Consider the following 57,671-nt stretch of genomic DNA (forward strand, 5'->3'; position numbering starts at 1 on the left):
ACCTAACAGGCCATCACATACACATCTAATGATATTTTATCACATTTTTCGAAATAATCATAGATGCTGAATAATATTTTTAATTAAATTTTCATATTATTTCTGTCAGCGCAAAAGGAATCTGCACGCAGATTCCTTTTATCACTGTCAATTACAGAATAAATTGTGACAAATCACGGTTCACCACAATGTCAGCCAGCTGCTTGTCCACATAAGCCGCATCGATGACGACCTTCTTCTCCGTAAGTTCCGGAGCCGTGAAGCTGACTTCTTCGAGCAGTTTTTCCAGCAGGGTATGCAGGCGGCGGGCACCGATATCCTCGGCCTGCTCGTTGACATCACAGGCTAATTGTGCCAGACGGCCGATGGCATCCTCCTTGAATTCCAGTTCCACCCCTTCAGTTGCGAGCATGGCCTGATACTGCTTAATCAGAGCATTCTGCGGTTCGGTGAGGATTTTCTGGAAATCTTCCTTGCGCAGGGACTTGAGTTCCACACGAATGGGGAAACGGCCCTGCAGTTCCGGAATCAAATCCGAAGGTTTTGCCATATGGAAGGCACCAGCGGCAATAAAGAGCACATGGTCGGTCTTTAAGGGGCCGTACTTCGTCATAACGGTAGAGCCTTCGACAATCGGCAGAATATCGCGCTGTACACCTTCGCGGCTCACATCTGCCCCGGAGCTGTTGCCCTTGACGGCAACTTTATCGATTTCGTCGAGGAATACAATGCCGCTGTACTCAGCTACCTTCACAGCTTCATCCGCTACGGCTTCCATATCGATAAGCTTGTCGGCTTCTTCCTGCGTGAAAATCTTGCGAGCTTGCTCGACCGTTACCTTGCGCTTGCGATGGCGCTTGGGCATCAGGTTGCCAATCATATCCTGAATGTTGTCGCCCATGCTTTCGAGACTGGAACCGGCGAACATGCCTACCATGGGCTTGCCGGAATCTTCCACATCAATCTCAATGGTTTCCTGTTCCAGTTCGCCCTTTTGCAGACGTTTGCGCACCCATTCACGGCCCGCCTGATACTTCGGCTCGGCCGGCTGTTCCTCTTTCTCTTCGGCATCATCGCTGCCGCCAAAGAGACGTCCCAAAGGATTCGTATTCTTCTTGGGTTCCGGAACGAACACATCGAGAATGCGTTCTTCCGCCATTTCCTTGGCCTTGTCCTGAACGGATTCGATACGCTGCTGGCGCACCATGCGCACAGAGGTTTCCGCCAGGTCACGGATGATGGATTCCACATCACGGCCCACATAGCCCACTTCGGTAAACTTCGTGGCTTCCACCTTGATGAACGGTGCTTTAACGAGCTTTGCCAGACGGCGGGCAATTTCCGTCTTACCCACGCCAGTGGAACCAATCATCAGAATGTTCTTAGGCACTACATCTTCCTGCATATCGGCAGGCAGCTTGCGGCTGCGCCAACGGTTGCGCAGAGCAATGGCCACAGACTTTTTCGCTTCGTCCTGGCCTACGATATATTTATTGAGTTCCTCCACAATCTGACGCGGAGTCTGTTCATTCGTACCAAAAAGTTCTTCCATTTAGTCCAGTTCCTCCACCTTGATGTTATGATTGGTAAATACGCAGATATCTGCCGCAATAGACAGTGCCTCTTTGGCAATCTCGCCCGCACTCATCTCCGTATGCTTGGCCATGGCACGGCCGGCAGACAGCGCATAGAAGCCGCCGGAACCAATGGCGGCTACATCCCCGTCCGGCTCAATGACTTCGCCGTTGCCGGAGAGCATCAGCATGGTGTCCTTATCCGCTACCAGCAGCAGGGCTTCCAATTTGCGCAGGATTTTGTCCGTGCGCCATTCTTTGGCCAGCTCGACTGCCGCCCGCTGCAAGTTGCCATTATAGCTTTCCAGCTTCGCCTCAAACTTTTCGAACAACGTAAAGGCATCGGCCACGGAACCGGCAAAGCCTGCCAGTACCTGATTATGGTAAAGGCGGCGCACCTTGCGGGCGTTGGCCTTCATAATGGTATGTTCACCGAAAGTCACCTGGCCGTCACCGGCAATGGCGGTTTTGCCATTCTTGCGCACGGCACAGATTGTCGTTGCATGAAATTGTGTTTCCATGATATCTAATCAACCTCCAATAGCAGGCTTGAACGCATCAATGGCGGCTAAAGCCCGCTCCGCAAGTTTCATTTTCTTGGCTTTTTTATCTTTGATAATCTTGCCGTTCTCATTGCGCATAACAATGGTGGGCAGGATGCCAAAGTTCACATTCATGGGCTGGAAGTGCTTGGCTTCGCTGGTAGTGATGTAATGTGCCAAAGCACCATGACAGGTTTCCTCGGGGAATACCAAAGGTTCCTTGCCCATGGCCATACGCGCGGCGTTTACACCGGCCACCAGTCCCGAAGCTGCCGACTCCACATAGCCCTCTACACCGGTCATCTGCCCGGCAAAAAACAGATTGTCAATGCCCTTGAACTGGAAAGTAGGACGCATGTGCGTCGGCGAATTCAGGAAGGTATTGCGGTGCATAACACCATAGCGCAGGAATTCTGCGTTCTCCAGTCCCGGAATCATGCCAAAGACGCGGCGCTGTTCCGGCCACTTAAGATGGGTCTGGAAGCCCACGATATTGTAGAGTGTAGCCGAAGCATTATCCTGGCGCAGCTGCACTACAGCATAGGGGCGCACACCAGTTTCGGGATGTTCCAATCCCACAGGCTTAAGCGGGCCAAAGAGCAGGGTGTCCTCCCCACGGCTGGCCATAACCTCTACGGGCATGCAGCCTTCAAAGAATTTTTCTTTCTCAAAATCCTTGGTCGGCGCTTTTTCTGCGTTGACCAGTTCCGTCCAAAACGCCTGATATTCTTCCTTGGTCATGGGGCAGTTGATATATGCTGCCTCGCCCTTGCCATAGCGGGAAGCCCGATAGGCCTTGGTCATATCCACGGATTCAAGGCTCACAATCGGCGCTGCCGCATCATAGAAGTACAGGGAATCATTGCCGGTGAGTTTGGCAATTTCCTCAGCCAGTTTCCCTTCCGTCAGCGGGCCGCTGGCCACAATGGTAATCGCATCATCCCGCAGGGGGATATTTTCGATTTCTTCATGAATAACCGTGATATTGGGATGGCTGCTCACCTTCTCGGTAATATACTGGCTGAAACCATGGCGGTCTACAGCTAAGGCCCCCCCTGCCGGTACTTTCGTAACATCAGCAGCTTCCATGATGATGGAGTTAAGACGGCGCATTTCCTCTTTGAGCACGCCCACGGCATTTTCCATGCCAGCCCCCCGCAGGGAGTTGCTGCAGACCAATTCGGCAAACTCCGCGGTCTTATGGGCAGGAGTAGACTTAACCGGGCGCATTTCATAAAGCGTTACCTTGGCTCCCATATTGGCTGCCTGCCAGGCGGCTTCGGCCCCGGAAAGGCCCGCTCCAATGATGATGATATCTTTCATTATTTCTTTTTACCTTTTTTCGTCTTACTTTCTTTTTCAGCCTGAGCGGCAGCTTCAGCTTCCTTGGCCTTCTTGGCTTCGGCGCGCTGGCGCATCTTTTCCAGTTCCTTGTTGATGGGATGGTCGATGCGCGTCTCGCAGGCCTCATTGCTGCAATAGGTCAGCCCGCGGCCGTTCTTATAGTGATGCTTGAGCATGAAAGCGCCGCACGTGGGGCACTTTTCCTGCAAGGGCTGGTCCCAGGTGGTGTAATCGCACTCGGGATAATTCTTACAGCCGTAGAACTTGCGGCCACGGTGAGATTTGCGCTCCACGATGGAGCCGCCGCATTTCGGGCACTTGACGCCAGTATCCACGAGCAGAGGCTTCGTGTTGCGGCAGTCTGGGAAGCCCGGGCAGGCCAGGAACTTGCCATAGCGGCCCTGCTTGACCACCATCATGCGGCCGCAGATATCGCAGGGCACGTCGGAAACTTCCTCGGGAAGTTCCACATGGCCAATGGCCTCGTCTGCCTTTTCGAGTGTCACGGCAAAGGGGTCATAGAATTCCTTGAGCAGGTGGTTCTTCTCCACCTTGCCTTCAGCGATTTCGTCAAGCTCATTTTCCAAATCCGCCGTGAACTTCACATCAACGATATCCTTGAAGTATTCCTTCAGCATATCCACCACGACAAAACCGAGTTCTGTCGGCTGGAAATGCTTGTCAATACGCTGTACATAACCGCGGGCCTGAATCGTCTCAATAATCGGCGCATAGGTACTCGGACGGCCGATTTCCTTTTCCTCCAAAGTCTTGACCAAGGAGGCATCATTATAGCGTGGAGGCGGCTCCGTGAAATGCTGCTGGGGCAACATCTTGGCGATATTTAATTCATCACCCTCGGCCAAATCCGGCAGCAGGACGTCCTTTTCCTTCTTGGTGGTCTCTGCACCGGCATAGACCGCCGTAAAACCGGCAAATTTCAGCTTGGAACCAGCAGCTTTTGCCTGATAGCGGCTGCCTGCCTTAATCTGAATGCTCATGGTATCGTAAACGGCCGGTACCATCTGGCTGGCCGTAAAGCGCTGCCAAATCAGCGTATAGAGTTTCAGCTGGTCCTTGTTCAGATATTTTTCCACACTCTCCGGCGTGATATTCACATCCGTCGGACGGATGGCTTCATGGGCATCCTGCGCCTTCTTGCCCGTCACATAGACATTTGCCTTGGCAGGCAGGTAATCTTCCCCGAACTGCTCACCGATAAAGGCGCGGGCATCATTGAGTGCCACATCGGACAGACGAGTGGAGTCGGTTCTCATATAGGTGATAAGACCCGTAGCCCCGTGACGGCCCAATTCGATACCTTCATAGAGCTGCTGGGCAAGCATCATGGTCTTGCGGGAAGTAAAGCCCAGTTTGCGGGCTGCATCCTGCTGCAAAGAACTCGTGGTAAAGGGAGCGGCAGGCTTGCGCTTGCGCTCGCTCTTCTTGACTTTATCCACGATAAGCTGCTGCTTCTGGAAGTCTTCCACGAGAGCCGTGGTGTTCTTCTCATCGTGGAGGTCAAGTTTTTCGCCATCCACATGGGTAAGTTCCGCATCAAACATAGCGGACTTATCCTTGCGCAGCTTCATACCTACCGTCCAGTATTCCACGGACTCAAAGGCCTGAATTTCCTTTTCTCGGTCGCAGATAAGCTTGACCGTAACGGACTGCACACGGCCTGCCGACAGGCCCTTGCGCACCTTGCGCCAGAGCAGCGGAGAAAGTTTGTAGCCCACAATGCGGTCGAGCATACGGCGGGCCTGCTGGGCATCCACCTGGTCGATATTAATGCCGCGCGGATGTTTTACGGCCTCCTGAATGGCCGGTTTTGTAATTTCATTAAAGACAATGCGGCAATCCTCCTCAGGGTTCAATCCCAGAATAAAGGACAGATGCCAGGCAATTGCCTCACCTTCGCGGTCAGGGTCGCTTGCGAGATAGACTTTGTCCGCATTCTTCGCGTCTTTTTTCAGGGCCTTGATTAAATCCCCTTTGCCCCGAATATTTATGTACTTGGGGGCAAAGTCATTTTCCACATCAATACCGAACTGGCTCTTGGGCAAATCCCGCAGATGTCCCATCGAAGCCCGCACCATATACTTTTTCCCCAAATATTTTTCAATGGTCTTCGCCTTGGCTGGCGACTCCACGATAACCAAGGTCTTTTTTACTTTGCTTTTCGCCTTGGTCTTCGCTTTGGCCTTTGTTTTTTCTGCAGCCAAACTTTCACTCCCTCTCAGCACGCCTATAGGCATGCATTTCATTTTCTATCACAATCCCCTTGAGCTCCATTTCCAGAAGCAGGTAGGATAAATTTGCTATTTCACCATCCGGCAGGCTCATCATGATTTCATCCAAGGAAAGCGCATGGTCAAAGGAAAGCACCTGATAAATAGCCTGCTCCTCTGCCGTGAGTTTTACCTTTGCTGATGATTTATTTTCCGCCGGGGCCAGATTAAATTCTTCCAGCACATCCTTCGGCTCGATGACGAGCTTGGCTCCCTGCTGAATCAGATGATTACAGCCGGCACAGCCTGGCGAATAAATGCTGCCGGGCACGGCATAGACATCCCGGCCGGAAGACAGCGCCATCTCTGCCGTAATCAGCGAACCGGAACGGGCGGCAGCTTCCAGCACCAGCGTACCTTCGGCAAGGCCGCTGATAATACGGTTCCTTGCCGGAAAATACGCCGGCAGTGGCCTGGTTCCCGGCTCATACTCCGAGATAACAGCACCGCCACTATCGGCAATATCATAGAGCAGCTTGCGATTCTCGGATGGATAGGCAATATCCACGCCACAGCCCAGCACGGCCACAGTGCGGCCGGCTTTCAGCGCCCCCAGATGGGAAAACGTGTCAATGCCACGAGCAGCACCGCTGACCACCGTAAGGCCTGCTGCTGCGAGCTTCTCACCAAATTCCAAAGCCGCTGCCTGACCGTAGCCGGAGAACCTCCGCGCTCCCACCATGGCTACCCGCCGGGCATCCGGCTCCAATATGCCAGTATAATAGAGCAATACTGGCGGCGCATAGATTTCCCGCAGTACTTCCGGATAGTTTTCTTCCATTATAGATACCGTGTGAATGAGCTTCTTCTCGCAGGTCTTCTTTATCGCCTCGGGCACAGCCTCATGCTGACGGCAAAAGTCAGCCAGCCTTTGCGCTAATCTGGGTGTCAGCACCCGCGCAGCGATTAAGTCATCCTTATCCGCCCGCCAGACAGCAGCTGCACTTCCCATAGACTCCAGCAGCTGCCGCAAATACCGGCAGCCAATCCCCGGACAGCGAAGCATCGCCGCCAAATAAAAATGTTCGTCCTGCACTTCAGCCATAATCATCACCAAGCCTATACGTTATACAACCATAACAAAAATTTAGAAATTATGCAACACTTTACAGATTTTATTCATAAATATTTTTCACCACGAAGAACTTTTTCCCTTCTATTCTTAAAGAAAAAGTTTTCGCTCTGCAGTTCAAGTTAAGACGAAGTTGCAACCATGTTGAGCGCAAAAAAGAGAGCACATCTGCTGATATGCCCTCTGGTTATTTTGTATAGACTTAACCGTTCGAACCGACTCCGGGGAGGTGAGTCATCGGTCGAATGGCAACCTTGTTTCTAGTCATGCCACGTGACCTTGCTTCATCCCGAACACTGGCCGTAAGATCACCAACTCTTTGATTGTAATAGCGCATTTGTGTTTCCCCACAATCAAGATTCCACTGAACCATTTGTCTTGTCACATCACCTTTCGAGTAATCATAAAACTCGTTCTGATTGAGAGTGCGATTATATACAACGTAGTACTTCTTGCCATCTACCCAGATATCCTTACCTCGGCCATAACCATAATCGAAGCTGCCAACTACCTGATCCAGTTCCATATCAACCAGCTTATTCATGAACTTCTTTTCCATTTTATTTTCCTCCTCACATCTTAGCGTGTTGTTATCTTGCTTTCTGTCCTTTATATCCCCGAAAGCAAAAAGTGTGTAGTAGGATAGAAAAAAATTTGAAAAGTACGCAATAAGCCCGCGAGCGTCTTTAGAATATCGATGTAAGCAATGCACGAAAACAGCCCGGTGGCTGACAATGCTTTTCCGTCGCGTTAGGCAAGCCTGTCAAAGCTACGGAAAAGTTTTATCAGCCACCGGGCGTCTTAGCATATAGATGTAAACAAAAACCGAATTCTAAGCCGAATCTTACTTCATGCGCTTAATGGTAAACCGTCCCGTCTCCACTTCCTTGCGATGGCAATGCGGGCACTCATTTTCGATAAGTCCCGTATAGCCGCAAACCGGGTCGCGGTCAACCGGATGGTTGATGGAGAAGTAACCCATATCCGCATCGTGCATGGCGCGAACCAGACGTTCAAAGGCTTTGACATTCTTGGTCGGGTCGCCGTCCATTTCGATATAAGCGATATGGCCAGCGTTTTCCAAAGCATGATACGGCGCTTCAATGCGAATCTTGTCAATAGCCTTAATCGGATAGTAAACCGGCACATGGGAGCTGTTGGTCATATAATCCCTGTCCGTAACCCCCTCAATCACACCATAGACCTTGCGGTTGGAACGCTGGAACTGACCGGCAGTCGATTCTGCCGGGGTTGCGAAACAGGACCAGTTCATATGTTCTTCTTCCGTGTATTTATCCATGCGCTCACGCAGATGGCCGACAATCTTGAGGCCCAGCTCCTGCGCTTCAGCACTTTCACCGTGATGTTTGCCGATAAGAGCCTTGAGGCACTCAGCCAGACCGCAGAAGCCTACGGAATAGGAAGCATGCTTCAGCACATCCTTGATGCTGTCATCGGCACGCAGCTTGTCGCTGTCCATCCAAACACCCTGCCCCATGAGGAACGGGTAGTTGTAGACATGCTTTTCTGCAATGACATTCAAGCGGGCGAGAATATAGTCATGGCTGATTTCGATATATTTATCGTAAAGCTGCCAGAACTTATCCATGTCTCCCTTGGCTTCCAAAGCCAGCTTCGGCAGATTGATGGTGGTGAAGGCAAAGTTACCGCGGCTGCCGGATTCTTCCGGGCCGTTGACATTGCTCATGACACGGGTGCGGCAGCCCATGGTAGCCACCGTGGAGTTGTAATCACCGGGCTTGTAATACTGGAGATTATACGGCGCATCGATGTTCACGAAGTTCGGGAACAGACGCTTGGCGCTGACCTTGCAAGCCTGCTGGAACAAATCGTAATTGGGGTCTTCGGGATTGTAGTTGACCCCGGCTTTCAGCTGGAACACCGAAATCGGGAAAATCGGCGTCTCACCGTTCCCCAGACCAGACCAGATGGCATTCAGCACCTCACGGGTGGCCAGGCGGCCTTCCGGGCTGGTATCCATGCCGTAGTTCAAAGAGCTGAAGGGCACCTGCGCACCGGCACGGCTATGCAGCGTGTTGAAGTTATGAATCATTGCCTCCATGGCCTGATGGGTTTCCTCCACCACATCAGCGCAGGCCAAGCGATAGACATTGCGGGCCAGACGGCCGGACTCATCCGTGGGCAGTTTATAAGTATCTGCCAGCACAGCTTCCAGAGCTTTCTTAATCGCCTGCACAGATTCAGCGGCACGGGCGTCTTCGTTATTTTCCGTATAGCTGCAGGCGCTGAAATCCATAGCCGGCTTAAAGTTTGCTTTAAATTCCTTTTCCGTGCCAAATTCATGGGTATCGAACTGATACATCAACGCCTTGTGTGCTTCGCTGATAACTGCCTTGCGGAAGGACTTGCGCACACCATCAGCCATGGCATAGTCAAAGGCATTGATGGCCTGACCGCCGAACATATCGTTCTGGTTGGACTGAATGGCAATGGCCGCCAAGGAAGCATAGGAGCGGATGGAGTTCGGTTCACGCAGGAAGCCATGGCCCGTGGAGAAACCGCCCTTAAAGAGCTTCAGCAAATCAATCTGGCAGCAGTTAAAGGTAATCAGAGAGAAGTCCTTGTCGTGAATATGAATCCAGTTCTCCTTGTCGGCCTCGCGGAACTCGTCGGTAAGCACATAGTTATCCACGAAATGCTTGGCACCTTCGGCCCCCAACTTCAGCATGATGCCCATGGAAGCATCGGTGTTAATGTTAGCATTATCACGCTTGGAATCCACATCCACTGCATCGGCAAAGAAGATATCCCGATAGGAGGACATGAGGTGCTTCTGGGCAATACGGCGTTCCGTATGTTTCTGGCGGTAGGTGATATACTTCTTGGCAATATCATAGAAGTTGTACTTCATGAGCTCCTGCTCAACAATATCCTGAATTTCCTCTACGCTGACATTCTCGCGATCCTGAATGTCCCACTCCACCTGACTGGTAACTTCATCAATATCCTTGGGGTTCATCTTATGGCCGCCGTCATTATTGGCACCAGCGATGGCATTATAGATTTTCTCCCGGTTGTAAGGTACGGTATGTCCGGAACGCTTCGTAACTGTTTTCAAATTCATAGACTACAGGCACCGCTATCTTGCGGTTCACCCTCACGCCTCCTCTATATGTTGTGGTTAATTTATGTCGTAACGGTATATATTGTAGCAAATAACGGTCTTTTTCGCAATGAAAAAAAATCACAGCCCGGTATAGTTAAGCGCAAAAAAAACGGCAGAACCCGTAAGATTCTGCCGTTATCACAGGTAAATTTTTTTCTCAATTACTGTTTGCTGTTGCTGACTTCTAAAATGCCAATCAGCTTATACAGCAGGCGATAAAGTTCCTGAGCATCCTCCATGGGAAACTCTGCCACTTCATTGGCCATAGCCTGGGGAATCTTGGCAGCAGCCCGCTTGAGCTTACGGCCTTCCTCCGTAATGCAGGCGATAACTACCCGCTCATCCACCGTGGAGCGCTCCCGCTTCAAATATCCCTTGCTTTCCAGCTTCTTTAAGAGCGGGGTAAGCGTGCCCGAATCCAGATGCAGCTTCTTGCCCAAATCCCGTACACTGACCTTGCCCTCTTCCCAAAGGACCATCATCGTAATGTACTGGGTGTAGGTAAGACCTAACGCATCGAGATGAGGACGGTATGCCTTAACGACTTCCCGGGCGCAGGCATACAGGGGGAAACAAACTTGATTCTCCAAACGCAATGAATCTTTTTTGTCCATAAAATCTCCCTCATTTCAAATATTTTATCACACTTTGATTTTAGTATTTTTCCCTCTAAAAGTCAACGATAAAACTATTTTGTAATCTAGTTATCAAATGAATTTATTCTGATATTATTTACTTTTTCGGACATATGTCCTCTTATTGCAAATTGACTACCGCCGCAATTTCGTGTAGAATTGTCGTTGTACTTTCATTATATATAAAGGAAGAATGTTTATGACTATAACCAGTGCACAGCAGGATGCCTTCATCCGCCGACTGGCAGCGGCGGCCAGTTATTTCTGCTGTCTTATCGCTTTTTACATCGACATCGGACAGGACATGGGCGCCAAATACTTTATGCCCATCCTCCTGCCTGTGATTGCCGCTTTGGTGCTGACACAATACGCCACCCGCGTGTCCATCTTCAGCCGGGCGGCACTTCCCAATCTCCTCACGAGCTTAGGCTGGAGCATGACCTTTCCGCTGCTCTATGCCTGGACTTACAACTCGGTCTGGTATCAGTCCAAAATCTGTTTTGACTTCGTGGTGGGTACGGCAGCCTTCGTGCTCCTGATGAGCATCGAAAGTGTACTGACACGGCTAGGTCATGTAAAGATAAGTTCTCTCTTTATGGCGCTCCTGAACTTCGCCTGTCTGGCCATTCCCTTTATCCAGTGGGTTTATTACTGCCTCTTCTGGCACTGCCTGACCCCAGCCTCCTTGATGGCCCTTTACCTGACCAACTACAACGAGAGCATTGACTTCATCCAGTCCAATCTGGGTCTTGTGCCCACCCTTTTGATTTTCACCGGCTTTGCGCTCTTCATCTATCTGGCTTATCGGGCGCATCTGCACTTTGCCCGGCTGACGGAAGATGATGAAGCCAGCGCCCTGCGGCTTTCCACGTTGGGTGTGCTGACCTTCCTCGCCCTTTGGGCACACAGCTACTACATTCCCCAGACTTCCTTTGCCGAACTTTGGGAGGATGTAACCACCTATGTGACCCAGACGCAGGAATACAGTATTGGCCATGATGAGCGCTACGACAGCCTGATTATCGACACGGAAAACACGCTGGCTGCCAAAGCTCCGGGCACGGTCATCCTCATCATCGGTGAGTCTGCTTCCCGGAACTACATGAAGGCTTACACACCGGAGTTCCCCTATGAGAACACGCCCTGGCTTAACGAAAAACTGGCGAACGCTGAATCAGGCTTTATCAATTATCATAACGCCTATTCTTCCTGGTCCCAGACGGTGCCTGTACTGCAGCGTGCCCTGACAGAACAGAGCCAGTACAACGGCAAGGAGTTCTTTGAATCCGCCTCCATCCTCGATGTGGCCAAAAAAGCCGGCTACGAAACCTGGTGGTTCAGCAATCAGGGCCGCTATGGCCAGTACGACAGCGCCATCACCTTGGTGGCCAAAACCGCTGACCACGCCACCTGGACGGACGATTCCTACACCTTTACCGATAAGTATGACGAGGCGCTCCTGCCATATCTGACGCAGATTGACCCGTCCAAGAATAACTTCATCGTCCTGCACATCATGGGCAGCCATATCTACTACAACAACCGCTATCCTGCTGCCTTCGATAAGTTCCAGACCACGGAAGAAGATTCCCGGGCCACTTCGACACCATCTTATGCCAACAGCATCCTCTACACGGATTATGTGGTCAGCCAGGTCTTTGACTACGCGCAGAAACATCTGAATCTGCAGGCCATGGTCTACTTCTCCGACCACGGAGAAAACCTGGAAATCTCCCATAACCCGGATGTGTTCAGCTTCGATATGGTGCGAATTCCCTTCTGGGTTTACATCTCCCCGGGCTATCAGGCAGCCATGCCCCGTCATTCGGCCGCCCTCTATGACCACCAGCATCGTTACTTTACCAACGACATGCTCTACGATACCATCAGTGGTCTCTTAAATGCCCCTTCCAACCGCTACAATCCCGAACAGGACTTTGCCAGCTTCAGCTATAGCTTCAATCGGCAGAACCTGACCACCATGCTCGGTCAGCACAAGCTCACCGAGGACCCGGACGGCAGCCCGGAAGAACCAACCGAATAAACAGCAAAACAACCTTGCCTGCAACAAATGCAGAGCAAGGCTGTTTTGTATGTTATTTACTTTCCGTATGTTTGTCTTTGCCAAACCATAACCAGAATAAGAAGGGGAAAACAATGAATTCCACCAGCACTATGATGGCAAACAGGCCATTGATAAAATCCCAACTCAGGAAAAAAGATTCCTGTCTGGGCTCTGGCGGCAGATGCAGGCGATTCGGCACAAAACCGCTGACAATCTGTGGCTCTTCCTTCGTGCCCGCCGCCGTAGCCACCGGCACCTGCGCGCTGTCCTTATCCGGAACTTCCTCCACGAAGATTCCCGCAAGACAGGTCAGCGTTAACGACAGCACAGCTACAATTAACAATGTCATTATTTTATTGTCCCTGGCCCCCTGCCGACTATCCATTGCTCTTCCTCTCATAATATTTAATCTTTCTTTAATAAAGTTCTTTCTATACTTTACCCTCTTAACCGTCATTTGTCAAATTAGATTGAATCTGTTCGAAGCGCAAGACGGAGGGAAGGGGAGGCAATAACTTTCGCCTGCTTATGCAAGCTTGCCTAACGCGACCGAAAGCCATTGCCTCCCCTTCCCTCCTTGGTTTTGGCACTGCTGCGCAGAGAGACGCACTCATCACATAGTTCATACTAAGCCCGAGATGACTGGTGATGTTTTCCGTAGCTTTTGACAAACCTGTCTATGGCGGAGGAAAATATTACCAGTCAGCTCGGGCGTCTTAACGCATGGATGTAATGTACACAGTAGCCGCGGGGACAGATGATGTTTTTCCGTTGCGTTAGGCAAGCCTGCATAAGCTAAGGAAAAATATTATCTGTCCCCGCGGCGGCATATCATATCGATGTAAGATACGCACAAAGCCCCTCTATACAACTTATCGCCACTATGTAATATACGAAAAAAGCCCGGTGGCTGATAATGCTTTTCCGTCGCGTTAGGCAAGCCTGCATAAGCAGAGGAAAAGTATTATCAGCCACCGGGCGTCTTATCATATCGATGTTAACGAAATAACAATCTTACTTGGCTACAGCCGGATTAGCTGCCGCCTTTTTCTTATCCCCCATCTTACGCAACACAATCCAGAGCGGGCTGGCAATGAAGATGGACGAATAACAGCCGCAGCCGAAACCAACCAGCAGGGCAAAAGCGAAGTCCTTGGTGGTTTCACCGCCGAAGAAGTACAGGGCGAAGGTCGTAAACATTACCGTAAACACCGTGTACAAGGAACGGGTCAGGGTCTGGAACACCGAGGTGTTGACCAGCTGAACCACATCGCCGCCCCGGCGGAAGTGAAGCTTCAGGTTTTCGCGGATGCGGTCGAAGATAACGATGGTATCATTGATGGAGTAACCAACAATGGTTAAGAGCGCCGCAATAAAGGAAGAATCAATCTGACGGCCCGTAAAGGAGAACACCGCCAGCACGATGAGGATATCGTGCACGAGTGCGAGCACGGCCGCTACACCGAAGCGCCATTCAAAGCGATAAGCAACATAGGCAATGATGAGTGCCCAGGAAACCACGAGGGCCATCACCGCATTGGTAATCAGCTCGCCGCCAATCGTCGCACCGACTTTTTCCTCGCGGAGCACATCGTAGTTTGCCACATCGGTCTTGATGGCCGCCATGACTTCCTTGCGCTGTTCCTCTTCCATATCCGTCGTGCGAATCATAACATTTTCTGCTTCCGTCACGCCGGTTTCAGCGCCGGTAAGCTGAATCTGGGAACCTTCCAAGCCGAACTTAGCAAGGCTCGTACGCACTTCAGCAATCGCCACAGGACGTTCAAATTTCAAATCGATAATGGTACCACCAGTGAAGTCGATACCGAAGTTAAAGCCCCGGGTAAACATGCAGATAAGCCCGGCCACAATGATAACTGTGGAAATGGCGAACCAAATCTTGGAACGCCCGGCAATATCAAGCTTGTTCATGCTTTAAGTCCTCCTTTTTCCACAGCATATAACCGTTGGCACCATAGGCACCGGGATTCTCCGAAATCTTGGAATTAATCATGAGTTTCAGGAGATACTGCGAAAGCGTGATGGCCGTCAGCATGGACAGCATTGTACCAAGTCCCAAAGTGATGGCAAAACCGCGAATCGTACCGGTTCCGAGGAAGAACAGTACGCCAGCGGCGATAATCGTCGTGATATTGGAGTCAAAGATGGTCGTGAACGCACGCTTGAAGCCTGCATCCATGGACAGGCGCAGGGTCTTGCCCTGAATCTGGTATTCTTCTTTGAAGTGCTCGAAAATCAGCACGTTGGCATCAACGGCCATACCGATGGACAGGATGATACCAGCCACACCCGGCAGGGTCAGCGTTGCATCCAGGAGATACAGGAGCGCCAGCAGAACTACCGTGTAAGCCATCAATGCCACGTCAGCGATAAAGCCGGACAGGCGGTAGAACAACAGCATGAAGATGAGTACCGCGCCAATACCAACAGCAAAGGCAAATACGGATTTATCCTTGGAGTCCTGACCAAGGGTCGGTCCTACCGTACGGGTTTCGATGATGTTGACCTTTACAGGCAGCGCACCACTGCGGAGCACGACAGCGAGGTTCTGTGCTTCTTCGAGCGTCTTCTGGCCCGTGATTTCGGCACGGCCGCCTAAGATAGGTTCGCGCACATTCGGAGCCGTCAGCACTTCACCATCGAGCAGGATGGCAATCGTGCGGCCCACGTTTTTCGTCGTGAGGTCAGCGAACTTCTTGGCACCTTCATCGGAAAATTCCAGATTAACGACATTCTGGCCGCTCTGCTGATTCGTAGCAGCCTGCGCATCCTTCAAATCCGTACCGGTGAGCACGGTATTGCCTTCTTCGTCCTTAAATTCCAGCATAGCCGTCTTACCGATGGTCTTAATGGCTGCATCCGGGTCTTTTACACCCGGCAGTTCAATGATGACGCGGCGGGCACCTTCACGCTGAATAATCGGCTCGGTGAGGCCCAGCGAGTTTACGCGCTTTTCCATAATCGTGACTACACGATTCATCGCATCATCATTTACCTGTGCAATATCTGTGTCCTCAGCTTCGAGTACCACATGGGTACCGCCCTGCAAATCCAGGCCCTGACGAATGGAGAAAGCCAATGGCTTTACAAAGGCCAGGAAGATGCCGATAATGGCGACAACACAGACAATAAGTTTCATGAGATTATTCTTTCTCAAGAGTTTTCATCCCCTTTTGTCTTTCGTTTTCTATATTCTTTGACGAAATTGATGACCTTGTCCCGCACCTCGGCAGCATTGTATTTATCGGTCTGAATGTAGAGGTCAGCATGGGCTCTGGCATCGGCCAGCCGCTTATGCTGCACCTCCAGCCTGCTTTCGTCCCAATAAACCACACGCCGCTTATGGATGGCCGGCATTGTCGCATCAATCATCACCAAAATATCTGGATGGCGCTTCGCCCAAAAATCATGAATCCCGGAATGTTCCTGCGCCACATTATAAGCATCAAAGCCAGCCGCCTTTAACCCGGCAACCAGCGTCGTCTTTCCCGAAGCACAAACTCCCACAACCGCAATCTTCAAGACAATCACTCCTATCCAGTTAAAAAATTAATAAGGATATGTTACCTCAAGCTGCTCAATCTTAGGGCTCGATGGCGAACCATCCGTAATCCCCATGACTAGCACCGTCATATCATCCGACGCCTTTTCGGCATCGAGTTCCAACGCATAATCCATAATGCTCTTGGCGATAAAGGCCACATCCTCGGCTTCATTCTTGCGAACGATTTCCATGATTTTCTCAAAATCAGCCGGATGGCCCAGGCGCTTTTTGCCGGCATGGGCAATGCCGTCCGTATAGGACACAATCAGCATCCCCGCCGTCAACGGCACCTCGTACATCAAGGGCTTCATATGACGGTTGACGCCGATAGGCTCGACATTTTCATCATACACCGTTTCATACTCTGACGTCTTGATGATGACCGGGCAATTGGAATTGCGGCTGATAACCGCCGTTTCCGTATCGAGGTCAGCGCTTACCACCGTCAGCGTGCAGGATACTTTCTTGTCTTTCATGGCATAGAGATAATCATGCACCGCCCGGGCCACAGCCCCATCACGGGCACCGTCGGAAATCAGCTGCGTGGCCTTATTCACCACCCAGCTGCTGGTATGATGAGCAGCCAGCCCATTTCCCTGCCCATCGGCAATGATGGCTGAAATCCCCCCATGGGGACGCTCCACAATATCGCAGGTATCGCCACAGACTTCCGTCGCATACTTAGAAGTCTTGGCCATGCCAATTTTTACTTCCACTTCATGCACTCTCCCCTCGGCGCCCATGGACGGGCGCTCGCGGACGTAAATCACGTGATGTGATTTCAGTCCGCAGTTTTCTTTTGGTACTTTTCTTTGCGCCAAAGAAAAGTACATAGAAACTCACTTACAATAAGCAGTTATAAATTCCCTGCTCCGTAATAATCTTATGCACCAGCTCGTCATGCTCTTCCATGGGAATATTCGCCACCAGCTGACACGAATAGGCAAGGGCAATCCGTTTTGCCTTGACGGCCTTCGCCATAAACGCATCATAGAAGCCTGCCCCCATGCCGAGCCGTTCACCCCGGGTATCAAAGGCTACCCCGGGCACGACAATCATATCGAGTTCCTCAGGAGCAACCACCTGACTCTTAGCCGGGTCCGGCGTCAGGATGCCATACTCCCCTTCCACCAGACTATCTAAGTCCGGCAAGGTCACAGCCTCCATCTGCCCCTTGCTGATTACTCTGGGCATAGTCACCGTAACCCCCATATCCAGCCAGCGCTGAATCAGTGGACGAATCTGCACTTCATCGCCCATGGAGGCATAACACATGACGACCTTCGGCTCCTTGAAATCCGGCAATGCACAGAACACATCAATCATGCGCTGGCTGGCCTTTTGACGGTACGGCTCTTTCAGTTCCCGCCGAACCGCCAAAATCTTTGCACGCAAAGCCTTTTTCTCAGCCAGCAGTTCCTTTTTATCCGTATCCATAACTTAGGCCTGCTTATCCTGGGTAATGTTGGCATTGATGGAAGCCCGGGAAACCTCAATCACCGTGTTTTCGGCAATTTTCAACTTGATTACCTTATCGTCAATGCCCGCAATCGTACCGTAGATACCACCGATGGTCATAACCTTGTTGCCCTTTTCCAATGTATCGAGCATGCTCATGCGGCGTTTCTGCGCCGCTTTCTGCGGACGATACAGAAGGAAATAGAAAATCGCAATCATCACAAAGATTGGGCCCCAAGTGCCCAAAGCTGTCATGGTTTCCGGAGTCATAATAAGCACCTCTTCTTTAATTTATCAGCGTTTGTAGTTGGCCAAAAATTCACTGCGGAACTGCGTAAACTTACCGTCAATAATCGACTGACGCATTCTGCGCACAAATTCTTCGAGGAAGTAGAGATTGTGCAGCGACAGCAGGCGCAGGCCGAAGATTTCCCCAGCGCGCACCAGATGGCGGATATAAGCACGGGTATAACCGTTGCGGCAGGCGTAACAGCCACAGCCCTCCTCAATCACATGATGGTCATGGGTGAGGTTGGCATTTTTCATCACCAGTCTGCCCGTCCAGGTCATGGCCATGCCATTGCGGGCCACGCGGGTCGGATATACGCAGTCGAACATATCAATGCCGCGCATTACGCCTTCCACAAGATGGTCAGGCGTGCCCACGCCCATCAGATAGCGGGGCTTGTTCTCCGGCAGCAGGGACGTGGAATATTCCAGCATCTCATACATGAGTTCCGGCGGTTCACCTACAGACAGGCCGCCCACGGCGTAGCCGGGGAAGTCCATCTCCACCATCTCTTTGGCATGCCATTTGCGCAAATCCTTGTACATGCCGCCCTGCACGATGCCGAACAGGCCCTGATTGGGCGCCGTCATGGTATCCTTGCAGCGCTGTGCCCAACGCAGCGTGCGCTCCGTGGACTGCTTGGCATAGTCATGGTCAGCAGGATAAGGCACACATTCGTCAAAGGCCATGACGATATCCGAACCTAAGCACATCTGCACCTGCATAGAAACTTCCGGCGACAGGAACTTCTTTGAACCGTCAATATGCGAACGGAAGGTCACGCCTTCTTCGGTGATTTTGCGCAAATCGCCCAGCGAGAAAACCTGGAACCCGCCGCTGTCGGTGAGAATCGCCCCATCCCAGTGCATGAATTTATGCAGGCCGCCAGCTTCCTTGACGAGCTCCATGCCCGGACGCAGGAACAAATGATAGGTGTTCGAGAGGATTATCCCCGCACCCAAATCCTTCAACTCTTCCGGCGAAACGCCCTTGACCGAAGCCTGCGTGCCCACAGGCATAAAAATCGGCGTTGGGAAACTGCCATGGGGTGTATGGATAATACCGGCACGAGCACCTGTTGCCTCGTCCTTTTTCACTAATTCATAAGTAATTGCAGCCAAATAAAAACCTCCTAAATTTCAGCTGTCCAAGTGGTCTGATGATAGACCACTACCAACCATAAATGATACCACAAAACAAGCCGAAACACAAAAGAAAACTGCCGTATCACAGCGAAAGCCTGATACAGCAGTTTTCTTTTAAGCCTGAATATCCACCATCGTGCCCAGATTCGGGTCAACGGCCAGTTCCTCCAGCATTTCCTCTGCAGCAACTTCCGTGGTATCCATGGCCATTTTCAGAACCGCCATGCCCATATCCTGCATGGCCTGCCCTTGATGCATGTTCACCGACATTGCGGCGATACTCATATCCATAGCCACACCTCCTCAGCTAACTGAAGCAGCACATCCTTGTGCTATTCTATATATCGAACGATTTGCGGACAAGTTAAGCCCCAAATTCATCAATCAGCGGATAAATCCCGCATCACTTCTGCAGTAAATATCCCCTCCCGCTTATGAGCAGCTCTTTGCTTCCTTCGGGCCTCCGAACCGTAATCTCCGTGAAATACAGGCGGGACTTATCTTCGAGCAGGTATTCATCATCGAGAACGACATTCTGCGTTCCCGCATCATTTTTATGCGCGGCCATAAGCCCCTTCACATAATCGTGGATATCCACCACTTGCTTATTTCCATCTTCCAGCTGTATCACGGCCACTCCCCGCTTGACGGTAAAGGAATAAACCATTCGGAAACCGGCAACGGGAATTCCCTTTTGCCGTGGCTTAAAGACCACTTTAGTCTGCTCCGTTCGCTTTTTTGTCTTGCCATTCGTTGGCTTGGCATTAATGTAGTAATCCCTCCAATTTATTTCATCGACCTGCCGGCAAAAGTCCTCCCTGCGCTCGCTGTCCAGATTGGATTCACAGATATACTCCACACAACTCCTTATAGCCGGCGTGCGTTCTGCAGAAATCGGATGGCTCATCACAATCCTGCCATCTTCATACAAACCTTCCTGCTCCAGCAGCGCGATTAAACGTGCCTGCTGATTATGCAGGGGCACCCGCATGACGTTAAGCGGAGTAATCGAAAAGACCAACAGCAAAACAGCCCCCAACAGAAAAAGCGGACGCATCCCCTGCCGCAGGAAGCGAAAGGCGAGCATCAGAATACCGCAGGCCGTACAAATCATGGAAGCATAACGCAGGGAGGTAAGGCCGTAGGCTTCGTACCGAATCCAGATGCCACAGAACTGGACAACGAGGATGGGCAGGAAGAAAATCAGACCCCAACGCATGAACTTTTCATACCAGCCCTTCTGAATATCATTCCAGAAGAAGTAGAAAAATCCATACCCGAGCATGGCCAGGGAAGCATACCAATTCATTTCCCCAATGGGCATGGCCTGTAGGATGATGATTTTACCAATGTACAGATAGAGAATCAGCAGCAAAAATACATAACAGGGAAATACCAGCCCTATGACCGAATTGCCCACGACTGGCTCTGCTGCCGACACTTCCTCATTTATCTCTGGTAACAGACACAGCAGCACATTGACCGCACAGGCAAAAGGCAACACGCCTAGCAGAAATAAGCTTGCCTCCATGGGAACAGGCAGCAGCAATGCCCGCACCGCCGCCAAACAAATCCCCAAAAGCAGGGAAATCATTCCGCCCAGAACACCAGCTGTTAGGAAAGCATTCGCAACGCACCGCAGCTGCGCACTCTGCCATTCCTTTTCCTTTGGCAGAAGCAGATAAAGAATCAGGCAAAGCCAAAAGCCGGGAATGACAAAAAGGAACATCACCTGTTCTATCTCCGGCAAAAATTTCGTGCCAGCTTCCTGTATAATGCCCCAGAACAGTAGCGCACACCAGATTTTCCAGCGGTATTTTCCCGCCGGCCAGTCGCCCTTGCGTTCACGCCAAAGCTCCACTGCCACAGCCACCAGAATCAGCGACAACAGCCGAATCGTCCAGATAATCCAGTCCTTATCGATATCTTCCAGATTGACCTCTAGCAAGAATATGCCTTGATAGACAAGATGTACAAGATTCAGCAGAGCCGCCTCGGGAAACCGCGCCCAGAGCATTCTAAGCCGGCGTGTCATAATCTCCATGAAATTTTCTCTTAGGTATTGAAAACGAAAGGCTGATTTTTTCCACATTTAAGTATCACCACTTCTTCATTTTTCTCTGACAACTCACTGAAGAATAGGATACCCTATTATCATTATATTTCCATTAAAATCAGTCTTTTAGCAAAAAATACACGGCAAGGCTCTGCGAAAATATCCGTAAAGCCTTGCCGTGTAAGTATTTATGCGTTTTTATATCTGCCCAATCATCTTATGCGTCTGCGGAATTACGCGCACATCCTTGAGTTTGGTCAGCGCGTAATTCTGGCAGATAAGGATTTTTTCCGGGCTGGCCGCCTGACAGCCGCCGTAAGGCGTGACCGGCTGGATGATAAAGAGTGTTTCCGGTGCCGTCTCTGCCACCAAATCAATGGCCTTGCGGAATTCTTCTTCCGTGGTTTCGTCGGCTACCACCAATTTGATATAAAGGTCTTTGGGCTTGGCCGTTTCGATAAACTTCCTGTGCGCCTCCCACTGGGGCTGGCTCACGATGCTTGGCAGCTTGATATCCATGCTGATAATATCGGTGATGTCTATGATGCTCTCCAGTTGTTTGTACAGCGTGCCATTGGTTTCCAAAAAGACAGGCACTTCTACTTCCCTAGCCACTTCGCGGATAAAGTCTGCATGCAAGAGCGGCTCACCACCGGTAAAGCTCACAGCCTGATGAGGTACTTCCTTGCAAAGGCGGTTGATTTCCATAGCCACCTGCTCCGCCGAACGCGGATTGGGGAGCTTGGCAAACTCGCGGCTGCCCGCATAGGTTTCCACTTCGCACTGCGGATGACTGCCCGGCGCGTTTTCCGTGTCACAATAACTGCAATCGAGATTGCATCCCTCAAGACGCACAAACACCTGACGGCAACCCACATACTTGCCTTCTCCCTGAATGGAGGAAAAAATTTCAATCAGATTTTCTTTCATGGCTCAATCCTCGGTATAGGTCACGCTGGATTTCGGCGATTCAAAAACCGTGATGGCAGAGAGCTTGCTGTCCCGCTGGAAGATTTCATGACCGGAGAGTTCCTCAAAGATAATGCGGGCAAGATTCTCTGCCGTGGGATTCACACCGTTCTTGAAGGGTTCCAGCTCATTGAGATAACGGTGGTCAAAATGCTCCAACGTGTCCTTTAAGGTCTGCTTGATGATTTTGAAGTCCACCAACATGCCCAGTTCGTCCAGTTCCTTGCCTTTGACGACAGCTTCCACTACCCAGTTATGGCCATGCAGACGGGCACATTTGCCGGGATAACCATTTACATGATGGGCCGCCTCGAAAGCGCCCTCTACTTTTAACGTATACATATATATCAAACTCCTTACCTACATATAAAGTACACATGATTATACCACCTAAATATTGCTATTTCAACATTGACAATGTCAAAAGCCGCCAAATTGACATGTCAATCTGACTTGTCAATTTGGCGGCTCCCGTTCTTTTATTCCGATATGTTATTTTTCTAGTTAGAGTTTTTCGCCGTTGCTGGCAATGACATCTTTGTACCAGAAGAAGGATTTTTTCTTCTCGCGGCGCAGAGTGCCTTCGCCTTTGTTGTTTTTATCTACATAGATAAAGCCATAGCGTTTTTCCATTTCACCGGTACCGGCAGACACGAGGTCAATGGGGCCCCAGGTCAGATAGCCCAGGAGGTCAACACCGTCTTCCTCCACAGCTTTCTTCACTTCGCTGATATGCGCACGGAAGTAAGCAATGCGGGCATCGTCGTGAATCATGCCGTCTTCTTGTTTGTCCGCTTCAGTTTCATGAAGGCCAATGCCGTTTTCGACAATCATCATGGGCAGCTCATAGCGTTCCTGCACGAGATTCAATGCGTAGCGCAGACCAACGGGGTCGATTTTCCAACCCCAGTCGGATTTTTCCACATAGGGATTGTCAAGACCGTTGCTGAATTCGTCGCCATCCTCGTTTTTCTTGACGGAGCTTACGACGACTGTCTGATAGTAGCTGAAGGCGAAGTAATCCACCTTGCCCTGGTCCAGCACTTCCAAATCGTTATCTTCCATCTGAATCTTGTAGCCTTTGTTTTCCCATTCTTTGAGGACGTACGTCGGATAATGGCCACGGCACTGCACATCGGAGAAGAACCAGGTCTTGTCCATTTCCTTCATGGCGGTGATGGCATCATTAGGACGGCAGCTTTCCGTGTAGACAGGGCCGATATTCAGCATGCAGCCAATCTGGAATTTGGGATTGATTTTATGGCCGGCGATTACGGCTTTGGCCGAAGCGACGAATTCATTGTGGGCTACCTGATAGAGAACCAGCTTTCTGTCCTCGCCTTCTTTGTAAGTAAAGCCGGAGTTGGTCACGGCAAAGAAGGGAACATCCGTGTTGCGCTGATTGTTGATTTCGTTGAAGGTCATCCAATATTTGACCTTGTCTTTATAACGCTCAAAACAGGTGGTGGCAAATTTTACGAAGAAGTCCACGACCTTGCGGTTGCGGAAGCCACCGTATTCCGTCACGAGATGATAAGGCAGCTCGAAGTGGCACAGCGTTACCACAGGTTCGATGCCCAAGCAGCGCATTTCATCAAAGAGGTCATCGTAGAATTTGAGTCCTTCCTCGTTGGGTTCCGCCTCGTCCCCCTTGGGGAAGATACGCGTCCAGGCAATGCTGGTACGGAAGGCTTTGAAGCCCATTTCCGCCATGAGCGCCAAATCTTCTTTATAATGATGGTAAAAGTCGATGGCATCATGATTGGGATAGATTTTGCCTTCCAGTACACCATCGGTGATTTCACGGGGCTTGCCGTAACCGCCGACGGTCATGACGTCAGCTACACTCACGCCTTTGCCGCCTTCTTGCCAGGCGCCCTCTAACTGATGGGCAGCAACAGCACCGCCCCATAAGAATCCATTGGAAAATGACATGATAAACCTCCTGAGATATGTAAAAACTTTTTAAGCGGGAATGATATCCAGCACTTTGTCACCGGAAAGGTGATTGCCTGTGCTCGGAATAAAATCTACGTAATTATCTGCGTTAGTAATGACCATCGGTGTTGTAACCGAAAGGCCTTTTTCCTCAATGAAGTCGATATCGAACTCGATGAGCAAATCGCCTTTCTTTACCGAATCGCCGCCCTGAACATATGCCTTGAAACCTTGGCCATTCAGCTTTACGGTATCCAGACCGACATGGATGAGCAGTTCCGCGCCATTTTCACTCTTAAGGCCGATTGCGTGCAAGGTTTCAAAGAGCATCATGACCTGCCCATCACAGGGAGCATAGACTTTGCCTTCGGTGGGTTCAATGACCACACCTTTGCCCATGGCACCACTGGCAAAAGCCAAATCCTTGCAAGCAGACAGCGGCTTTACTTCGCCCTTGATGGGGCTGGCCAGCTCGAACGGCAGAGCGGGCAGGGCTTCTTTTTCTTCCAGAACAGGTTCCTCCACCTTTTCCTCGAAGCCAACAAGCTGTACCAGGACAAAGGCACCAACGAGCGCGATGGCCGTACCAATAGCAGCACCAGTCAGGGAAGTAGGATTTGCAGCGTTATAGGCATTGGGCACGGTGAGCAGACCAGCCAAACCGGCAAAAGCATAGTAAAGTGTGCCAAAGAAGGAAGCTGCCAGGGAACCTGCTGCCGAAGCAATGCAGGCACAGATAAAGGGCTTTTTGAGCGGCAAGGTGATACCGTAGATGGTGGGTTCCGTGATACCAAAGAGTCCCGTAAGACCGGCGGACATGGCCACGCCTTTGGTCTTTTTGCTCTTGCTCTTGAACCAGACGCCGAAGACCGCACCAACCTGTGCGCAAACGGCAATACCGCAGAAAGCCTGCAAGGTAGAGAAACCAACCTGTTCAAATTCCGTCAGGAAGATGGGCACGAAAGTCCAATGTACACCGAAGATGACGAATACCTGCCAGAATGCACCGAAGACCATAGCACAGAGCCAGGGCAAATGCGTGTAGAACGCCTGAAAGGCCGTAGACAGGCCATGGGCAACACCGGAGGTAATCGGGCCGACAACCAATAACGTAGCCGGTACCATAATCAGGTAGCTGCAAAGCGGCACGAAGATGGGCTGCAATACTTCGGGCATGTGACGTTTGAAGAAACGTTCCACATAGACCAATAATGCCAGAACGATAATCGGCGGCAGTACCGTGGATGTGTAAGTGGTTTCTGCCAGCGGCAGCATCATGAAGGTAAGCGGTTCACCGGCGGCAATGCGTCCGGCAATTTCTCCCCAGGAGGGATTCACCAGCGCACAGCAGCACAGTACAGCGAGCAGCGTATCCACCTTGAAATACTTGGAACCAGCCAGAGCGATGAGTACCGGCAGATAAGTGAACGGTGTCCATGACATATACGTCAGCACCTGAAAGGTCGTATTGTCCACCACATCAGGATAAAGGGCCGTGGCGATGATTAACGCACCCTGCAGCAGACCGCAGGCTGCCAGCACATAGACGATTGGCGATACACACCCGGAAATCGCACCGATAACAGCAGCCGCAATGCCTTTCGAGGCTTTCGAGCCGTCCTCGCTGTTTTCGAGGTGTAGCATTTCTGCCGCTACCTTGTAAACATCGGTGACGTGGGTGCCGATTACCACCTGGAACTGACCACCGCTTTCCACAACGGTGATGACTCCGGCCATGGCACTGACCTTTTCCTTGGCGTCGGCAGTTGTTTCTTTCAACACGAGCCGTAAGCGCGTTGCGCAATGAGCAGCTTCCGAGATATTATCCTTGCCGCCTACGGCAGCGATGATATCGCCCGCCAGCTTTTCATAGTCTCTGACTTTTGAGGACATATACCGATCTTCCTTTCATTTCACAAATAAAAATTATCAATCCGTCTTACATGTGACAATATAACACAGCTATATAACGTGTTTCAATCGGTTTGGTCGCTTTCGGGACGCTGTTTACAAAAAAATAGAGCCTCGCGGCTCTGTCTGAAACAGTGTTTACAATTATTGGCGTTACCATAAACGGTCATTATCATCAAAGTGGCCCATGCCATCATCGAGACGATTGGTGAATGTTTCGATATCATCATAATCCTGTGCCAGCAGCAGACCGAACAGCACATCCTGATAATAGCGCACCCCTACGGAAAAAATCATGCCGCCCATGTCCATATAGTCAAGGTCAAGCGTGTTGGCAACATAGAGAAACTCGTCCGCATATTTCGCTAACGGCGTTTTTTCCGAGGTGGAAAAGAGGACGATTTTCGTGCCCTGCTGTTTCAAAAGCTGTGCCGTCCGCAGCAGGCGTTTGTTCATACCTGTACGGCTGATGATAACGGCCAGATGCGTAGAATCCGAAAGCATGGCCTGTGCCAGCTGTGAGGTCATGGAACTGTTGGCTACGGCCACGCATTTTACCTGCAGCATATTAAAGACCATGCTCTGCGCCAGATGATAGTTCTGGTCGTAGGCATAGATATCAATGCTGGCGGCTTTACGCATCATTTTTGCCACGCGCACCACCTGCGCTATGTCCATTTCGTTTTTGGTCTCCTCGATGGCCTCAATCTCCAACGCGGCCATCTTCTGTATAATACCCTCCGGATTATCCACGGAGGTAATCGGACGTTTGATTTTTATTTCCTCACAAGGCGCTGCTTTTTCCGTGCGGTTGAATTCGCTGATGAAACGCAGCTTGAATTCGTTGTAGCCCTTGAGCCCCAGTTTTTGGCACAGTCGAAAGATACCTGCCGGACTACTGTAGGTTCTCTGCGCCAAATCCCGGATGGAAAGGTTCGCCAGTTCCCGTTTATGGCTCAGGATGTAATTGATCATGTTCTGCTCGGAGGGCGAAAAGCGCTCCTGCTCTTGCATTTTTTTAATTAAACGCATAACTACCTCTCCTTGCGTCCCTCTATAGCATTATTATAACACAAAAGCCCTCCCATTAAGGGAAGGCTTGCTGATTTACTTCAAAATGTCTTTCGTATTCTTCACGTTGCCCACGATATCATCCATGCTCATGGCGCGAGTGTGCTTCGTATGGCTCCACTCGTGTTCATTGCGGTGGATAAAGCCCAGGAAGATAATGGGAATCCACGAGTAGATGAACACGGGATAGAGCAGCATGTAGAGCCAGGATTTCCATTTTGCCCGAATCTTTATGAGGATAATCATGGGCAGAATGTACTGACCGAGCATGATGGCGGTCATGAGCTGCGACGGCATGAAGTTATAGATGTTCGTGTAGAACGGCGGGAACGCCAGCTGAATATAGCTGATGATGATGAAGATGGTGGAAATCATCAGGAAATGCGGCTGCATGAGGTAAATGCATTCGTCCCACATGCGGATGTCCTTGTTTTTCCAACCAGCTTTGAGCATCTTCGGAATGAAGCGGTTGCCCACATCAAACTGCCCCTGCGCCCAACGGCGGCGCTGATTCCAGGACTGCTTGAAAGTCAGCGGCTTTTCATCATAGATGATGGCGTCATGCGCCCAACTGGTCTTGATCCCTTCGGCCATGCACTTCATGGTAAATTCCATATCCTCGGTCAGGCAGGTTGCCTGCCAGCCATGGCGCTTGAGGATTTCCATGTCAAAGCACATGCCCGTGCCGCCCAGGCAGGCGGACAGGCCGATATTGGACTTGGCCAGATGGGAAATGTGGCAGATAACCCAGAACGCAATGGCAAAGGTTCCAGCCACCCAGGTATCGTAAGGGTTCTTGGCATCCATATAGCACTGGATAACCTTATCGCCCTTGCAGAGGCGGTTGTTCATTTCCATCAGGAACTGCGGATGTACGAGGTTGTCGGCGTCGAACACGCAGACGGCATCGTATTCCTTGTCCATCTTGAACAGGCGGTCAAACATCCAGTCGAGTGCGTAACCCTTGCTCTTTTTCGTCGGGTGCGTGCGCTCATGGACGATGGCGCCAGCTGCCGCGGCCACTTCGGCCGTATTATCCTCACAGTTGTCGGCAACCACATGGATATCGTACATATCCTTCGGATAGTTCAGGTGGCCCAGATTCTCTACCAGCTGACCGATAACCGCCGACTCATTATGCGCGGCCACCACGAGCGCAAACGTCTTTTTCGGAGTCTTAATCTTCTTCTCTTTCCGCCGCCACATGCCGCAGAAACCAATGATGAAGAAATACAAGGTAAAGAGGAAAATCATTATCTGCATCGGCACCATGATGATGTCAAATGGATGTGTCAAAAATCATCAGCCTTCCTTTGCAAACAGTGCAATAATTGTATTGAGTATACCGGCTGCGCCATAGGTGCAGAATACTGCCACCGCCAGCGCCGGCAGCAAAGCCTCATGGCCCAGCCACAAAATACCGGCAAACATCACAAACGCAAAAATCTTCGTAACAAGGTAAATGGGTTCTGCCCCATCCCCCTTGAAATTAGGGTAATGCACATGGCTCACCATCAGATAACCTACAATGGCCATGATGATGGGATAAGTGATGCCAAAGCCCAGCGGGTCAATGCCCAAGCTCACAAAGAGCAGGGTGGTCATCGCCACGATATTGCCGCCGGCAGGAATTGCCAACCCCATGAAATAGCCATGCACGACATCCGCATTGACATTAAAGCGGGCCAGACGCCACATGCCGCACACGGCAAAGATAATCACCACAGCCATGCCCAAAAGGCCATGATGCTGCAACACGAATACCCATGCCAAAAATGCCGGCGCAATGCCAAAGGAGCCCAGGTCACAGAGCGAATCCATTTCCTTGCCCATTTCGCTGGACACGCCAAAGAAACGCGCCGTGCGGCCATCAAGGCCATCGGCCACGAGCGCCAGCAAAATGAAAATCGAGCCCCAAATCAAATCACCATGATAGGTCGAAAGTATGGAGCACATACCAAACACGAGGTTCATGGACGTGCATAAATTCGGTAGAAAACGTCTGTAATCCATCAGTCTTTTATCCTCCCCAAAACGGTCAAGCCGCCAGAAACCTTCTGCCCCTTGGTCACGGCGATTTCTACATTTTTCGGCATTACCACTTCCAGGCAGGAACCGAATTTAATCATACCGTAAAGCTCGCCCTGCTTCATTTCATCATCCAAAGTCACATAGGACACGATGCGGCGAGCTAAGATGCCGGCAATCTGTTTTACACTGATACGAATGCGTTCATTTTCGATGCCGAGCACATGGTGCTCGTTCTCAAAGCCCACTGTATCTTTATAAGCGGGACGGAAACGGCCGCAGAAATACTTCTGCAGCTTGATTTTGCCCCGAATCGGACTGCGGTTCACATGCACGTTGAATACGGACATAAAGATAACGACCTTGTTGCAAGGCTCTTTTACAAATTCGTCCGTTTCCATCGGCACGATATCCGTCACGGTACCGTCAGCCGGCGAAAGAATCACATCTTCGTCAAGCGCAATTTCCCGCTTGGGATTGCGGAAGAAATAACAAAAATAAAACATCAGTACAATGGGGATTACCGCCGCATAGGGGCTAATGGAAAAGCCCACGAGAAGCGCCAGCAAAAAGCAGGCACCAATAAAGGGGTAACCCTCAGAAATAATAGGGGTCAAGCTTCCACCTCCTTATATTCTTAAATATTACGCGCGATTTGACTTATAGCCATGCACTTTCAACACAAATTTCGGCAGAGCCATCAGACGGCCTGCACGTTTCGGCTGCAAAAGACCGCGGAACAGCCATTCGAGCTTGGCCTTCTGCATCCAATACGGGGCGCGTTTCATGACACCGGCCATAACATCCAGCGTACCACCTACACCAATAGCCACCGGTACACCCAGTTCCTTTAAGTGCGCATTAAGCCACTTTTCCTGCTTGGGTACGCCAAGGGCGGCGAGCAGCAAGTCCGGCTGTGCGGCCTTGATTTCTTCAATGATGGCAGGTTCATCCTCGGGCTTGAAGTAGCCATCACGCGTACCTACGATTTCAATGCCGGGATAAAGTTCCTCTGCCTTGGCTTTAGCCTTCTCTGCCACGCCGGGAGCCGAACCGAAGAAGAATACCTTCTGCTTCTTGCTCGGAGCAATGCGCATGAGTTCCTGCGCCAGGTCAAAGCCCGCTACACGCTCCGGCATTTCATAACCTAAGTGATGGGCAGCCCAAACCGTACCAGCCCCATCCGGCACGACCAAGGCGGCATCATTTAAGATATTTTTCAATTCCTCATCATGCGTTGCCCGCATAATCATCTCTGCATTGGCAGTGGCAATCAGGACATTTTTCCGTTCGTCCATATAACCTTCCACCTGTGCAACTGCCTGAGCCATGGTGACAGAATCCACCTTAACGCCCAGTATATCAATCTTTTCGGCCACGCCGCTACCTCCCCAATTTGCATCTAAACACTCATTAGACAAGTTTACTACAAATAAAAGAGAGCGTCAACCGCTCTCTTTTCGTCAGTGATTTTATTTTTGCAACAGCATATTCAGCATTTGCGCAGCCTGTTCACTGGCTGTCAGCTGCTCTTGCGCCTTATCCGGTGTAGATTTTTCGACCTGCGTACTGAGAATCGTTGGAATTTTATCCGGATGTGCGGCATGGGTCTTAGTCTGGGATACCAGCTTATCCCCTGCATACAGCGTAATCAGCACAGAACCATCCGACATAACCTGAATCACCGTAGTGGTATCTTCGCCGTTACTCTCCCCGGTATCGGTAATTCCACCGCCGGTTTCCAACTGCCGCAGCATGGTACTAAATTGCCCCTTTGCCAATACCGTTTTATCCCTGTTCACCATATCTTTGCTCGGCTCTGCCCAGACGGTCATCCCCTGCAAAGCATCAACATTCATGCCATCACCTCCACAATTTTGCAAACAAATCCATCTAAAGTTAATATCGAAGAAAACTCTGGTAGGTTAAGTCAAAAAATTACAATTTGTGAGTTAGTTCTTGCTGAAATATTTTTGTTACAGCTCAGTTTGGGCGGAAGTGGTAATACTTTTCGCCGTTGCACTAAATGACCCACAAGCAAATGTATGGGCTTTTTAGCCACCTGCGCCGGGCAAGACCGGCGGCGCGTATGTTCAACCCAGTGTTTAGTTTGTGCCGTTTGTGGGCCATTCCTCACTGCGTTCGGACAGTCGTTTCACGGCGAAAAGCATCACCACCTCCGCCCTAAGCGATGTCCGTATAAGACGGCATTTTCGTGGTGACAAGCAGCAAGTACATCGATGTTCTTGTTACGGGAGCAATGAATTCGTGACAATAGGCTAATCCGTAACTTGGGGCGGACGGGGAGTGCTTTTTCTGTTAGGAGCGATTGCCTGAACGCAGTGAAGGCCGGCCCCTGTAGGAAACAGCTAAGCAAATACGCTGAAAGCAGCGCCGTTGGCCTGCCCGGCGCGAGTAGCTGGACAGCTCTATTTTATGAAGGGGTCGTTTAGCGGGAAACAGAAAAAGTACTCCCCGTTCGCCCCTGACAACGTATGAACAGGATATCTTTAGCACGAACTGAACTCGAAAAAGCCCGCTGACAAAAGTGTCAGCGGACTTTTTCGCTGTTAGGGAATTATCCCCCAACCAGGACTCTATTGGTCAGTTAAGCATTTTCTTCCTGCTTAGCTTCTTTTTTCTTTACTGCCGTACGGATGGACAGCTCACGGAGCTGTTTATCGTCAACTTCGGACGGAGCGTTGGACATAACGTCACGAGCACTCTGCGTCTTCGGGAAGGCGATTACGTCACGGATGGAAGCGCGTTTCGCCATAATCATAACCAGACGGTCAAGACCGAAAGCCAGGCCGCCATGAGGAGGCGTGCCGTACTGGAAGGCATCCATCATGAAGCCGAACTTCGCATGTGCTTCTTCCTGCGTGAGGCCCAAGGATTCGAATACCTTCTCCTGCAGTTCTGCATTATAGATACGCAGGGAGCCGCCACCGATTTCGACACCGTTCAGAACCATGTCGTAAGCATTAGCCTTTACGCGGCCCGGGTCAGTGGCGAGGAATTCGATATCTTCGTCACGCGGAGCCGTGAACGGATGGTGCATAGCTTTCCAGCGTTTTTCTTCATCGCTCCATTCGTACATCGGGAAGTCAACAACCCAGAGGAAACGGAGTTTATCCGGGTCAATGAGGTTGCGTTCCTTACCCATTTCAAGACGGAGCTGGCCGAGGGCCGTGTCAACAACGAGGCGCTTGTCAGCCACAACGAGCAGCAGGTCGCCGGTCTTGGCGCCAGTAGCTTCCGCAATCTTAGCGAAGGTTTCATCGCTGTAGAACTTCTTGAAGGGGCTCTTAACGCCTTCTTCGCTGTACTGAATCCAGGCCAGACCCTTGGCACCGTAAATCTGTACGAACTTAACGAGTTCATCCAGACGGCGGCGCGGAATGTCAGCATAGCCGTCCACCTTGATGCACTTAACCATGCCGCCGTTTTCGATAACGGCATTGAACACCTTGAAGTCAGAGCCTTTAACGTACTCGGAGATGTCCATGAGCGGCATATCAAAGCGCAGGTCCGGCTTATCGGAACCGTACTTATCCATAGCCGTATCCCAATCCATGCGTTCAAACGGCGTTTCCACCTTGGCACCGATGGATTTTTCAAAGAGTTCCTTAACCATTTCTTCCATAATGGTCAGAATTTCTTCCTGGCTCTTGAAGGACATTTCGATATCGAGCTGGGTGAATTCCGGCTGACGATCAGCACGCAGGTCTTCATCACGGAAGCAGCGCACAATCTGGAAGTATTTTTCAAAACCGGCAACCTGCAGAATCTGCTTGAAAATCTGCGGGGACTGCGGCAGAGCGTAGAACTCGCCCGGGTTTACACGGCTCGGCACGAGGAAGTCGCGTGCGCCTTCCGGCGTGCTCTTGCAGAGCATCGGGGTTTCGATTTCGAGGAAACCGTTGCGGTCGAAGTAATCGCGCATAATCTTCGTCACGCGGTGACGCAGAATGATGTTCTTCTGCATTTCCGGGCGGCGCAGGTCGAGATAGCGATACTTCAGGCGCAGCATTTCATCTACATCAATGCCATCCTGAATGTAGAACGGCGGCGTCTTAGCCTTGTTCAGAATGCGCAGCTCGGTGCAGACAACTTCGATTTCACCGGTTTCGATGTTGCTGTTCACCGTTTCTTCGCTGCGGGCGCGTACCGTACCGCGAACAGCGATACAGAACTCGTTACGCAGGGATTCTGCCTTGTGGAACGTGCCGCCTTCCATGCTGGCTTCATCAAAGACAACCTGCACAAAACCGGAACGGTCACGCATATCCACGAATATGAGTCCACCATGGTCACGACGGCGGGCAACCCAGCCGCACAGCACGACATCCGTGCCTACATTTTCCTTGCGAAGCTCGCCACAATGATGGTCGCGCTTCATGCCTTGTAATGTTTCCATTAACCTTTCACCTCAGCACATAGCTTTTCAATTATATTATCAAAAGAAACTTTCTCCTGCTCGCTCTTTTCCATGTCCTTGAGCTGTACGCAAGCTTCCTTGACTTCATCTTCACCGATGATTAAGGCAAAACGGGCGTTGGCCTTGTTTGCCTGCTTCATCTGGGCCTTCATGCTCCGGCCCGCATAGTCCATACCGGCTTTAAGTCCTGCCTGACGCAATTTCGTCAGGAGCTTAAAGGCTGCGCCCTGCGCCTCTTCGCCCAGAGCAACCACGAACGCATCGGTCTGCGTGTCCATTTCCGGCAGGAGATTCTGTTTCTCCAGTGCCAGCAGCACACGTTCCAACCCCGTGGCAAAGCCCACAGCCGGAGTCGGGTTGCCGCCGATTTCCTCAATGAGTCCATCGTAGCGGCCGCCGCCTGCAACGGCACTCTGCGCACCGAGGGGCGGATATTTAATCTCGAAAGCGGTCTTGGTGTAATAGTCCAAACCGCGCACGAGACGGGCATCAAGTTCAAATTCCACGCCAGCTTCCGTCAGGAAGTGCTGTACCTTGTGGAAATGGTCCTGACATTCCTCGCAGAGGCAGTCCGTAATCTTCGGTGCATCAGCCATATAGGGCTTGTCGGCATCAGCCTTGCAGTCGAGGATACGCAGCGGGCTGCGCTCAAAACGGTCTTTGCAGTCATCGCACAAATCTTCGAGCTTATCGCGGAAGAAGTCCTGCAGAACCTTGCGGTATACCGGACGGCATTTCGGACAGCCAACGGAATTCAGGGACAGCTTGAGGTCTTTAAGTCCCAGGCCACCTAATAAATCCATAGCCAGCATGATGATTTCTGCATCCACGGCCGGATTGGACTCGCCTAAAGCTTCGACACCAAACTGATGGAATTCGCGCATACGGCCGGCCTGCGGACGGTCATAGCGGAACATGGAGCCGATGTAGAAAAGCTTCGTCAGGCTGCTGTCACCATAGAGCTTGTTCTGCAGATAGGCACGCACAGCCGAAGCCGTGTTTTCCGGACGCAGGGTAATGCTGCGGTCGCCACGGTCGGTGAAGGTGTACATTTCCTTGTCCACCACATCCGTGCCTTCGCCGATACCGCGATGGAACAGCTCCGTATGCTCGAACATCGGCGTACGGATTTCCTTGTAGCCATAACGGGCACACAGGTCACGGATTTTTTCTTCCACATAGGTCCATTGTCCGACAGTATCGGGCAATATATCCTTTGTCCCTCTTGGGGCATTGGTTAACATTCGTCTTACTCCCCCTAATTAATTTGCGCAGGCTTCATCCAAAAGAGCCCGCCGTTTCTCGATATAAATATCAATATCGCGCAAGTATGTCACTAAATCCTTGGCGTTGAATGAGGACTTCATGCGCTTGTTCTTAAAGTCAACCACTTTGCTCGTGGCGGCGCCGCCAATGCCGATAATGGTCTGATGTTCCTCCATAATCTGGATGTTGTACATCCCTTCGGCACCTTTATGACAGCAGCCAATATTTTCCAAATCACCGGCCATATAGCCTTGACGGTAAAGATAATACGGCTCATAGCCGAAACGCTTCATATAGCCCATGGCCACTTCCGCCATCTTGCGCGTTTCCTCTGCGCTGGGCAAGTCCACATGGCGTTCTTCCATAATGAGCTTGAGGCGTGAGCCGCGTTTCAAGGCTAAAGCGTGCAGGGTGATATCGTCCGGATTCAGCGCAGTGACCTTGGCCAGTGTATCGTCCACATCAGCCGCCGTCTCACCGGGCAGGCCCAAAATCAAATCCATGTTGATATGGGGAATGCCCGCTGCCCGCAGGGCATGGTACATTTCCGTAACCGCTTCCGGCGTATGCTGACGGCCGATAACCTTCAAGGTTCGCTCCTGCATGGTCTGCGGATTGACGCTGACGCGCGTGACCTTGAAATCCCGCATAGCCGCAATCTTTTCCGGCGTAATGCTATCGGGTCGGCCTGCCTCCACCGTAAACTCGGCTAGATTATCGTGATAGAAGGCATCACAGACCCAGCCGAGCATCGTGCGGAATTCCGCGTCCGGCAGAGCAGTCGGCGTACCGCCGCCCACATAGATATTCTGGACTTTAAGGCCGTGTGCCTCCACCGCCGCTTTAGCGCCCTCGATATCCTTTTTAAGCACCGCCATAAACTCGGCAAGTTTCTTCGGCCCCGGCAGTACATTAGCCGGGAAGGAACAATACAGGCAGCGGGTCAGACAGAAGGGAATCCCCACATAAATACTGATGGTCTTTTCGTCCGAGGTCTTGAGGAACGGCAGCTGACGGAACGCCATCGGCGTGATAATCCGTGCCTTTTCCTCACTGCAGGCAAAGTCGGTCATCAAACGCTTGACGATGGCTTCCTCATCCATGCCGTATTCAATCCAGCGATGGACGATTTTGGTGGGACGTACCCCGTGGAGAATCCCCCAAGGGGCAGGCGCATAGCCCAGTTCCTCACAGAAGATATGGTAGAGATTGAGCTTTATCGTGCGGTTTACCGCCGCCCGCTCCAGCTCGTCCTCTTTGCCACATTCCCAGCGGGTATAGCTTTTTAGCGTGCCATCCTCTGCAAAGAGCATCAGCGTGGTTTCCATGCAGACCTTCGCGCCTTCACGCGGCTCGCCCTCTACCGGCAGGCGATGATTGACCACAGAAAGCTGCGCAAAATCTGCCTCGCCTTCCCGGCCCACGACTTCCACCTTAAAGAGTGTCAGCACTTCCCGGGTAATCTTGGATATAATTTCTTTTTTCGAGTTCAGTGTAAAGGTTCTTACCTTCAATTTTCTTTTTGGCACTCCTTGCATGTACCGTAGAATTTCACCTGATGATTGAGGACTTTGAAACCCAGTTTATTCTGGATATCCCCTTCCAGTTCATCCAGCAAATCGTCTTCAAACTCCGTCACCTTGCCGCAGGTCGTGCAGATAAGGTGATGATGATGGTGTTCCAAAGGATTCGTGGTATTGACCTCATAACGGCTGCAGCCGTCGCCGAACTCCATCTTCTGCAGAATTTCCAAATCCGACAGCAATTCCAGACTGCGGTAAACCGTAGCCAGACCGATTTCCGAGCTGCCCTGCCGCAGAATGCCATACACATCCTCTGCGGAAAGATGCTCACCGGGATGGTCAAGGAACACCTGCAGTACCGTCTGACGCTGGGGCGTCATCTTATGCTGGCGAGCCTGCAAGCGCTGTTTCAAATCGTCCATGGTAAATGTCTGTGCCATAAAACCTACCCTTTCATATATCTAATAACGCGTCATGTTCTCCGTCTTATAACACACAGTTTGACTTCTTAAATCAAATATATCCATTATAGCAGAAAAAGTATTTTATGACAAACTACATATTGGGATTGCTGCCCATTTTTCTTACCACGCTGTAAACGTCCTTGACCCGGCGCAGACGGGTGATAATCTGCTTCACCTGGGTGTTGCTGTTCACATCGAGTCCCAGGTAGATGGTAGAGGTCTTGGTATTGCGATTCGGGTTGGCGTTAATGCTGTGAATGTTAATCTTCATTTCCGTAGGCACCGACAGCACATTGGCCAGAATACCGCTGCGGTCATTGCAGACAATTTCCAGTTCCACCTTGTACTGCTTATCAAGACCCACATCCCAGCTCACCTCAATCATACGGGTCAAATCCGTATCCATGAGCACATTGGGGCAGTCAGTGCGATGAACAGACACACCGCGGCCACGAGTCACATAACCCGTGATTGGGTCGCCGGGAATCGGATTGCAGCAGCGTGCGAGTCTCACCATCAGACCGCTTTCGCCCTCAACCAATACGCCGTGGCTTGATTTGCTCTTGCGGCCGCCATTGGCCGGACGCTTCAAGGCCGACAACATCTGGGTTACATCCAGCGGCGTCTTTTCCTTGATGTCTTCCTTATGGAATTCCACCAGACGGGTCAAAATGCCATGAACAGCCAAACCGCCATAGCCTACAGCCGCCAGCAAATCATCCTCGCTCAAAATGTTGAGCTTCTTAGCCACTTCGAGCAGGCGGCCATCCTTTAAGAGCTCCTTGGGCGCATAGCCTAAGCGCTTAGCCTCCTCGCGGATAAGTTCCATGCCCCGCTCGATATTTTCCTCGCGCCGTTCCTTCTTGAACCAAGAGCGGATTTTGCTGCGGGTTTCCGAAGAAGCAACGATATTGAGCCAGTCGCGGGATGGGCCGTTATTGGCCTTGTTGGTGACAATGGACACGATATCGCCGTTTTTGAGCTTGTGCTCCAGCGGCACCAGTTTGCCATTGACCTTGGCTCCTACGCAGTGATGCCCCACCTCTGTATGAATGCGGTAAGCAAAGTCGATGGGAATGGAGCCCTTGGGCAAATCCACCACATCGCCCTTCGGCGTGAACACGAACACTTCATCCGAGAAAATATCCACCTTGAGGGCTTCAAAATATTCCTTGGGGTCGCTGAGTTCCTGCTGCAGGCTCACCATCTGCCGCAGCCAGTTCATCTTCTGGTCCATGGCGCCGCCCGCCGTCGAGCCCTTGCCATTTTCCTTGTACTTCCAATGCGCCGCGACACCGAACTCCGACACCTCATGCATATGGAAGGTACGAATCTGAATTTCCAGCGGATAACCGCGGGTCATAACTGTGGTATGCAGGGACTGATAGCCGTTGGACTTCGGCATGGCGATATAGTCCTTGAACCGGCCCGGAATCGGCTTCCACATGGCATGGATTACGCCGAGCACTCCATAACAGTCCCGCACGGATTCCACCAATACGCGAATAGCCGACAAGTCATAGATTTCGCTGATATCCTTCTTGTCCCGCAGCATCTTTTTATAGATGCTGTAAAAATGCTTGGCCCGGCCTTTGATTTCGGCCTTGATATTGGACTCTTTGATTTTATTTTCAATCTGCTCAATGGCGGTGTCGATAAACGCCTGCCGCTCCTTGCGCTTCTGCTTGACGTTTTCCACCAAATCGTAGTATTTTTCCGGTTCCAGATAACGCAGACAGAGGTCCTCAAGCTCCCATTTGATATTGGAAATACCCAGACGGTTCGCCAGCGGCGCATAGATTTCAATGGTTTCCTTGGCAATGCGCTTCTGCTTATCCTCCCGCATGTATTTGAGCGTGCGCATATTATGCAGACGGTCAGCCAGCTTCACCATGATGACGCGAATATCCTTGGCCATGGCCAAGAACAACTTGCGGTAATTTTCCAGCTGAACTTCTTCCTTGGACTTGTACTTAATGCGCCCAAGTTTCGTGACACCATCCACAATCATGGCCACTTCTTCGCCGAACATCTCGGCAATCTGCTCTTTGGTATAAATGGTATCTTCCACCACATCATGCAGAAGCGCTGCGCTGATGGTCACATCATCAATATGCAGTTCCGTGAGGATTTCCGCCACATGCAGGGGATGAATGATGTATTCCTCTCCTGACACCCGCACCTGCCCCTTATGGGCACTGGCAGCCAGGTCATAGGCTTTCTGAATCAAAGCAATGTCTGCCCGAGGCTCATAGGCCTTTACCGCCTCAAGTATGGATTCTATGGTCACTGGTGCTTTATCTTTGTCATTCATAATGCCACTTCTCCTTCCTTAGCGGTGCCGCCCATTCCGATAGGTAGGCGAACTTTCTAATTCCATACGGCCGCTGGCCTTGGGTAGGTAATAACAATTCTCCTGCAAATCCATACGCAAAAGATTGAGTTCCTGAAAAATCCGCAGGCCCAGACTCATGGTATAGAGGGAAATATGACTCCCCCGCTTGCAGAAATCCACCGTAAGCTGCTCGGCAGTGTAGGGAATATAATCCTCGTTCTGCTGAATCTGATAGAGGAACTTATAAATATCAACCAGCTGTTCGCGCTCCGGGAAAATCCGTTCCCCGTCAGCCGGGGCAATGCTGTCCACCATGCACTGGAGACTGCGGTTGCCCTGCCACTCGTTAACAGCAGGACTGTACACCATATCAATGACTTCACTGTTGATGATGCCCACATAATCGCTGCGATTCCAAAGCAGGGCTGTGCGAGGCTCTGCCGGACTTCCCACCTGAAAGCGCAGATGCTGCCCTTCCTTGCCAATGGCCTGCGGCGAAGTTCCACGAATCCCCCGCACACCGAAAAGCGGCTTGGGATTAGCCATGCCAAAGGGCTCTAATTTCGCCAGTTCATCCACCAATTCAAAAGTGATTTCCTCCGGCGAAAGTTCCATTTCCACCTTCACCTTGGGCACATAATCATTTGCAGTCAAAGTAGATTCTGCCACCTGGGCAAATGCCTGCTTAAAATCTTCAAGCTGTTCGAGGCTCACCGACAAACCTGCTGCCTGTGAATGGCCGCCGAACTGCAAAATATGTTCCTTGCAGGCACTCAGGGCTTCGTACATATGAAGTCCTTCGATACTGCGGCAGGAACCCTTGCAGACGCCGTCCTCCTGCTTGCTGAAAACAATCGTCGGTTTGTAATATTTATCCACCAGACGCGAAGCCACAATGCCGATTACACCGGGATTCCACTTCTCCCCGGCCACCACAATGGCCGGCAGGTTGTTCACATCCACACCGACAAGTTCAGCCTCGGCCTTAGCTAGAATTTCTTGTTCGATACTTTGCCGCTGACTGTTGAGCATATCCAGCTCCATAGCCAAAGATTCTGCTTCCGCTTCGTCCTTGGTGAGCAGAAGTTCCACGCCCTTGCGGGCTGAACCAATACGCCCCGCAGCATTGAGGCGGGGTGCCAGCCGAAAGCCCACATGCCCGGTGTTCAGTTCCTCCTCACGTATTTCGGAAACATTCACCAAAGCCCGCATCCCCACAAAGGAGGATTTGCGCATTTTTTTAAGCCCTGTCGCCACAATCTTGCGGTTTTCTCCCAGCAGGGGCACAATATCGGCAACAGTCCCCAGAGCCACGATTTCCAAATCCTGCTCGTAACTTTGACCGTGCATTTCCTGCCACAAAGCCTGACAGAGCTTAAAGGCCACGCCTACACCGGCCAGATTTTTATCCGGGTAGGGGCAGTCCTCACGATGAGGATTGACCACCGCCAGCGCCGGCGGAAGATTTTCCCCCGGCAGATGATGGTCGGTTACAATGATATCCAATTTGCCTGCCATGGCCGCCACATCATCCACTGAAGCGATGCCGCAGTCCACAGACACAAGCAGCTTTACGCCACTGTCGGCAATGCTCTGCAGTGCGGGCAGGTTAAAGCCATAACCTTCTTTTTCACGATGGGGAATATAAAAATCCACGCTGGCTCCCAAAGCCCGAAGGTTATGCACCAGCAAAGTCGTGGCCGTCATGCCGTCCACATCATAGTCCCCATAGACCACAATCTTTTCTTCATTATCTATGACCTCGATAATCCGGGCCACAGCCTTATCCATATCCTTCATCCGGAATGGGTCATAAAAGGCCTGCTTCTCCGGCTGCAAGAAAACTTCCGCTGCCTCCCGGGTGCAGATGCCACGATTCCATAATATATTTGCCAGACTCCTGGTCACGCCCAGTTCTCTGGCAAAATCAGCCGCCTCCGGTACAGCGGCGCTTAACTTCCATTCTTTTAACATACTTTACACTCCCGGATAATATCTTATTACATTTTAGTTTCGCCGTAAACGGTAATTTTCCCTTTATCCGAAAAATTCCTGCCTGTACAGTTTATATCGACACATTCTTTCCATAATAAAAGTAGTCATGTATAATAGATTGCATGACTACTTCTTAGAAAACGGTGATATTATGCAATTACAAATCGAAATGGCTGATACCTTCCTCGCCCGCTTCCGGGGCCTTATGCTGCGCAAGCGCCTCCCCGCAGGCCACGCCCTGCTCATCGCGCCCTGCAACAGCATCCATATGTGCTTCATGCGCTTTGCCATTGACGCGATTTTCATCGACAAGGACTACAAAGTGCTCAAAGTCGCCCGCAACGTGAAGCCCTGGATTGGCCTGGCCTGGTGCTGGAAGGCCTGGGGCGTGGTGGAAGTGAGTGCGGGGGAGGCAAAAGATGTACAAATCGGAGAGTTTCTGAATTGAATGTCAAAAACTCCTCCAAACCGTAAAGTTTTTGACTTACGATTTGGAGGAGTTTTATTTTAATCCCAGCTAAGACCTTCTGTTGAACCGACCAAGGCTATACCATCAGTGCTGACTGCTCCACCAGCGCTTGAACCGCCGCCTTTGCCTGTATAGTCCTTATATTTATAGGAGCTGCGATTTCCTCTCAGACTAATTGAGGACCCCACAATTGTTCCCATAAACGTACTGTTCTCAGCATTAACTAATACACCTTCATTTTTATCACAATAAGGAGCATAAACTACGCCCTTGAACGTATGTCCATTCAAATTAAAATGAACCTGCGATCTCTGGCTATCACTACCAGCTATACAGATTATCAAAGGACGGCCTGTATCTGTATTCAAGTTAATATTAACTACGCCCATTCCCGCTTCTACATAAATATATACAGGTTTATCACTATTCCCCAGATTGGTATCAACTTCAATTGTCAGATTAGGAATGCTCCCTGTATGCGGTACACGAATAACATCACTTTTGAATAACGAACTGGAGGTCTTAACCGTTTGGTCCGTTGCTTTATTACTGGTATTCGCAGTCTTTTGCTCCATATAGTCATAAAATGTTTGGAAATTATAGTTATAGTATTCAGCCTGGCTCCAATAACCACTTTTCAATGTTCCATTGCTGTCAAATTTCGCTTTTTCCTTCGCACCGCTCTCCATTAGCGTATTTATATTGTTGCTCTTGTTATGATTTTGTGCTGCAGTGGTAAAAAAGCGGTCGAGTTTGTTTGTCTGTGTACTATAGGTCAATGAATCATACTTATATGATGGATTATTTACTCCATCACCTTTGGTGTAAACTATTCGTCCATCAAAGGTAGTAGTAAGCATATTCTTAGAATCTGTAGAATAGCTATTATTTGATAACTTATCAGGATTTTCCAAGGAATTAACCGCATCAAATTTGTCCTTAAAAACAAACATGTTTTCAAAGAAGCCACCACTTTCTGCCTGCCCCTGTATTGCCGCTACACTGGAGGCAGGCACAGTAAACGTATTTTTCCCACTGATTTTTTTGTAGATTGAGCCTAAAAAGTACAATGGCACTTCTTTCGTCAACTTAACACGGTAGTATGTTTTCTTGTCCTTGGTTTGAGCTTGAAACTTCTTGTCAGCTATAGATTCTGACTGGTCAAGATTGTGATAATCTCCCTGCACATACTTTTCTGCCATTTTATTGGCTTTAGGATGGGAATTTACTTTTTCGCCCTGCACAGCATACTCATGAGCCCCAGCAAGTGCTGCCGCATCGGCGGCATTTTGCAGGCGGCTGTACTGGACATAGATATTGCCTAAATCTACCGCCAGTCCTGTGCCCACGATTATCATCGGCAGCAGCAAAGCTGTAAATGCTAAGATGGCGCCACTTTGGCGCCATTTTTTCGTGATGTTCTTCATATAAGTTTGCATAACTGTCGCTCCTGACTGTTACATATTTTTCATCAAGAATAACAAGGTTGGTACTAAAGTTACGACAAATAATGCCGGGAAAATAAAGAGCACCAAGGGAAAGACGATTTTTACCGGGGCGCGCATGGCTTCAGCTTTAACATACTGTCTGCGGCGTTCCCGGATATTATCGGCCTGATTTTTAAGCGTCTTGCTCATGCTAGTGCCCAAACGTTCTGCCTGAATGATGGAAGTCATAAACAAGGAAACATCCTGCACTTCACAGCGGGCCGCGAGATTTTTCATTGCCGTACGGCGCACCATGCCCATGCGGATATCTTCCTGCAAACGCTTGCACTCGCTGATGAGTTCGCCCTTCATGCGGTCAGTTATCTTGCGCAAGGCTGCATCAAAGGAAAGGCCCGCCTGAACGCTGACACACAAAAGGTCAAGCACCTCCGGCAACTGACGGGCAATCTCTGCCTGCCGTTTCTGCGCCATGATGTTAAGACACACCACAGGCATCAAGCCACCTAACATGCCACCAATCAGCATAAATGCCACACGCTGAATCAGCATATAATTGCTGTTCTCCCCCAATGTAAACATGAGGAACCACATGGAAAGGGCACCCACAAAACAGATGACCATAAATTGCGGTGGCGTACACTCGTTAGCCTTACCAGCCATTACCAATCTCTTTTCGATAAGAACCTGCAGCTGTTTCGGTGCCAAACGGCTGATGGAGGCAGCCATCTGCTCCCCAGCAGGTTTTACTACACGCTCCATAAAAGGAATATCCCGCAGTTTTCGCTGTCCGTCATTTTTCTTCATGACAACAGGAGCCGACTGTGAGGCATCCAACGACAAAACGCGTTGACGTACACTGGCCTGAGGCAAAATCTTTTTACGGATAACGCTCATCAGCAGCAATAACACTACCAATGACACAGACAAGGAAAAAAGCATTACCAACATCAAAAATATTCCCTCCTGCCACTATCCGCTGCTGCAAAGAAATCTTCGGGAAGCTCTACACCATTCACAGCAAATTTCTCCAGGAAATTAGGCTTCAATCCTGTAGACACATAACGTCCTACAGCTTTGCCATTTTCATCATAGCCCTGCTGCTGATAGCGGAAAATATCCTGCATGGTAATGGTATTACCTTCCATATGCTGAACTTCCGTCACATGGGTAATCTTACGACTGCCATCCTTCATGCGGGATTGCTGAATAATCAGGTCAATAGCTGACGAAATCTGCTCGCGGATAGCCCGCACCGGTAGTTCCAAACCACTCATCAGCACCATGGTTTCCAAACGGGACAGTGCATCACGAGGGCTGTTGGCATGTGCCGTAGTCAAGGAACCATCATGACCTGTATTCATAGCCTGTAACATATCCAACGCCTCGCCGGAACGCACCTCACCGACAATAATTCTATCGGGGCGCATACGCAGAGCATTGCGTACCAAATCGCGAATGGTAATCTGCCCTTCCCCTTCGATATTCGCCGGACGGGATTCCAAAGTCACTACATGCTCCTGCTGCAAGCGAAGTTCTGCCGCGTCCTCAATGGTAACAATACGTTCTTCCTCGGGAATAAACGAGGAAATCACATTGAGGGTGGTGGTTTTACCAGAGCCTGTACCGCCAGATACCAGAATATTAATTCGCGCTTTGACACAGGCCCGCAAAAATTTTGCCATCTTCTCATCAATAGTACCAAAGGCAATAAGATTATCCACCGTCAACGGCTTCTTGGAGAATTTACGAATCGTAATAGCCGGGCCGGTAAGGGAGAGCGGCGGAATGATGATATTGACACGCGAACCATCTTCCAAACGGGCATCCACCAACGGTGATGACTCGTCAATTCTGCGTCCCAACGGCGTAAGAATTCGCTCGGCAATATTCATTACATGTGCATTGTCATGGAACTGCACATCCGTGAGTTCCAGCTTGCCCAACCGTTCCACAAAAACTTTCTTAGGGCCATTGACCATAATTTCTGTGATGCTGTCATCCTGCAAAAGAGGCTCAATTGGGCCTAATCCCAGCATTTCATCCCGAATATCGGCAATCAAGCGAGCCTTTTCCCCACGTGGAATAGCGAAGGGGTCAACGTCCAAGGCTCGTTGGCAATAAGTGTCAATAATAGCTTCCACCTTGCGCGGGTCTTGATGAATACTGGAAAGTACCACCTGTTCGGCAGGAGTCATTTCATCGACAATACGCTGATGAATGCGATGTTTTACCGCCTGATAGGAGCGTTCATCTGCTAAATCTTGGGCTTCATCCTGTGCGGCAAAGATTTTCACTTGCCGATTTTTTCCATCCCTGCGCCCCAGACGCGTCAATAATGACATTAATTTCTCTCCTCTTATTCCAATTTATTCTCACTATACATATTGTAAGTGACATTAATTTTGATTTTTTTCATTTTACTTCCAGCTAAGTTATCCACAACTTTTGCCAATGCATATCCATCTGTATTTAACGCAGCCTTCATTTCCACTTTAACATTTTGGCTGTTCTTTTCATAAGTTATTTTGAAATCCTCTTTCGATGTTTTAGGATTCCATTCAAAAATATCTATCGGTAATTTATTATTTTCGTACTTACTTCGTATTTCCTGATATTTATATTTTTTATAGTCTTCTACTCTTATCACTGCAGCATCCCTAGCACTACTCCGAGCCAGACTGCTTAAAGTCAAATAATCTACCATCATCATGCCAATAAAAAAAATGGCAAAAACTAATAAAAGAAATAGAGGAAGAACTATAGCAAACTCCACAATAGCTTGTCCTCTTTGCAAATTTCGCATAATTCTTCCTCCATGCTAGTCAATTATAATTTGATTATTGGAGCTGCCCAGAAACTTTAGTGAATACAGCTTTAATCTTTGTACTTAAACTATTGTCACCAGATGACAAAGCAATAGCCAATACAACTACAAATGCAAGAATCAGTGCATACTCCACAATGCCCTGACCTTTTTCACTGCAATAACGAACCTTCAAATACTCCATGATTTCCTTCATTCTGAAATCCTCCCTAAAAATAGATAAATATTTATTTATGAAAATCCCTATTAGGATTGACACACAAAATTATACTTTGATTGTAACAATCTTTTGGATAACAAAATACCCTATCACTTCAAATGCCACTGCACCTACAACACACATCTTACCTATAGTTTCTGTAAATAGCGGTTGTAAATAATTTGGATTTATCATCATCATCATAGCAGCAACACCTACAGGCAAAAGTGCTAGCACAATTCCTGACATTCTCCCCTGCGCAGTCAGTGCCATTACTTCCCGGCGCATCCTAATGCGCTCATTGATAGTCTCACTAATGGTATCCAATATCTGCGCCAGATTACCGCCCACCTGCCGTTGAATTACCACAGCAGTAACCACAAGCTCAAAATCCGGACTATTAACCCGCCTCTGCATATTATCCAAGGCGGTTTCCAAATCCACGCCGATATTTACTTCATTAACAACCTTCTGCACTTCCCGCCCGATAGGAGCATCCATCTCCCTGGCGATAAGTTCAAAGGCCTGCATAAAGCTAAAGCCTGCCCGCAGGGCGTTGGCTACCATGGTGAGCATATCGCCCAGCTGGTTGGTAAATGCTTTTTGCCGCCGCTTGATGTAGATGTTCAGGAACAGCAAACCTGCCAGCACACCACCAGCGAAGGCCAGTAAAGCCATCAGCGGCTCCAGTGTCGCGGCCAAGGTAATCACAGCACAGATGGCACCAAAGATGGCCAGCATTACTTCAAATTCAGAACCTAAGAGCGGCCAATCCGCCTGCTGCATTTTGAAGTCCATACTGTTGCCGCGATGTTGGAGGCGTTGGACGAAAAGGCCCGCCCGCCGCACGAACTCACGGAATCTATCCTTAGCCACCGCAGCCGTGCGCACACCGCGCAATTCCTGCTGACGCAAGCGTACCGCCGAGCCAGAGAAGTACTCCATGCGATTGACCAAATCTTTATGCTGCCGCATCTTGATGCGGATAAGCATCATCAGCAGGGCAAAGACCAGCAAGGTCACCGTCAAAGCTAGTGCAATTCTCATACGGCAGCCCACCTTATGCGATGCTGTCTGCCAATGATATTATCGGCCAGCCTGTCTACCTGCCGTGACAAGGGGCTGTCCGGACGGATATCCGTAGCCATCTTGCCCTTATCGGCGGCATCAGAAACAATCGTATATTCATTGGGAATTATCTCCGTAACGGGATAGCCCAATTTTTGCGAAAGTTCCAGTTTGGAGCGAGAATCACATGGTTCCACACGAGTAAAGATTACCTTTGCCCTGTCCTCCATATCCTCCCAATCCCGGAACACATCCAAAGCCCGTTTCATATGGTCAATCTCATAAGCACCATTTATCATGCTGACCAGGAATGTGGTATTAGAGCTTTCCGCCGCCGCAATGGAAGTCGGATTAAATCCTGCCGGTACATCAATGAGAATGTAGCGGAACAGGCTGCGGCTCATGGCGATAAGGTTTTCCAGTTTGTCAATCTCCACCTTATCAATCATGTTCGGCGATGGTGTACCGCAAAGCACACTGACATTGGGCGCCACCGGCATAAAGTAAGAGCTGAGCGACGCCGGAGACAGGAACTTAGCATCCCGCACCGCTTCCACAATCGTGGTTTGAGGCGCAAGATTAAAGAACACGGCCATATCACCGAACTGCAAATCTGCATCGATGATGCCCACCGGCTCCCGCGTCTTTCGCGCGAGTGCCATGGCCAGATTGGCAATAAGAGTGGTCTTGCCGCTCTTGCCCTTGGGGCTGAAAAAAACCAATGTCTCCGCTCCGGCTTCGCTGCCCAGCCGTGAAAAAGTCTCCACGGTTTCCTGCAGTTCCATGCCAGTGAACGGCTTGATGATATAGCCCTTGGCACCAGCCTTGATACTGTGGCTGGCATTTTCCGCCTGCCACTTTTCCCCCATGCAGAGGATGGCCGCGCCGGGATAGGCCTTCTTGAACTCGTCAATAAGCCCCATGCCCCCGGGCTGCTCAATATCCAGTAATATCAGGTTGGGATTGAACACAGCCCCCTGCCCTAAGGCATCACTGACATTTTGGAATTTTGCCGCCAGGGTAAAATTCGGCGTATCATTTACCACCTGACCGAGCCGCTCCAGCATCAGTCTGTCCGACTCCGCCAGCAGTACGCGGTAATCCATGGCTTATCTCCTTTCAGCCAAAAATCCTGGCCAGCCAGGATTCCGGCACATCTTCATCCACTACATCATCGTCATAAACGCGATTGGTATAACGGGCTACCAAGTCCCGCAAAGCATCGCCCAGCTCACTTCCTTCGGAGCGGAGCACCAGTGGCACGCCCTCTTTGATGGAACGGCTGGCCGCCTGGAAGTCATTGGGGAGAATATGGTAAAAAGGTTCTCCGAGCAGCTTTTCCACATCATCGATGCTGATACGAGTCTTGGCATTACTGCGGTTCAAAATCAAGCGAATCTTGTTCTTGTCGTAGTTGAGCTTTTTCAGCGTCTCCGCACCGATTTTCATATTCTTAATGGTAGGAATGAAATCCACAATGCCCAAAAAGCTGACAATAGTGGACAAATCCAGCAAAGCCAGATTGAGCTGACTGAACATGGACGTGGTATCCACCAACACATAGTCAAAGACTTTCTGCAACTTGCGAATCATGGCAATCGCCTTATCTGCATCGATATTGTAGGCTTCTTCCAAACGCTGGGGTGCCGGCAGTACATAGAACACCACATTGTGGTATTCGTAAGGCGTCAGAAATTCCTCCGCCCGCACAGCATTTCCCTGCAAGCTCATGGCCTGCTGCAAATCGTAAACGGTGCGCTGAGGCATGAGCTGCAAATAATTGCTCACATCCCCAAACTGCAGGTCAAAGTCCACCAGGCAGACTTTTTTCCCCTGACGGGCCAGCTCCGAAGCCATATTCGTACTGATAAGGGTCTTACCCACCGCCGAAGCGGTGCTGAAAAAGGTGATGACAACACCATTTATTTCCTGTGTAAATTCACCCATAATTTCTCGAAGTCTCCTTAATTGCCCTGACTGCCACTTACCGGCATGATATTGTCTAAGGGACTGGTTTCATCCTGAACCGCTACCTTTTTCTTCTTGTCCGGCTTCTCCGGAATGGGGCCGTTCACATCCACACTCTGCATATCCCGCACTTCACGGCGGCTGTCGTTGAAGTAATCCGCCATCTTATCCGACATCTTCACTTCCGTACGCTCATTAACCACCCGCGGCGTCAACAGAATCATGATTTCCGATTTCTGACGGCTGTCATTGTGATATTTGAACAGCTCACCCAAGATGGGAATATCGCCTAACAAAGGCACCTTCTGTACGATTTTGCTATCCTCGGAATTTAAGAGACCGCCGATAGCCATGGTCATGCCCGAAGGAATATTCACAACGGTCTGAGCAGAACGCGTAGACAATCCCGGCATATTATAGCCGTTGGCTGAAACACTGTTTGTCCAATCCAAACGGCTGACTTCCGCATTGATTTTCGCGGTAATATTTCCCTGTTTATCCACCGTAGGATTGATGAGGTTCAAGGAAATACCATAAGGTTTGTATTCTACCGTAATATTGTTGCTCGAAGAAGATGCAACTGGGTAAGGAATCTGACCGCCTACCAGAATGCCGGCAGACTTGCCACTCATGGTCGTAATATTGGGGCGGGAAACTACGCGAGCCTTGCCCTGCTCCACGAGCAGTTTAAGCTGGGCATTAATCTTGGAAAAATGCGTATAGAGCCAGTTCCGGTTATACCAATGGCTTCCCTTGGAGCGCTGAGCACCAAAACTTTCACCTGCGTAGAAAGTTCCCGGTTCATTCAGCGTTATGCCTCCCGTCGTACTGCCGTCCGTCGTCTGCGACGAATAAGTTATCCCTAATTTCTTTGCCTCATCGGAATTAATCTCGATAACCAGGGCTTCCATATTTATTTGGTCAGGATTCTCCATATCCAGAAGGTTAATAACCCGCGCACTGCTGTCTCTCTGCTCCTCTGTCGTTACTGACGTCGTAACCGTACTCGAACCGCTTTTGCCCAAATTCATCGTATCACTTTTGGTATTCGTGGGGTCATCTCCCACATAAAGGCAGGCAACCTTGAAGGCTAAATCCTTTTCATACTGATTATTGACTGTGCCGCGCAAAAGCACTCTGTTGTTTACCATCTGCACGGTCACGCCCGGCAAATTAATAGCCTTTTCAATGGCTGCGGCCAGACCTTTATCTTCATTATTTACGCTGACGGTGAAATCCTGACGCATTCCATTTGCCGTCCAGACGTTTATTGTCGTGGTTCCCTGCTTTATCGCTACGATATTGATGGCAAACTTGCCCAGTTCCTGCACATCAGCAATCTTGGGGTTGCCGACAGCTACTCTTGTAATCGCGCTGTTGGTGCTCAAATAATAAGCCTGATTAACACCGAGCCACAAAGGCTGTGCATAGGCATAAGCCGGAGCCGGTGCCATGATAGTAGTCACCGCTGCCATTCCCAGCGCGATTTTCGTTCCTGTATACAATTTAGTCCTCCCTGTTATTCTTCGTACCACGGATTATGGTAAAACTTCCACTCTGTGCTGCAGGCTTAGCAGGCTGCGCGCTGGCAGCTGCCGGAGCAGGCGCTGGTGCCGGAGCAGGTGCTGGTTTTGGCGCACTAGCCTTCGGCGCCGTTTCCATCTTGCGTTCACCGGGAATCACATAATCCGTATTAATCGTAAAAATATCCGTGGGAGCTACAGGACGAAGCACCAGATAAATCGTTCCCTTCTGGGAAGCCGTTGCTACTTTGAGCGCCTCATCCAGCGGCAGGGCCAACGTTGCTGTAGCCATAGCATCGCCGCTGCCCTTAATGGCACCTTCATTGCCATCTTTCTTGCTGTCAGCAGATTTTTTCTCGTCCACTTCTGCCGCCGAGCCGCCCGTCTTATTAATGGCCAGGAGCTGCACATTCTGCAAGAGAATTTCGCCCCGCAGGCCGCTTTCCTTCGTTCCGGAAACCACCATTACATCCACATAATCGCCTGGTTTTGCAAAGCCAGAAACACCGGTAATATCGGTAATTGCTACAGACACCGCGCGGCAGTTGGGAGGAATCGTTCCGGTAAACCCAGCCATGCGAACATCCGCATAAACTTTTTTCGTGGTCAGAATATCACCCTGCTGAATCGCAACGCTCGTGGGGCTGCCCGTAATCTCGCCTACCTCACGCACGGCTTCGGCAGGTACCACATCAGCCGGCATATCCACGACTTTCAGCATATTATCCTTGATAATCGTGCGTTCTGGAATATCCTGCTTGGCTACTACAACCTTCACCATCTCTACCTTAGGTCCATCCTGAGCAGAACTTTCTGTGCCGGATAATGACATATACACCATCAATCCCAACAGACAACTGACAAATACAGCCAGCGACACCCACTGCTTATAGGTAAGTTTTGTTTCCAACAACCACTTTTTCATCTGTTCCCATCCTTAAAATGCGACTACCTCGGCGTTCTAAGAGATGCATCTAGGCTTTTAGTCTCAAACGCCTTAATCTTTCCTTAAAGTTTCTCTAATCACTTTCTAATGAATTGTTAACAGAATAACACCTTTATATCGGAAAAGTCAACACTTTTCCGGTTATTTTTTGTAAATTGTAGTAAAATAGGTGATAAATCATATGAATTCCCCCATATCTAAACTAAGACTTAAGTCCCTAGCATTTGCTTTTTTTGCCCATTAACGGTAAACTAGGCTTGAGGTGAGATTCATGTTGTTCATACTAAAACTATTCATAGCCGTTATTTGTGCTGTAAGTGGTGCTATCGCAGGCAATCACTGGATTGCAAAACTCTATCGCACAAAAGAAAATATTCTCAGCTTTCCCCATAAGATTTTTGCCCAACACGAAAGCCGCAAGCGTTATCTGCCTGGCGTGCTCGGAATGCTTATGGCTTTCTATTTACTAAATATTAGTTCTACAGTCCTAAGTCATTTTTTTGGCTTGTTTTTCATCTATTTCCTTATTCTCTTTACTTTTACTGACTTCGAGCAAGAGGTTATTTTCGATGTCATGTTACTCCCTTTTGCACTACTAGGACTTCTTTCCTCTATTCTTAACGGTTATCCCGTACTCGACCATCTCGCTGCGGGATTGGGCGGCGGCATCCTGTTCCTGGTGCTGGCCATCCTGACCCGCGGGGGCATTGGCGGCGGTGATATCAAACTGATTGCCGCCTTGGGACTGTGGCTCGGCAGCAGCCAGCTTCTCGATGTCATTGTCATGGGATTGATTGCCGGCGGCATTGGTGCGTTCCTGCTCATGAAATTTGCGCATAAAAAAAAGACCGATACTTTTGCGTATGGTCCTTTTTTTACAGTTGCTGCATTGCTGCAGTTATTCGTATCGTAATGCCTCAATGGGGTCGAGCTTAGCTGCTTTTCGCGCAGGATAGATGCCAAAGAACAGACCAATGCCCACGGAAAAGATAAACGATATGATAATCGGGGTGATGGTGATAACCGTCGTGAAGTTGCCCACTTTGGCAATGATTTGTGAGACACCGCAGCCGACAATGATACCAATTATGCCGCCGATTATGCCAATGACCATGGATTCAATGAGGAACTGGGTCATGATGTTCATAAAAGTAGCGCCCAAAGCCTTGCGAATACCAATTTCCCTCGTACGCTCGGTGACGGACACCATCATGATATTCATGATGCCGATACCGCCAACAATCAGGGAAATTCCGGCGATTGCGCCCAGCAGCAGGGTCAGCATGGAGGTGGACTGATTCACCGTTTCCATCAGGCTCGTGAGGTTGCGGACGTTGAAATCATCATCCTTGCCCGCAAGGATATGATGACGGGAGCGCAGAAGATTTTCAATTTCAGCCTGCACCTGCTCCATCTTTTCCTGACTGGAAACCTGCACGTTGATGGACTGGACATAGGTAATGCCCAACATGCGTTCCTGCGCCGTGGTCAAGGGAATGTAAATCACATCATCCTGGTCCTGTCCCACAGAGGACTGACCCTTGGATTCCAACAGGCCGATAACCTTGAAGGGCTGATTGTTAATACGGATATTCTTGCCCACCGGATTTTCCTTGGCAAAGAGATTAGACGCAACCGTGGTGCCGATTACGGCCACGCGGTTGCGTTTATTCATATCATCCGCAGTGATAAAGGAACCGTAGCCGATGGTCAGCGAGCGGATGGACATAAATTCTGCCGTTACGCCCTGCACACTGGTTTTCCAGTTGTTATTGCCATAGACAATCTGATAGGACGAGGACACCGAAGGCGACACATAATCAATATTTTTGATTTTATCCTTGATGGCCTTGGCATCGTCATATTTCAGCGTCTGCATGGAGCCGGCCGCACCGCGCACGCCGCCTCTATTGGAGGAGCCTGGCGAGATAATCAGCATGTTGGAGCCGAGGCTCGCAATGGAGTTCGTGACATTACTGCGCACGCCCATGCCGACGGACACCAACGCAATCACAGCGGCCACACCGATAATGATGCCCAGCATGGTGAGCAGGCTGCGCATTTTATTGGCGTAGAGGGAAGTCAGCGCCATCTGGAAGCTTTCACTAAATAACATCCATCACCACGCCCCTTCCTTCGTCCCGGGTGATTTTTCCATCCCGCACCAACAGCTGACGGCTGGCACAGGCAGCAATTTCCGGCTCATGGGTAACGAGAATTATGGTACGGCCCATGCCGTGCATCTTCTGGAAAATCTCCATGATTTCCTTGGTGGATTTCGTATCGAGATTACCGGTCGGTTCATCGGCCATAATGATATGCGGGTCATTGACGAGTGCCCGGGCGATGGCCACGCGCTGCCGCTGACCGCCGGAAAGTTCATTGGGCTGATGTTCCGCCCGGTCGGCAAGGCCCACTGCTTCTAAAAAGTGCATGGCCTTTTCCAGCCGTTCCTTGCGCCCCACGCCGGAATAAACCAACGGCAGGGCCACGTTTTCGAGTGCCGAAATGCGGGACAACAGATTGAAGTTCTGAAAGACAAAGCCGATTTTCTTGTTGCGGGTAACTGCCAGCTTATCATCGCTGAGGCCAGCTACTTCCTGACCGTCCAGTTTATAAGAGCCGACCGTGGGACGGTCAAGGCAGCCCAGAATATTCATCAATGTGGATTTGCCGGAACCGGAGGGTCCCATCAGGGCGGCAAATTCGCCCTGATAGATGTTGGTGGTGATGCCGTCCAAGGCTGCCACCGTTTCCCCGCCGATTTTGTAAAGTTTTTTGATATCCTTCAGCTGGATGGTGGCAATTCGCTTTTCGTTGTTCGTCATCGCGTTCTTACCACCTTCCTCACATTGGTGGTGGGCCGCCACGGTCGTTCTTTTTTGAGCTGGAAGTTGTAGAGGCTTTCGCTACATAAGTGCTGACTACCTGTTCTCCTTCCGAAAGGCCTTCCAGAATTTCCACGTATTCATCGCTGTAGATGCCGGTGGACACATAGCGGTTTTCCTGCGTGCCATCGTCATTTTTCACGATGACATAAGAGCCGTGGGTATCGGTTTTGAGAGTGGACAAAGGCACCACCAGCGCATCATTCTTCTCGGCGGTGTTGATTTCCACCCGGGCGGTCATGGCTGGCAGGAGCACATTTTCCGGGTCATCCACATCGAGCGTCACATAGTAGTAGATAACGCTGGCGGAGGAACTGCTCGAAGATGAGCTGCTCGAAGTATTGACATTCCAGCTGTTGCTGGTATCGGTCTGGGATATCTTGGACACTCTTGCCGTAAAGGTCTTGCCGTTGAAACTGTCCACGGTAAAGGTTGCGGACTGGCCTACCTTCACATTGCCGATATCCGTTTCATCCACCTTGGCCAGAATCTGCTTGCTGGACATATCCGCAATGCGCATGATGACCGTAGGGCTGCTGTTGCCCTGCACCGCCATGGTACCTGCAGTCTGTGGCTGACCGACCACGACGCCGGACATGGGCGCCACAATCGTCATTTCGCTCATATTGGACTGGGATTCAGCCAGCGAAGAAAGTGCCGTGTCGTAATTCATTTTGGCATCTTCCAAATCGGACTGCGTTTTGGCGCCAATACTGTAAAGATAGCTGACGCGGTCATACTTGGCCTTGGTATTGGTGACCTTGTACTGGGCCTGATTGCGCTTTTCCTCGTAATCCTTGGCATCCAAAGTCGCGATAGTTTGGCCTGCCGTCACGGTGTCGTTTTCCTTGACGAGCACTTCCTTAATGCGGGCCGTAACCTTGGAGCTGACTTCGACGCTGTTCACCGGCTTAATCGTGCCCGTGGCCGAAACGGTGGATTTCACATTCATGCGGGTGACGGGTACCGTCTCCACCGCCGCTGCCTTCTTGGCCGCCTGCTGGCCTTGATAGTATTGGTAGCCATACACCGCCGCACCGATTATCAAGACGGCGGCTATGGCTGCTTTTATTTTCCAATTCAGCTTCATTTATTTCCCTCATTTCCTGCCAGTTCTTCCGCTACTTTGCGGGTACTGTCCACGGTGGTATCATTGCGGCTGCCCAGGCGGGACTGGGCAAGCGCTGCATCTGCATCCGTTTCCAGAAGGGCCGCGGCCTGCTTTTCCTCGGCCGTCAGCTCAACTCCCATGGCGTTTTCCACGGTGGCCTTGTAGCGGGCGTAATCGTACTGGGCGCTGATGTAATTGAGCCGCGCCGTGGACAGAGCTTCCTGCGCATCGATAATATCGAGCATAAGCCCTTCACCAGCACGGTATTTCTCGCGGGCGATGAAAGCATCTTCCTCCGCCTGATGCACGGCATCCTGCGTGGAATTGAAACGCTTTTCTGCCTCGCGCATATTGTAATAAGCCTGCCGCACTGCCAAATCAATGGCCTCTTTGTCTTTGAGGTAATTGAGCTTGGCCACATCCCGGCTGGTTTCGGCAGTCTTTACCTGCGCACGGGTCACACCACTGTCAAAAATACTCCAGCTGAGTCCCACCGAAGCAGTAGCCCCATGGCTGTTCTCACTGCTCGGATGGAATTTCTGACTGCTGTTAAGCCCCACCGACAGATTCAGCGTTGGCAGATAGCCAGCCTTTGCTTCCTTAATGGCCTGCTCCTGCTGTTCGAGCTTGTTCTTGTCCACCAACAAATCCTTGCGATTGCGGTATGCATAATCAAGGCAGGTACCCATATCCCGGTCAAAAGCCAGATAGGAAAAATCCGTGGTGAGATTCAAGGGCTCACTGCGGTCTATGTTCAGATAATTGCGCAGGTCTGCCAGCTCCAATTCGTAGCTGTTTTCTGCTTTAATCAAATTCTGTCTGGCATTGCTTAACTCCACCTGCGAACGGATTACATCGATTCTGGCCTTGGAACCAGCTGCATAAAGCTGACTGACGTTGGTAAAGTGCTCCTGATACTTGTCCACGGTTTCCTGGCGCACACCCACGGTCTTTTGGGCTTCCAGGGCATCATAGTAAGACTTGATGACATTGAGCTTCAAGACTTCCTGTGCCCGTTGGGTTTCGAGGCTGGCCGATTCCACGCCGATTTTGGCCTTTTTGATGTTCGCCTGATTCTTGCCGCCGCTGTACAGAGGCATCTTGCCCGAAAGGCTCAGACTGTTACTGTCCTGACGGTCAGAACCGCTGGTCTTGCTCGTACTAAGGCTGTCGCTCAGCCCTACCGTTACACCGTTATTGCCCTGTGCTTCTTCCAGCGCATATTTCGCGGTATCTTCTCCTTTTTGGGTGACCTTGAGTCCTGTATTCTGCGCAAGCGCCATATTGATGGCCTCCTGCAGGCTCAAGTCCGCCGCCTGAGCTCCGGGACTTGCCAAAAGCAGGGCCATAAAGGGCACGCCTGCCTTTATCCAACGCTTTAATTTCATGAAGATTTCCTCCCCAATATTATTTCCTTTCACATCTTTCTATTTTACCACATTTTATTATTTCCGTGGCGCAATTTGGTGTATTCTATGATAGAATAGATACGTTGTAATTCTATGAGAAACAGATTAAATTTGCATTAGAAATAGGTGTATTTTTCGTGGAAAATCCATATTTTGCTGAAGCGCAGAATCTCCTGCGCAAATATTACGGTTATCCCGACTTCCGCCCCGCCCAAAAACCTGTGGTGGAAAGCCTCTTGCGGGGTTCTGACACATTGGCCATCATGCCCACGGGTGCGGGCAAGAGCATCTGCTTTCAGCTGCCCGCGCTGGTATTCCCAGGCATTACCCTTGTCATCTCACCGCTTATCTCCCTGATGAAAGACCAGGTGGATGCGCTGGCCGAGCAGGGCGTACCCGCTACCTATATCAACAGCCAGTTGACCCTTGAGCAATCAAACGCCCGCTTCAGCGCCATTGCCGAAGGCCGCTACAAGCTCATCTATGTGGCCCCGGAACGGCTAGACACCGACTACTTCCGCTACATCATCGAACGGCAGGAAATCTCCATGGTGGCCGTGGATGAAGCCCACTGTCTCTCCCAATGGGGCCATGACTTCCGCCCCAGCTACCGGCAGATTGCCCCCTTTATTGCAGGACTCCCCCGCCGTCCGCTGGTCAGCGCTTTTACCGCTACGGCCACACCGGAAGTCA

General features: G+C 50.4%; 52 protein-coding genes (1 of these 52 cut by a window edge). 4 read left to right on the forward strand and 48 right to left on the reverse strand.

Annotated elements, in window-relative coordinates:
- Positions 1 to 151: 151 nt before the first annotated feature.
- From hslU to P157_RS0112930, 8 genes are all read right to left on the reverse strand, one after another.
- Positions 152 to 1,552, reverse strand: coding sequence for an ATP-dependent protease ATPase subunit HslU (gene hslU, locus P157_RS0112895; RefSeq protein ID WP_026761361.1), 1,401 nt, complete (start codon positions 1,550 to 1,552; stop codon positions 152 to 154).
- The gene (gene hslV, locus P157_RS0112900; RefSeq protein WP_026761362.1) at positions 1,553 to 2,095 is read right to left on the reverse strand and encodes an ATP-dependent protease subunit HslV; all 543 of its coding nucleotides are present in this window, start codon (positions 2,093 to 2,095) and stop codon (positions 1,553 to 1,555) included.
- A 9-nt stretch (positions 2,096 to 2,104) separates the two neighbouring features.
- Complete coding sequence (trmFO, locus tag P157_RS0112905) at positions 2,105 to 3,439, reverse strand: methylenetetrahydrofolate--tRNA-(uracil(54)-C(5))-methyltransferase (FADH(2)-oxidizing) TrmFO (RefSeq protein WP_026761363.1); 1,335 nt, start codon at positions 3,437 to 3,439, stop codon at positions 2,105 to 2,107.
- On the reverse strand, positions 3,439 to 5,727 hold the full coding sequence (topA, locus tag P157_RS0112910) for a type I DNA topoisomerase (RefSeq protein WP_072000158.1): 2,289 nt from the start codon (positions 5,725 to 5,727) through the stop codon (positions 3,439 to 3,441). The genes trmFO and topA overlap by 1 nt, the downstream gene beginning before the upstream one ends.
- On the reverse strand, positions 5,690 to 6,796 hold the full coding sequence (gene dprA, locus P157_RS0112915) for a DNA-processing protein DprA (protein WP_026761365.1): 1,107 nt from the start codon (positions 6,794 to 6,796) through the stop codon (positions 5,690 to 5,692). The genes topA and dprA overlap by 38 nt, the downstream gene beginning before the upstream one ends.
- Before the next feature lie 229 nt (positions 6,797 to 7,025).
- The gene (locus P157_RS0112920; RefSeq protein ID WP_026761366.1) at positions 7,026 to 7,382 is read right to left on the reverse strand and encodes a hypothetical protein; all 357 of its coding nucleotides are present in this window, start codon (positions 7,380 to 7,382) and stop codon (positions 7,026 to 7,028) included.
- Positions 7,383 to 7,667: 285 nt separating this feature from the next.
- On the reverse strand, positions 7,668 to 9,929 hold the full coding sequence (locus tag P157_RS0112925) for an anaerobic ribonucleoside triphosphate reductase (protein WP_026761367.1): 2,262 nt from the start codon (positions 9,927 to 9,929) through the stop codon (positions 7,668 to 7,670).
- Between the two features lie 203 nt (positions 9,930 to 10,132).
- Positions 10,133 to 10,585: a MarR family winged helix-turn-helix transcriptional regulator gene (locus P157_RS0112930; RefSeq protein WP_026761368.1), complete on the reverse strand. Its 453-nt coding sequence runs from the start codon at positions 10,583 to 10,585 to the stop codon at positions 10,133 to 10,135.
- A gap of 220 nt (positions 10,586 to 10,805) precedes the next feature.
- Here P157_RS0112930 and P157_RS0112935 point away from each other — a divergent pair, with 220 nt between their 5' ends.
- The gene (locus tag P157_RS0112935; protein WP_026761369.1) at positions 10,806 to 12,650 is read left to right on the forward strand and encodes a phosphoethanolamine transferase; all 1,845 of its coding nucleotides are present in this window, start codon (positions 10,806 to 10,808) and stop codon (positions 12,648 to 12,650) included.
- Positions 12,651 to 12,702: 52 nt separating this feature from the next.
- On the opposite strand, the gene P157_RS0112940 is transcribed toward P157_RS0112935, so the two are convergent.
- The 26 genes from P157_RS0112940 to recJ all read right to left on the reverse strand — a co-directional run bounded on the left by P157_RS0112940 (position 12,703) and on the right by recJ (position 41,104).
- Entirely contained in the window at positions 12,703 to 13,056 is a 354-nt protein-coding gene (locus P157_RS0112940; protein ID WP_026761370.1) for a hypothetical protein, read from the reverse strand.
- Between the two features lie 629 nt (positions 13,057 to 13,685).
- Positions 13,686 to 14,603, reverse strand: a complete 918-nt coding sequence (gene secF, locus P157_RS0112945) for a protein translocase subunit SecF (RefSeq protein ID WP_026761371.1) — start codon at positions 14,601 to 14,603, stop codon at positions 13,686 to 13,688.
- A complete protein-coding gene (gene secD, locus P157_RS0112950) occupies positions 14,590 to 15,831 on the reverse strand; it encodes a protein translocase subunit SecD (protein ID WP_037355009.1) in 1,242 nt (413 codons plus the stop codon). The genes secF and secD overlap by 14 nt, the downstream gene beginning before the upstream one ends.
- A 14-nt stretch (positions 15,832 to 15,845) precedes the next feature.
- On the reverse strand, positions 15,846 to 16,214 hold the full coding sequence (locus P157_RS0112955) for a hypothetical protein (protein ID WP_026761373.1): 369 nt from the start codon (positions 16,212 to 16,214) through the stop codon (positions 15,846 to 15,848).
- Positions 16,215 to 16,241: 27 nt separating this feature from the next.
- Positions 16,242 to 16,952 (reverse strand): PP2C family protein-serine/threonine phosphatase, encoded by a 711-nt coding sequence (locus tag P157_RS0112960; RefSeq protein WP_026761374.1) that lies wholly within the window; start codon positions 16,950 to 16,952, stop codon positions 16,242 to 16,244.
- A 127-nt stretch (positions 16,953 to 17,079) separates the two neighbouring features.
- Entirely contained in the window at positions 17,080 to 17,673 is a 594-nt protein-coding gene (locus P157_RS0112965; protein ID WP_026761375.1) for a 5-formyltetrahydrofolate cyclo-ligase, read from the reverse strand.
- A 3-nt stretch (positions 17,674 to 17,676) separates the two neighbouring features.
- Positions 17,677 to 17,964, reverse strand: coding sequence for a preprotein translocase subunit YajC (gene yajC / locus P157_RS0112970; protein WP_026761376.1), 288 nt, complete (start codon positions 17,962 to 17,964; stop codon positions 17,677 to 17,679).
- A 24-nt stretch (positions 17,965 to 17,988) separates the two neighbouring features.
- Complete coding sequence (tgt, locus tag P157_RS0112975) at positions 17,989 to 19,104, reverse strand: tRNA guanosine(34) transglycosylase Tgt (protein ID WP_026761377.1); 1,116 nt, start codon at positions 19,102 to 19,104, stop codon at positions 17,989 to 17,991.
- Positions 19,105 to 19,242: 138 nt separating this feature from the next.
- On the reverse strand, positions 19,243 to 19,419 hold the full coding sequence (locus tag P157_RS0112980; RefSeq protein ID WP_037354908.1) for a YjfB family protein: 177 nt from the start codon (positions 19,417 to 19,419) through the stop codon (positions 19,243 to 19,245).
- Positions 19,420 to 19,531: 112 nt separating this feature from the next.
- Positions 19,532 to 21,172, reverse strand: coding sequence for a DUF4153 domain-containing protein (locus P157_RS15015; RefSeq protein WP_051598635.1), 1,641 nt, complete (start codon positions 21,170 to 21,172; stop codon positions 19,532 to 19,534).
- A 210-nt stretch (positions 21,173 to 21,382) separates the two neighbouring features.
- Positions 21,383 to 22,114: a 7-carboxy-7-deazaguanine synthase QueE gene (locus P157_RS0112990; RefSeq protein WP_026761379.1), complete on the reverse strand. Its 732-nt coding sequence runs from the start codon at positions 22,112 to 22,114 to the stop codon at positions 21,383 to 21,385.
- Positions 22,115 to 22,117: 3 nt separating this feature from the next.
- The gene (gene queD, locus P157_RS0112995; RefSeq protein WP_026761380.1) at positions 22,118 to 22,495 is read right to left on the reverse strand and encodes a 6-carboxytetrahydropterin synthase QueD; all 378 of its coding nucleotides are present in this window, start codon (positions 22,493 to 22,495) and stop codon (positions 22,118 to 22,120) included.
- A 162-nt stretch (positions 22,496 to 22,657) separates the two neighbouring features.
- A complete protein-coding gene (locus P157_RS0113000) occupies positions 22,658 to 24,088 on the reverse strand; it encodes a 6-phospho-beta-glucosidase (RefSeq protein WP_026761381.1) in 1,431 nt (476 codons plus the stop codon).
- A gap of 30 nt (positions 24,089 to 24,118) precedes the next feature.
- Entirely contained in the window at positions 24,119 to 25,984 is a 1,866-nt protein-coding gene (locus P157_RS0113005; protein ID WP_026761382.1) for a beta-glucoside-specific PTS transporter subunit IIABC, read from the reverse strand.
- 171 nt (positions 25,985 to 26,155) lie between these two features.
- Positions 26,156 to 27,034, reverse strand: coding sequence for a MurR/RpiR family transcriptional regulator (locus P157_RS0113010; protein ID WP_026761383.1), 879 nt, complete (start codon positions 27,032 to 27,034; stop codon positions 26,156 to 26,158).
- A 75-nt stretch (positions 27,035 to 27,109) separates the two neighbouring features.
- A complete protein-coding gene (locus P157_RS0113015; RefSeq protein ID WP_051598680.1) occupies positions 27,110 to 28,345 on the reverse strand; it encodes a glycosyltransferase family 2 protein in 1,236 nt (411 codons plus the stop codon).
- Positions 28,346 to 28,375: 30 nt separating this feature from the next.
- Positions 28,376 to 29,086: a CDP-diacylglycerol--serine O-phosphatidyltransferase gene (gene pssA, locus P157_RS0113020; RefSeq protein ID WP_026761385.1), complete on the reverse strand. Its 711-nt coding sequence runs from the start codon at positions 29,084 to 29,086 to the stop codon at positions 28,376 to 28,378.
- Entirely contained in the window at positions 29,086 to 29,718 is a 633-nt protein-coding gene (locus P157_RS0113025) for a phosphatidylserine decarboxylase family protein (protein WP_026761386.1), read from the reverse strand. The genes pssA and P157_RS0113025 overlap by 1 nt, the downstream gene beginning before the upstream one ends.
- Positions 29,719 to 29,745: 27 nt before the next feature.
- Entirely contained in the window at positions 29,746 to 30,432 is a 687-nt protein-coding gene (locus P157_RS0113030; RefSeq protein ID WP_419185410.1) for a WecB/TagA/CpsF family glycosyltransferase, read from the reverse strand.
- A gap of 141 nt (positions 30,433 to 30,573) precedes the next feature.
- A complete protein-coding gene (locus P157_RS14645; RefSeq protein ID WP_051598636.1) occupies positions 30,574 to 30,960 on the reverse strand; it encodes a hypothetical protein in 387 nt (128 codons plus the stop codon).
- 749 nt (positions 30,961 to 31,709) lie between these two features.
- Positions 31,710 to 33,521, reverse strand: coding sequence for an aspartate--tRNA ligase (gene aspS, locus P157_RS0113040; protein WP_026761388.1), 1,812 nt, complete (start codon positions 33,519 to 33,521; stop codon positions 31,710 to 31,712).
- Positions 33,521 to 34,786 (reverse strand): histidine--tRNA ligase, encoded by a 1,266-nt coding sequence (gene hisS, locus P157_RS0113045; protein WP_026761389.1) that lies wholly within the window; start codon positions 34,784 to 34,786, stop codon positions 33,521 to 33,523. Before hisS ends, aspS begins: the two co-directional genes overlap by 1 nt.
- Positions 34,787 to 34,804: 18 nt before the next feature.
- Complete coding sequence (gene hemZ, locus P157_RS0113050; RefSeq protein ID WP_026761390.1) at positions 34,805 to 36,322, reverse strand: coproporphyrinogen dehydrogenase HemZ; 1,518 nt, start codon at positions 36,320 to 36,322, stop codon at positions 34,805 to 34,807.
- Positions 36,319 to 36,771: a Fur family transcriptional regulator gene (locus P157_RS0113055; RefSeq protein WP_026761391.1), complete on the reverse strand. Its 453-nt coding sequence runs from the start codon at positions 36,769 to 36,771 to the stop codon at positions 36,319 to 36,321. The genes hemZ and P157_RS0113055 overlap by 4 nt, the downstream gene beginning before the upstream one ends.
- A 115-nt stretch (positions 36,772 to 36,886) precedes the next feature.
- Positions 36,887 to 39,109, reverse strand: a complete 2,223-nt coding sequence (locus P157_RS0113060) for a RelA/SpoT family protein (RefSeq protein ID WP_026761392.1) — start codon at positions 39,107 to 39,109, stop codon at positions 36,887 to 36,889.
- Positions 39,110 to 39,127: 18 nt separating this feature from the next.
- Positions 39,128 to 41,104 (reverse strand): single-stranded-DNA-specific exonuclease RecJ, encoded by a 1,977-nt coding sequence (recJ, locus tag P157_RS0113065; RefSeq protein WP_026761393.1) that lies wholly within the window; start codon positions 41,102 to 41,104, stop codon positions 39,128 to 39,130.
- Between the two features lie 172 nt (positions 41,105 to 41,276).
- Here recJ and P157_RS0113070 point away from each other — a divergent pair, with 172 nt between their 5' ends.
- Positions 41,277 to 41,573: a DUF192 domain-containing protein gene (locus P157_RS0113070; protein WP_155266774.1), complete on the forward strand. Its 297-nt coding sequence runs from the start codon at positions 41,277 to 41,279 to the stop codon at positions 41,571 to 41,573.
- A gap of 59 nt (positions 41,574 to 41,632) precedes the next feature.
- On the opposite strand, the gene P157_RS0113075 is transcribed toward P157_RS0113070, so the two are convergent.
- The 10 genes from P157_RS0113075 to cpaB form a co-directional block, all read right to left on the reverse strand.
- The gene (locus tag P157_RS0113075) at positions 41,633 to 43,033 is read right to left on the reverse strand and encodes a Tad domain-containing protein (RefSeq protein ID WP_026761395.1); all 1,401 of its coding nucleotides are present in this window, start codon (positions 43,031 to 43,033) and stop codon (positions 41,633 to 41,635) included.
- A gap of 18 nt (positions 43,034 to 43,051) precedes the next feature.
- Positions 43,052 to 43,990 (reverse strand): type II secretion system F family protein, encoded by a 939-nt coding sequence (locus tag P157_RS0113080; protein WP_026761396.1) that lies wholly within the window; start codon positions 43,988 to 43,990, stop codon positions 43,052 to 43,054.
- A complete protein-coding gene (locus P157_RS0113085) occupies positions 43,990 to 45,384 on the reverse strand; it encodes a CpaF family protein (protein WP_026761397.1) in 1,395 nt (464 codons plus the stop codon). The genes P157_RS0113080 and P157_RS0113085 overlap by 1 nt, the downstream gene beginning before the upstream one ends.
- Positions 45,385 to 45,398: 14 nt before the next feature.
- Positions 45,399 to 45,845 carry a TadE family protein gene (locus tag P157_RS14650; RefSeq protein ID WP_037368380.1) on the reverse strand — a complete coding sequence of 149 codons (447 nt, stop codon included), beginning with the start codon at positions 45,843 to 45,845 and terminating at the stop codon, positions 45,399 to 45,401.
- Positions 45,846 to 45,879: 34 nt separating this feature from the next.
- Entirely contained in the window at positions 45,880 to 46,062 is a 183-nt protein-coding gene (locus tag P157_RS0113095; RefSeq protein WP_026761398.1) for a Flp family type IVb pilin, read from the reverse strand.
- Between the two features lie 69 nt (positions 46,063 to 46,131).
- On the reverse strand, positions 46,132 to 47,112 hold the full coding sequence (locus P157_RS0113100) for a type II secretion system F family protein (protein ID WP_026761399.1): 981 nt from the start codon (positions 47,110 to 47,112) through the stop codon (positions 46,132 to 46,134).
- Positions 47,109 to 48,239 carry a response regulator gene (locus P157_RS0113105; protein WP_026761400.1) on the reverse strand — a complete coding sequence of 377 codons (1,131 nt, stop codon included), beginning with the start codon at positions 48,237 to 48,239 and terminating at the stop codon, positions 47,109 to 47,111. The genes P157_RS0113100 and P157_RS0113105 overlap by 4 nt, the downstream gene beginning before the upstream one ends.
- Before the next feature lie 13 nt (positions 48,240 to 48,252).
- Positions 48,253 to 49,080, reverse strand: a complete 828-nt coding sequence (locus tag P157_RS0113110; protein ID WP_026761401.1) for an AAA family ATPase — start codon at positions 49,078 to 49,080, stop codon at positions 48,253 to 48,255.
- A gap of 17 nt (positions 49,081 to 49,097) precedes the next feature.
- On the reverse strand, positions 49,098 to 50,606 hold the full coding sequence (locus P157_RS0113115; RefSeq protein WP_026761402.1) for a type II and III secretion system protein family protein: 1,509 nt from the start codon (positions 50,604 to 50,606) through the stop codon (positions 49,098 to 49,100).
- 1 nt (position 50,607) lies between these two features.
- Positions 50,608 to 51,549: a Flp pilus assembly protein CpaB gene (gene cpaB, locus P157_RS0113120; RefSeq protein ID WP_026761403.1), complete on the reverse strand. Its 942-nt coding sequence runs from the start codon at positions 51,547 to 51,549 to the stop codon at positions 50,608 to 50,610.
- Positions 51,550 to 51,841: 292 nt separating this feature from the next.
- Here cpaB and P157_RS0113125 point away from each other — a divergent pair, with 292 nt between their 5' ends.
- Positions 51,842 to 52,483, forward strand: a complete 642-nt coding sequence (locus P157_RS0113125; RefSeq protein ID WP_072000159.1) for a prepilin peptidase — start codon at positions 51,842 to 51,844, stop codon at positions 52,481 to 52,483.
- Here the strand turns inward: P157_RS0113125 and P157_RS0113130 are convergent.
- Genes P157_RS0113130 through P157_RS0113145 form a run of 4 tightly spaced genes read right to left on the reverse strand, consistent with a single transcriptional unit; the run spans position 52,469 to position 56,957 of the window.
- Positions 52,469 to 53,686, reverse strand: coding sequence for an ABC transporter permease (locus P157_RS0113130; protein ID WP_026761405.1), 1,218 nt, complete (start codon positions 53,684 to 53,686; stop codon positions 52,469 to 52,471). The genes P157_RS0113125 and P157_RS0113130 overlap by 15 nt on opposite strands.
- Positions 53,676 to 54,398, reverse strand: a complete 723-nt coding sequence (locus P157_RS0113135) for an ABC transporter ATP-binding protein (protein WP_026761406.1) — start codon at positions 54,396 to 54,398, stop codon at positions 53,676 to 53,678. Before P157_RS0113135 ends, P157_RS0113130 begins: the two co-directional genes overlap by 11 nt.
- Positions 54,399 to 54,417: 19 nt before the next feature.
- Positions 54,418 to 55,548: an efflux RND transporter periplasmic adaptor subunit gene (locus P157_RS0113140; RefSeq protein WP_026761407.1), complete on the reverse strand. Its 1,131-nt coding sequence runs from the start codon at positions 55,546 to 55,548 to the stop codon at positions 54,418 to 54,420.
- A complete protein-coding gene (locus P157_RS0113145) occupies positions 55,545 to 56,957 on the reverse strand; it encodes a TolC family protein (protein ID WP_026761408.1) in 1,413 nt (470 codons plus the stop codon). Before P157_RS0113145 ends, P157_RS0113140 begins: the two co-directional genes overlap by 4 nt.
- A 158-nt stretch (positions 56,958 to 57,115) precedes the next feature.
- On the opposite strand from P157_RS0113145, the gene recQ reads away from it, so the two are divergent.
- Positions 57,116 to 57,671, forward strand: the start of a protein-coding gene (gene recQ / locus P157_RS0113150; RefSeq protein ID WP_026761409.1) for a DNA helicase RecQ. 1,232 nt of this gene lie beyond the right edge of the window; the window shows 556 of its 1,788 coding nt (coding positions 1-556); the start codon lies at positions 57,116 to 57,118; its stop codon lies off the right edge, out of view.

It is taken from the genome of Selenomonas ruminantium AC2024, from assembly GCF_000687995.1.
GTDB lineage: Bacteria > Bacillota > Negativicutes > Selenomonadales > Selenomonadaceae > Selenomonas_A > Selenomonas_A ruminantium_B.

Coding starts and splice junctions, on each gene's coding strand:
- hslU (WP_026761361.1), bottom strand. CDS start 1,552: ATGGAAGAACTTTTTGGTACGAATGAACAGACTCCGCGTCAGATTGTG.
- hslV (WP_026761362.1), bottom strand. CDS start 2,095: ATGGAAACACAATTTCATGCAACGACAATCTGTGCCGTGCGCAAGAAT.
- trmFO (WP_026761363.1), bottom strand. CDS start 3,439: ATGAAAGATATCATCATCATTGGAGCGGGCCTTTCCGGGGCCGAAGCC.
- topA (WP_072000158.1), bottom strand. CDS start 5,727: ATGAAATGCATGCCTATAGGCGTGCTGAGAGGGAGTGAAAGTTTGGCT.
- dprA (WP_026761365.1), bottom strand. CDS start 6,796: ATGGCTGAAGTGCAGGACGAACATTTTTATTTGGCGGCGATGCTTCGC.
- P157_RS0112920 (WP_026761366.1), bottom strand. CDS start 7,382: ATGGAAAAGAAGTTCATGAATAAGCTGGTTGATATGGAACTGGATCAG.
- P157_RS0112925 (WP_026761367.1), bottom strand. CDS start 9,929: ATGAATTTGAAAACAGTTACGAAGCGTTCCGGACATACCGTACCTTAC.
- P157_RS0112930 (WP_026761368.1), bottom strand. CDS start 10,585: ATGGACAAAAAAGATTCATTGCGTTTGGAGAATCAAGTTTGTTTCCCC.
- P157_RS0112935 (WP_026761369.1), top strand. CDS start 10,806: ATGACTATAACCAGTGCACAGCAGGATGCCTTCATCCGCCGACTGGCA.
- P157_RS0112940 (WP_026761370.1), bottom strand. CDS start 13,056: ATGGATAGTCGGCAGGGGGCCAGGGACAATAAAATAATGACATTGTTA.
- secF (WP_026761371.1), bottom strand. CDS start 14,603: ATGAACAAGCTTGATATTGCCGGGCGTTCCAAGATTTGGTTCGCCATT.
- secD (WP_037355009.1), bottom strand. CDS start 15,831: ATGAAACTTATTGTCTGTGTTGTCGCCATTATCGGCATCTTCCTGGCC.
- P157_RS0112965 (WP_026761375.1), bottom strand. CDS start 17,673: ATGGATACGGATAAAAAGGAACTGCTGGCTGAGAAAAAGGCTTTGCGT.
- yajC (WP_026761376.1), bottom strand. CDS start 17,964: ATGACTCCGGAAACCATGACAGCTTTGGGCACTTGGGGCCCAATCTTT.
- P157_RS0112980 (WP_037354908.1), bottom strand. CDS start 19,419: ATGGATATGAGTATCGCCGCAATGTCGGTGAACATGCATCAAGGGCAG.
- P157_RS15015 (WP_051598635.1), bottom strand. CDS start 21,172: ATGGAGATTATGACACGCCGGCTTAGAATGCTCTGGGCGCGGTTTCCC.
- P157_RS0112990 (WP_026761379.1), bottom strand. CDS start 22,114: ATGAAAGAAAATCTGATTGAAATTTTTTCCTCCATTCAGGGAGAAGGC.
- queD (WP_026761380.1), bottom strand. CDS start 22,495: ATGTATACGTTAAAAGTAGAGGGCGCTTTCGAGGCGGCCCATCATGTA.
- P157_RS0113000 (WP_026761381.1), bottom strand. CDS start 24,088: ATGTCATTTTCCAATGGATTCTTATGGGGCGGTGCTGTTGCTGCCCAT.
- P157_RS0113005 (WP_026761382.1), bottom strand. CDS start 25,984: ATGTCCTCAAAAGTCAGAGACTATGAAAAGCTGGCGGGCGATATCATC.
- P157_RS0113010 (WP_026761383.1), bottom strand. CDS start 27,034: ATGCGTTTAATTAAAAAAATGCAAGAGCAGGAGCGCTTTTCGCCCTCC.
- P157_RS0113015 (WP_051598680.1), bottom strand. CDS start 28,345: ATGGTGCCGATGCAGATAATGATTTTCCTCTTTACCTTGTATTTCTTC.
- pssA (WP_026761385.1), bottom strand. CDS start 29,086: ATGGATTACAGACGTTTTCTACCGAATTTATGCACGTCCATGAACCTC.
- P157_RS0113030 (WP_419185410.1), bottom strand. CDS start 30,432: ATGGCTCAGGCAGTTGCACAGGTGGAAGGTTATATGGACGAACGGAAA.
- P157_RS14645 (WP_051598636.1), bottom strand. CDS start 30,960: ATGAATGTTGATGCTTTGCAGGGGATGACCGTCTGGGCAGAGCCGAGC.
- aspS (WP_026761388.1), bottom strand. CDS start 33,521: ATGGAAACATTACAAGGCATGAAGCGCGACCATCATTGTGGCGAGCTT.
- hisS (WP_026761389.1), bottom strand. CDS start 34,786: ATGTTAACCAATGCCCCAAGAGGGACAAAGGATATATTGCCCGATACT.
- P157_RS0113055 (WP_026761391.1), bottom strand. CDS start 36,771: ATGGCACAGACATTTACCATGGACGATTTGAAACAGCGCTTGCAGGCT.
- P157_RS0113060 (WP_026761392.1), bottom strand. CDS start 39,109: ATGAATGACAAAGATAAAGCACCAGTGACCATAGAATCCATACTTGAG.
- recJ (WP_026761393.1), bottom strand. CDS start 41,104: ATGTTAAAAGAATGGAAGTTAAGCGCCGCTGTACCGGAGGCGGCTGAT.
- P157_RS0113070 (WP_155266774.1), top strand. CDS start 41,277: ATGCAATTACAAATCGAAATGGCTGATACCTTCCTCGCCCGCTTCCGG.
- P157_RS0113075 (WP_026761395.1), bottom strand. CDS start 43,033: ATGCAAACTTATATGAAGAACATCACGAAAAAATGGCGCCAAAGTGGC.
- P157_RS0113080 (WP_026761396.1), bottom strand. CDS start 43,990: ATGTTGGTAATGCTTTTTTCCTTGTCTGTGTCATTGGTAGTGTTATTG.
- P157_RS0113085 (WP_026761397.1), bottom strand. CDS start 45,384: ATGTCATTATTGACGCGTCTGGGGCGCAGGGATGGAAAAAATCGGCAA.
- P157_RS14650 (WP_037368380.1), bottom strand. CDS start 45,845: ATGCGAAATTTGCAAAGAGGACAAGCTATTGTGGAGTTTGCTATAGTT.
- P157_RS0113095 (WP_026761398.1), bottom strand. CDS start 46,062: ATGAAGGAAATCATGGAGTATTTGAAGGTTCGTTATTGCAGTGAAAAA.
- P157_RS0113100 (WP_026761399.1), bottom strand. CDS start 47,112: ATGAGAATTGCACTAGCTTTGACGGTGACCTTGCTGGTCTTTGCCCTG.
- P157_RS0113105 (WP_026761400.1), bottom strand. CDS start 48,239: ATGGATTACCGCGTACTGCTGGCGGAGTCGGACAGACTGATGCTGGAG.
- P157_RS0113110 (WP_026761401.1), bottom strand. CDS start 49,080: ATGGGTGAATTTACACAGGAAATAAATGGTGTTGTCATCACCTTTTTC.
- cpaB (WP_026761403.1), bottom strand. CDS start 51,549: ATGAAAAAGTGGTTGTTGGAAACAAAACTTACCTATAAGCAGTGGGTG.
- P157_RS0113125 (WP_072000159.1), top strand. CDS start 51,842: ATGTTGTTCATACTAAAACTATTCATAGCCGTTATTTGTGCTGTAAGT.
- P157_RS0113130 (WP_026761405.1), bottom strand. CDS start 53,686: ATGTTATTTAGTGAAAGCTTCCAGATGGCGCTGACTTCCCTCTACGCC.
- P157_RS0113135 (WP_026761406.1), bottom strand. CDS start 54,398: ATGACGAACAACGAAAAGCGAATTGCCACCATCCAGCTGAAGGATATC.
- P157_RS0113140 (WP_026761407.1), bottom strand. CDS start 55,548: ATGAAGCTGAATTGGAAAATAAAAGCAGCCATAGCCGCCGTCTTGATA.
- P157_RS0113145 (WP_026761408.1), bottom strand. CDS start 56,957: ATGAAATTAAAGCGTTGGATAAAGGCAGGCGTGCCCTTTATGGCCCTG.